This window comes from Nonomuraea salmonea (assembly GCF_042428605.1).
Lineage (GTDB): Bacteria > Actinomycetota > Actinomycetes > Streptosporangiales > Streptosporangiaceae > Nonomuraea > Nonomuraea salmonea.
Window position 1 is genome coordinate 227,558 of record NZ_JBHMCF010000042.1, and the last position, 57,671, is coordinate 285,228.

The following is a 57,671-nucleotide window of genomic DNA, read 5'->3' on the forward strand; positions in this document are numbered from 1 at the left end:
GCCAGAGACGTGGCCCGTTACGGGACCTACACACACACGTACGAGGAGCTCGAGTTCGGCGCCCGGGTGGCCTGGCGCAACAGCAACCGCTGCATCGGCCGGCTGTACTGGCGCTCGCTCAAGGTGCGCGACCGCCGGGAGGTGAGCACGGCCGAGGGGTTGGCGCTGGAGTGCGTGGCGCACCTGCGCGCGGCCACCGGCTCCGGCGCGGGTGCGCAGGCCCCTGCGGGGAAGATCAGGCCGACCATCACCGTGTTGCCGCCTGACACGCCCGCGCTGCGCGGGCCGCGGATACTCAACGACCAGCTCATCCGGTACGCCGGTTACCGGACCAGGGACGGCGTCGTCGGTGACCCGGCGAACGTGGCGCTCACCGAGGCCGCGCAGGCGCTGGGCTGGCAGGGCAGGGGCGGCAAGTTCGACGTGCTGCCGCTGATCATCCATCCGGGCCGGGGCAGGCCGCTGCTGTGCAACCTGCCGGGTGACGCCGTGCTGGAGGTGCCGCTGACGCATCCCGAGTATCCGTGGTTCGAGGAGCTGGGGCTGCGCTGGCACGCCGTACCGGCCATCTCGAACATGTGCCTGGAGATCGGCGGCCTGTGCTACCCGTGTGCGCCGTTCAACGGCTGGTACATGGGCACCGAGATCGGCGCCCGCAACCTGGCCGACGCGGACAGGTACGACCTGCTCCCCGTGGTGGCCGGGCGGCTCGGCCTGGACACCTCCTCCGAGCGCTCGCTGTGGCGCGACCACGCCATGGTGGAGCTGAACGTGGCGGTGCTGCACTCGTTCGAGCGGGCGGGGGTGACCATGACCGATCATCACACCGAGTCGCGCCGCTTCCTCACCCACCTGGAACGGGAGGAGAAGGCGGGCCGGGTCTGCCCGGCGGACTGGTCGTGGATCGTGCCGCCGATGTCCGGCAGCGCCACCCCGGTCTTCCACCGCTATTACGACACCCGTGTCCTCACCCCCGCCTTCGTCCACCACGACTGAACCTTGCCTTCCGCGCCTAGAACATGGTTCTGTTGGGGGCATGGCGGAACTCGTGCTCTCCACGCTCGACGACCAGGGCGTGCTGACCCTCACCTTCAACCGGCCCGAGACGCTCAACGCGTGGACCGGCGCGCTGGGCCGGCGCTACTTCGACCTGCTGGCGGAGGCGGAGGCGAATCCCGGCGTGCGGGTGGTGGTGGTCACCGGCGCGGGCAAGGGGTTCTGCTCCGGCGCCGACTTCAAGACGCTGAGCGCCATCCAGAGCGGCGCGTACGACGAGGTGCCCGACCCGCGCCCGAACACGTACCCGACGACGGTCCGCAAGCCGATCATCGCGGCCGTCAACGGGGCCTGCGCGGGGCTCGGGATGGTACACGCGCTGGTGTGCGACCTGGTGTTCACCGCCGAGGAGGCGAAGTGGACGACGGCGTTCGCGCGCCGGGGGCTGGTCGCCGAGTACGGGCTGTCGTGGGTGCTGCCCCGGGTGATCGGGCAGCAGCGGGCGATGGACATCCTGCTGTCGGGGCGGGTGTTCACCGGCAAGGAGGCGTACGAGCTGGGGCTGGTCAACCGGGCGGTGCCGGGGGAGTCGCTGATGGAGGAGGTGCTGGCGTACGCGAGGGAGCTGGCGGTGCACAGCTCCCCGGCGTCGCTGGCGGTGATCAAGCGGCAGGTCTGGCACGACTGGGAGGCCACCCTCGACGACGCGGCCAAGACGGCCACGCACGAGATGATGGCCTCGTTCGGGCGGCCCGACTTCGCGGAGGGCGTCGCCAGTTTCCTGGAGCGCCGCCCCCCGAACTTCCCGCCGCTCTGAAAGCCGCCCTGAAAGCCGCCCTGAAAGCCGCTCCGAAAGCCGAGCTGAGCGGTCAGGCGATGCGGTGGGCGCCCTGGGCCGGGGTGGCCGGCAGGAAGCGCGGGGCCTGGTAGCCGCGCTCGGCGTAGGCGGCCGACACCGACTCCTGCACGCTCTCCAGCCGCTCGACCGGCACCAGCGCGATGGCCGAGCCGCCGAAGCCGCCGCCGGTCATCCGCGCCCCGCGCGCCCCGCCCTTGAGCGCGGCCTCGACGGCGACGTCTAGCTCGGGCGACGACACCTCGTACAGGTCCCTGAGCGACAGGTGCGAGGCGTTGAGCAGGGCGCCGATCTCCGTGACGGCGCCCGCCCGCAGCAGGCCGACGAGGGCCTCGACGCGGTGGTTCTCGGTGACGACGTGCTCGGTGCGCTTGCGCTCGTCGCCCTGCAGCTGAGCCAGCGCGCCGGCCAGGTCGGTGACGTCGCGCAGGGCGGGCACGCCGAGCTTGCGCGCCGCCGACTCGCACTCGGCGCGGCGCTTGGCGTATTCGCCGCCGGCGTGCTCGTGGTGCACCTGCGTGTCGATGATGAGCAGGCTCAGGCCGTGGGCGGCCAGGTCGAACGGGATGGAACGGGAGCCGAGCGAGCGGCAGTCGAGGAACAGGGCGTGCCCCTCCTCGCACAGGGCGGAGGCGGCCTGGTCCATGATGCCGCAGGGCATGCCGACGAAGTCGTTCTCGGCCTTCTGGCTGAGCAGGGCCAGCTCCATGGGCGTCATGCCGAGGCCGTGCACGTCGTTGAGCGCGGAGGCGACGGCCACCTCCAGGGCGGCGCTGGAGCTCAGCCCGGCGCCCTGCGGCACGTCGCCGTCGATGGCGATGTCGGCGCCGGCGACGCGGTCGCCGAGCATGGCGAGGACGCCGACGACGTAGCGGGTCCAGCCGCGCGACTCCTCGCGGGTCTCCATGACGACGGGCTCGCCGTCGGCGGACTGGAGGGACAGCAGGCGGACGACGCCGTCGGCGCGCGGGGTGAGCGCCGCCGTGAGGCCCCACGGCACGGCGAAGGGGAGCACGAAGCCGTCGTTGTAGTCGGTGTGCTCGCCGATCAGGTTGACGCGCCCCGGCGCACGCCAGACGGTCTGCGGGGACGCGCCGAAGGCGGCACGAAAAGCTTCAACAACGCGCATGATCCAACACTCCTCAACAAGGACCCGTCCGTAGACTAGCGCCATGGAGGAGTTCCTGGATCCAGCGCTCGGCCAGGTCCGGGTCTTCCTGCGGCACGACGACAACAAGCCGCGCAAGCTGAAGTACAACCTGGGGCACGCGCGGGTGCTGACGTTCGGGGGCGCGTACTCCAACCACATCAGGGCGGTGGCCGAGGCAGGGGCGCGCCACGGCATCGAGACGATCGGCGTCATCAGGGGCGAGGAGCACCTGCCGCTCAACCCCGTGCTGGCCCGCGCCGCCGCCTGCGGCATGACGCTGACCTACCTCGACCGCGCGGCCTACCGGCGCAAGGACACCGAGGAGGTGCTGGCGGGGCTGCGCGCGCGGTGGGGCGAGGACGTCGCGATCCTGCCCGAGGGCGGCAGCAACGCGGCGGCCGTACGCGGGTGCGCGGAGCTGCCGGGCGAGATCGAGGACGACTACGACGTCATCTGCTGCCCGGTCGGCACCGGCGGCACCCTGGCGGGCATCGCGGCCGGGCTGCCCGAGGGGCGGCGGGCGCTGGGCTTCGCGGTGCTCAAGGGCGCGGGGTTCCTGGAGGGCGAGGTGGCCAGGCTGCAGCGGGAGGCGTACGGGCGTGTCTCGGGCAACTGGTCGATCGACCTCGGCCACCACTTCGGCGGCTACGCCCGCACCACGCCCGAGCTGGAGGCGTTCGCCGCCCGCCACGGCTTCGAGCGGATCTACGTGGCCAAGATGATGTACGGCATCCTCGCCCTCGCCCGCCAGGGCGCCTTCGCCCCCGGCACCCGCGTCGTCGCGGTGATCACCGGTCAGCCCTCCACGCCGGTCGAGGTGTGCGGCGCGCCCACCGGCTTCGACTCGGGCGAGCCGCGCTGGCGCAGATAGATCGACAGCACCACCATCGACAGCACGGCCAGCAGCTCCGACTGCCAGTTCTGCAGGCTGCGGTCCCAGAACTCGCCCGAGGTGACGTACGAGCCGTACGAGACCGGGTCACGCAGGTCGCCCAGCCGCTCGGCGTTGTAGGCCGCCTGCCCGGCCACCGACTGCGCCAGCCACGACAGCAGGAAGATCAGCCCCATCACCAGCCCGAGCGAGTTGCTGAACAGCCACAGGCGCAGCCCTTTCGCCCTGGCCCAGCGCGGGGAGTCCGGATCCGCGTGACGGCCGACGCGCTGGTCCTCGTCGGATTCGGCGCCCGCCCTGTCCAGCTCCTTCGACTCGGGCGAGCCCTTCTGTACCAGCCACACGGTGAGCATGATGAACAGGAAGAACTGCAGGTACTCCGACTGCCAGTTCTCGGCCACGTCCACGGCGTAGGACGAGGAGGCCACGTACGACAGCAGCGACACCGGCTCGCCGCCCTGGGCCACCTGCTCGTCGTTGTAGTGGAACATGCCCGCCACCGCCTGCCCCGCCACCGCCAGCAGGAACAGCACGAGGAACGTCAGGGCCAGCGAGTTCTCCTTGATCCACTTCACAGTCTCGACCACCCCAGGACGAAGAACCAGGCCAGGCCGGCCACGATCAGCAGCAGGGTCAGCGTGAACATCGTGCGCATCAGCCGTCCACCTCACAGTCGTACGGCAGGTCGCCGGCCGGTTCGCAGCCCGCGGCCTTGACCCGCCAGCCGTCCGCGTAGCGGTGCAGGAAGAGCGTGTCGCCGCGCAGCCGTACCTGGGCCTCCTCGCCCCACACGCTCACCCCGGTGACGGCGCCGCCGGGGCCGAGCCGCAGCTCGCGCAGGGCGGTGGCGCAGCTCTGGCCGGGGTCGGGCAGCCTGTCCGCGGTCTGTCCGGCGAGCAGGGCGCACGCGGCCTCCTCCTGGTGGGCGGAGAGCGCGGCGTGGAACCGTTCGGCGGTACGCGCCGGGGCCGCCGTGTCCACGGCGCAGCCGGTCAGCCCGATGGCCAACGCCAGCACGATCACCATTCTCATGGCGTGCCGCTACCCACAGGAGGATCACGCATGCGGAGGGTCAGCTCAGCTGGTCGAGCACCGGGGCGACGAGGGCGTTGAGCTCGCGGGCCAGCACGGTCACCGCGCGGTGGGCGCGCCGCTCGACGTCGTCGTGCGGGCCCTCCGGCTCGGGCGGCAGGTCGTCGAGCGGCAGCGGCGCCTCGACCAGCAGGGACGCGCGCAGGAAGGGCACCCGGGCGAGGTCCTGCTGGCTGGGCTCGACGTACTGGCCGAAGGTCTCCTGCCAGTCCGTCCAGCCGCGGTCGCGCCACCAGGCGCGGGAGCGGCGCAGCTCGTCGGGCAGCGGGGAGACGATGCGGACGCGGGCGTAGAGTGTGCCGTCCCAGGTGTTGCGGTGGCAGGTGGCCTCGAGGACACGGCGGTCCCAGCGGACGTAGCCGGGCGTCAGGGACGGCGGCGTGGCCAGTTCCCACGCCGTGCAGGCGAACCGTACGGGCGCGATGTCCCCCCACTCGAAGCCGTCGAGGTTCTTCCGCACGTGTACGGCATAGCGCCCATCACGGTCTCTGTCGAACTCCTGATCGATCCAGAACGCTCTGCCCATGAGCACTACGCTACGGCGCTCCCCGCCCTCCTCGCGGGCGGACCTGAGATCTCGAATCGCCGTGTGACGCCGGTGACACATGTGTAGCTTTTTCACATTGTCCGATGACCTTGGAGTGAGTATGGCGTCAGAGCAGCTGGATGCGGCCATGAGCCACTGGAGAGCCGGAGATCTCGACCAGGCCGCCGTGCTGTTCAGGCAGATCGCGGCGACGGGGGATCCGGAGGCGTCCCATCTGCTGGCCGGTTTGCTGCAGGAGCAGGGGGATTTGGACGGCGCCGAGGCTGCGCACCGCTCGGTGATCCAGTCAGGGGACCCGGTGTTCGGGCAGCGTTCCGCGATGGCGATGGGGATGATGCTCGTCAACGCCAAGGAGTGGGCGGCGGCGCACCGCGTGCTGATGATCGCCTCCGACGGCGCCGACTTCGAGGTGGCGGCGCTCGCCGACACGGCCCTGGTGCTGGTGTGCACGCAGCTCGGCGACGCGCCGGGCGCGCAGGAGGCGCTGGAGCGGGCCCGCAGGTGTGACAGCCCCGCCGTGGCCGAGCTGGCCGCCCGGCTGGAACTGCCCGAGATCCCGGTCGCGCAGGCGCCGCCGCACGAGCTGTACGCCGCCGCCGAGGACGAGGACGACTATCGTGCCCTGCTGACCTGCGGCGACCCCGGGGTGGTGTCGCTGGCCGCGTTCCAGCTCTATCGGATCTACGCCGACGCGGGCGACTTCGACCAGGCCCGCGCCGTGTGCGAGCACGCCATCGCCGTCGGCCACCCCGACCACCTCGCCATGGCGCACAACCTGCTCGGCGCGGTGCTGGTCGACCTCGGCGAGTACGCCGAATCGGCCGCCGCCTACCGCGTCGCCGCCGAGCACCCCGACCCCGACGTCCGGCTGCCCTCGCTCATCGAGCTGGCCAAGGTCACCGCGCAGCTCGGCGACGACAAGGAGACCAGGGCGATCTTCCAGCGGGTGATCGCCAGCGGCCACCGCGAGCACGCCATGCAGGCCCAGGCGTGCCTGGCCCAGCTGCACACCGAGGCGGGGGAGAGCGACGCCGCGCTGGCCGCGATCAGGACCGTGCTGGAGGCGGGCGACGGCGAGTGGTCCTCGGTCTGCGTCACGCTGCTCGGCATGCTGCTCGAACAGCAGCCCGAGGTGCACGACGAGGCCATGGAGCTGGCCCTGCTGGCGGCCGGGCACGCCGACCCCGACACCGCGTTCAAGGCCACGCTGCTGCTGGAGCACGACGCCAGGCGGCAGCCGCCCGCCGACCCGGTGACCGAGCAGGCGCTCAACGACGTCGACGACGGCCTCGCGCGGCTGCGCGACGGCGACCTCGCCGGGGCCCGGCTGCTGCTGCGCAGGGCCGCCGACTCCGGCGTGCCCGTCCAGGCGCCGCGCGCCATGCTCGCGCTGGCCTGCGTCGAGCTGCGCGACGGCGACCCCGAGCAGGCCGACGAGCTGCTGACGTACGTGGCCGAGGGCGACGACGTGCCGCAGGGCTTCCAGGCGGCGGTGCTGCTCGAACTGCTGCGCGCGCCGGGTGACGAGCCGCATCCCGTGCTGGGCGCCCTGCTCGACCATCACTGGCTGGGCAGGGAGGAGGGCCTGCGCGCCTACCGGGCCGCCACCGAGCACCTCGCCCCGGCCGTCGCGGCGCTCGGCACCGCCGTGTTCGCGCACGTGCTGGTCTCCAGCGGGTACGACGCCTCCGACGCGGCCGAGCTGTTCCTGTCGGCGGCCGGCGGCGGCGACCCGCTGGCGCTGTCGTACGCGGCCGTGCTCGGCAAGGAGGTGCTGAGCGACCGGCGGCAGGCCACCGAGCTGCTGGAACGTGCACTCGCCGAGGGGCATCCCGCGCTGGCCCCCTGGGTGGGCGCCACGCTCGGCGCGGTCGTGGCCGACGACGATCCCGGATCGGCGCGGGCGGCGTACGAGAAGGTGCTCGCGGGGCCGCACCGCGGGCTGCGCGTCGAGGCGGCGCTCGCGCTGACCGAGATCTACGAGCGGCAGGGCGACCTGCTCGCCGCCTGCCGGCTGCACGAGCGGATGGTCGCCGAGGGCACGCCGGAGCACGCAGTGCTGCCGCTGGCCGTCACCCGGCTCAGGCTGGACGACCTGGCGGGCGCGCGGGCCGCGCTGGAGCACGGGACCGACCCGCTCAGCGCGTTCGGGCGGCTGGTGCTCGACCGGGACTTCGACGCCGCGGCCCGCGCGATGCCCGAGGGCGAGGCGTGGTCCGTGGTGACCCGGCTGGCCATCAGGTGCGCGAACGCCTGGCAGCACGCCAGGGAGATCGATGCGGCCGACGGCGTCCTGGCGATGGTGGTCGAGTCGGGGCATCCGAAGCTGCGCCGCTACGCCGCCTGCCTGCTCGGCGCGCTGCGCGTCGACGCGCGTGACCCGCGCGGAGCGGTCATGGCGTACCTCGCGGCGCTGGGGGAGGACGACGAGCTCGACCGGCTGGGGCTGCGCGAGGCCGGGGAGCTGCTGCACGGCCTCGGGGAGCACGCCGACGCCGTGGAGGTGCTCTCCCGCCTGCCCGCCGACGACCGCGACGCGGCCCTCCTGCTCGGCCGGTCCCTCGTGGACCTCGGGCGGGTGCCCGAGGCCGTGGAACGGCTGACGGCGGCGTTCGGCGCGGACGGCCGCGTGCTGGTGGCCCAGCACCTGCACGAACGCGGCGACACCCGAGCCGCCCTCGCGACTCTGATCGGGGCGGGAGAGGAGCCCTCCCTGGTCACGGGAGCCTCCCAGGCTCTCGGCCAGGACGGAGAGCCCGGCACCTTCCCGGCCGCCGCTTCCGTCGCGGAGGTGCCGCGGGTGCCGGAGACGGCTGAGGCGGAGCGGTTGCTCGGGGTGCTGCTGGCCGGGACCGGGGAGCTGGAGGCGGCCAAGGCGGCCTTCGAGCGCGCGGCCGCGCTCGACCCGGACTCCGAGCCGGAGACCATGCTGGCCGCCGGGCGCAGCCTGCGGGCGGCGGGGGACGACGACGCGGCGCGGTTCGCGCTGGAGCGGGCCGCCGCCGACGAGGACGGCCTGGACGGCGCGACGGCCCGCCACCTGCTCGGCAGGGCCGCCCCCGACGAGCTGCCGTGGGTGCTGGACGCCGAGGGCGACCGGCCCGGAGCGGAGGCGGCGCTGGCCGAGCTGACCGGTTCGCGGCCGCTCGCGGCGCTGCTGCTCGCGCTGCGGGACGGCGACGTGGCGCGGGTGCCCGACCTGCTGGCCGCGTTCCCCGAGGGCGCCGAGCGCGACGCGGCCGTGACCCATGCCCTGGACGCGGCGGCGGAGCTGGACGACGACAAGGCGGAGGCGCTGCTGCGCGTGCTGGCCGCCGAGGGCGACCCCACGGCCGCGTTCGAGCTCGGCGCGCTGCTCGCCAGGAACGGCGACCACAGCCTGTCCGAGGTGTACCTGCTGCGGGCCACCGAGCACCCGGATACGGCGCCCGTCGCCTGGCACGACATCGCGGTCGTCCGTCACCACCGCGGCGACCTGGACGGCGCGGTCGAGGCCGCCATGGCCGGCCTGCCCGGCACCGGTCAGCTGGCCGCCGAGCTGCTCAGGGAGCGCGGCGAGCCGCGGCGGGCCCGCGAGGTGCTGGCCGAGGCGGCGGCGGGCGGCGACCTGGAGTCCCGCCGCAGGCTGCTCTCCACGCTGGTCCGGGACGAGGACTACGACGCCGTGGAGGCCGAGGCGAGCCTGGCGATGGCGAGCGGCGACCCGGAGACCGTGGGCATGGGCCACTGGGCGTTGGGCGCCTCGCTGGCGCTCAGGGGCCGCAGGGAGGAGGCCGCCGCCGTGTTGGTCCGGGGCGTCGAGGCCGCGCCGGACGGGCGGGCCGCCTCGATGCGGGTGGACCTGGCCGGCGTCCTGGAGGAGCTGGGCGACCGCGAAGGGGCCGAGCGCGAGCTGCGGCTCGTGGCCGGCTCGGGTCACGAGGCGGCGGCGGGCCGGGCGGGGATGCGGCTGGGCGTGCTGGCGTACGAGGACGGCGACATCGACGCCGCCGCCCGCGCGTTCGCCCCGGTGCTCGGCACCCCCGTGGACGAGTTCGCCGAGGAGGCGCTGACCGGGCTCGCCCAGGAGGCGAGTGAGCGCGGCGAGCACGCCCTGGCCCTGCGGGTGCTCGCGCTGATGGGCGAGCGCGCCGCCGAGCCGGCCCGCGCGCTGGGCGGCCGGTGCGGCGACCCGGACGCGGTGCCCGGCTACTTCGCGCTGGCGGGGACGGGCCCGTACGCGGAGCTGGAGGCGGCCCAGCGGCTGGCCGAGCTGGGGGAGACGGGCCGGGCGCGGGAGACGTACGAGCGGCTGAGCAGGGACGAGGACCCCGACGTGCGGTTCCTCGCGGACGGCCGGCTGCTGGAGCTGCTGGACGCCGACGGCGACGCCGAGGCCGTCTACTCCCTGGCCGCGCGGCAGGCGGGCGACGCGGACAGCCCGGCGCGCGGCGTGTTCGGCGGGCTGCTCGGCATCCTGCAGGAGCAGCAGGGCGACATCGAGGCGTCGCTGCGCACGCTGGAGGACGCGGCGCGGGACGGCGATCTGACCGCGCTGACCCTGTACGCGCAGACGCTGGTGGAGTCGGGCCAGGTGGACGCGGGCCGGCAGGTCTACCTCCAGGTCATGGAGGCCGGTGACGCCGACCTGGCGGTCCGGGCGATGCTCGCGCTCGGGCAGACGTACCACGACGAGGACGCGCTGCGGGCACGCGCCTGGTACCGCAGGGCGGTCGAGGAGGGCGAGGGGCACAACAGCGCGCTGGGCGCCATGTTCCTGGGCGCGCTGGCCAAGCGCGAGCGCGACTATCCCGAGGCGCTGAACTGGTACCAGCGGGTGATCGACTCGGGCGATCCCGAGTCGGGGCTGGCCGCTGCGCACCTGGGCGAGCTGTGCTACTGGCTGGGCGACCGCGACGGCGCGCTCCGCTTCTACGAGCTGACGCTGGGGCTGAGCGAGCAGGACGAGCTGGTCGCCGAGGCCGCCTGCCGCATGGGCGAGATCCGGTTCGAGCGCGGCGACCTGGAGCTGGCCCGCCGCCTGCTGGTCAGGGTGGTCGAGACCGGCGACCCGTCGTTCGCTCCTGAGGCGGAGGCGCTGCTGAGCAAGCTCGCTTGAGAGTTGCCGACAATTAAATGACCGGATAGCCTCATTTGGTCAAACAAATGAGGTGATTTCGGCATGGCCAGGACAGGACGGCCACCGCAGGATCCCGCGCGCCGGCTCGAACGGGCGCACCGGATCCTCGACGCCGCCACGGAGCTGATCCTGCGGTGGGGCTACGACAAGACCACGATCGACGACGTCGCCCAGCGCGCCGGCGTCGCCAAAGGCACCATCTACCTGCATTGGAAGACCCGCGACGAGTTGTTCACCGCCCTGCTGCGGCGCGAGCGGGTGCGCCTGGTCGCCGAGGTGCGCGAGCGGGAGCCGGCCGCGCCGGGCGAGCTGTTCGGCCTGTTCGCGCTGGCGCTGCTGGGCCGGCCGCTGATGCGGGCCGTGCTCAGCGGCGACTCCGAGGTGCTCGGCAAGCTCACCCGCCGCAAGCACGACAGCGGGCCGCGGCTGCCGCCCGGCGGGCCGCTCGACGCGTACGCGGAGGAGCTGGCCGAGATCGGCGCCATCGACGGCGACCCGCGCGAGCAGGTGGTCGTCATCACCTCGATCGTCTACGGTTTCCTGTTCCTGCCGGGCGTCAAGCCGCCGGACGAGCGGATCGCCGAGCTGGTCACCACCGCCATCGAGCGGACGCTGAGCCCCGGCGGGCCACTGCCGCCCGGCGGCGAGCAGGCCGTCGCGCGCGCCACCCGCCGCTTTCTCGACGCCATGACCGAGGCCGCCCAGCAGAAGCTGGCGCTCTCCCTAGAGGTATGACGTGCGTGCCGTGCTCCCCCTCGACGACCCCGCCGCCGACCTCGCCACCGCCGGGGGCAAGGGCGCGTCCCTGGCCCGGCTGAGCAGGGCCGGGCTGCCCGTGCCGCGCGGGTTCCACATCACCACCGACGCCTACCGGGCCTTCGTCGCCGGGTTCCGCGACGAGATCCTCTCGGCCGGCGACCCGGACGCGATCCCCGCGCTGTTCGCCGCCCACGACGTGCCGGACGAGCTGGCCGGGCAGATCCTGCGCGCCTACGCCGGCCTCGGCGACGACGTGCCCGTCGCCGTGCGCTCGTCCGCCACCGCCGAGGACCTGCCGGGCATGTCGTTCGCCGGCCAGCAGGACAGTTATCTCAACGTCAGGGGCCAGGACCTGCTCGACGCCGTACGGCGGTGCTGGGCCTCGTTATGGAACCCCCGCGCCATCGCCTACCGCGACCGGCACGGCGTGCCGCACGACGACGTGGCGCTGGCCGTGGTCGTCCAGGAGCTGGTGGACGCCGACGCGGCCGGCGTGCTGTTCACCGCCGACCCGGTCACCGGCGACCGCGAGGCGACCGTGATCAACGCCTCCTGGGGGCTGGGCGAGGCCGTCGTCGGCGGGCAGGTCACGCCCGACGTGATCACGGTGCGCGGCGGCCGGGTGGCGGAGGCGCGTACCGGTGACAAGAAGGTCATGACCGTGCGGACCGCCACCGGCACCGAGGAGCGCCCGGTGCCCGAGCCGCGGCGCGAGGCGCCCGTGCTCGACGACGCCGAGGCCGGGACGCTGGCCGGGCTCGGCGCCCGCATCCAGGCCCTGTACGGCGTCCCCATGGACGTCGAGTGGGCCAGGCGCGACGGCGCGTTCGCGATCGTCCAGGCCCGGCCCATCACCGGCCTCACCACGCCCCTGGAGGAGTGGAACGACAGCCTCAAGGGCGACCACCTGTGGACCGGCGGCAACCTGGGCGAGGCCATCCCCGACGTGATGACCCCCATCACCTGGTCGTACGTCCGGCTGTTCATCGCCGAGGCCATGTCGGCCAGCACCCTGCCCGGCTTCGACCTCGTCGGCAACATCGGCGGCCGGTTCTACATGAACCTCAGCGTCGTCCACGCCGTCGCCGCGGCCATCGGCGTCAAGAGCCTGCTCGGCGCGGTCGAGCAGGTCTTCGGCAAGCTGCCGCCCGGCCTGGAGGTGCCGCTGGTCGGCCTGTCACGGTGGCAGATCGTCAAGCGGGTGCTGCCGGTGGCCGTGGGCATCAGGCTCAGGGTCCGCCGCAACCTGCGCGGCATGCCCGCGTTCCTCGCCGCCTCGCCCGCGCGGTGCGAGGAACTGCGCGGCCGCGTCGCCGCCGCCGCGACCGCCGCCGAGCTGGCCGAGCTGTGGGAACGCGAGCTGCGCCCGCACGCGGTCACCGCCTTCCAGATGCTGGAGGCCGCCGGGCGGCAGGGCGGCGCCACCCTCGTCATGACCCGGCACCGCCTCTACAAGCTCGTGGGCGAGATCGACGCCGAGGCCATGCTGACCGGCGTCAACGCCGACGGCGAGCTGGCCAGCATGGGCCTGCTCACCGGCCTGTCCAGGCTGGCCGCGGGGGAGATCGGCAGGGACGAGTTCGCCCGCGCGTACGGGCATCGCGGCCCCCACGAGTTCGAGGTGTCCATCCCGCGGCCCGGCGAGGACCCCGCGTGGATCGACGCCCAGCTCGCCGGCGTGGGCGACCTGCGGGCCGGCACCGAGCAGCTCCTAGAACGCCAGCGCGCCGCCAGGGACGAGGCGTGGGCCCGCTTCGCCCGGCGCCACCCCCGCAAGGAGGCCGCGATGCGGGCGCGGGTGCGGCGGTGGAACGCCGTCGTCCGCGACCGGGAGGCCGCCCGGTCGGAGTCGGTCCGCGCGTTCTGGGTGCTGCGCGCCTTCGCCGTACGGGCGGGGGAGCTGACCGGCGCCGGCGACGACGCCTTCTTCCTCCACCTCGACGAGCTGCTGCGCCTCCTGCGCGGCGACCGGTCCGTCCTGGAGAAGGTGCCGGCCCGGCGGGCCACTTATGAGCGGTACGCCGCCCTGCCGCCCTACCCGGTGCTGATCGTCGGCGCCTTCGACCCCGTACGCTGGGCCGCCGACCCCGCCCGCCGCGCCGACCTCTACGACGCGCGCGGCCCCGCCGCCCCCGTGAGCGACACCGTCACCGGCTTCCCCGGCGCGCCCGGCGTGGTCGAGGGCGTCGCCCGCGTGCTCGCCGGCCCCGAGGACGGCGACCGGCTCAAGCCCGGCGAGATCCTCGTCACCACGCTCACCAACGTCGGCTGGACCCCGATGTTCCCCCGCGCCGCCGCCGTGGTCACCGACATGGGCGCGCCCCTGTCGCACGCCTCCATCGTGGCCCGCGAGCTCGGCATCCCCGCCGTCGTCGGCACCGGCAACGCGACCATGCGCCTGCGCGACGGCGACCGCATCAGGGTGGACGGCGAACGCGGCACCGTCGAGCTGCTGGAGTGAAAGTCCCCGTCAAGTCGCTCGCACCGGCGCCCGGAATCTGGTCCCTTGCCTGCTCATGTTCGTTCGTCGTGGTCCGTGGCGAGGACGGTGGCGGCGAGGTAGCCGGGGCCGTCCTTGACGACGTGGGCGAGCATGTCGTTCCTGAAGATCGGGTCGTTGGTGTTGAAGGTGTCCCTGGGCTGCTGGTGGCCGAGATAGGCGGGCGTGGCGAGCACCTGGCTGTTCAGTTTCTCGTCGAACATGATCTCCGTGCACAGGGCTCGCTGGTCCTCGACCATGACCATCACGTGGACGTGCACCGTGCGGCCCGGGTACCAGCCTGGCCAGATGGTGGTGAAGCGGACGATGCCGTCGCGGTCGGTGAGCTGGACGCCGCGCAGGTAGCGGCGCCGGTCGGACGGGGTGAGGTCGGTGAAGACCGTTCCCGGCCTGACCCGGACCTTGTCGCCGCCGGTCAGCACGTCTCGTGACTGCGTCTCCGCGCCGGAGTAGAGGCCGCCCGCGTCGCAGTGCCAGACCTCCACGGCGGCGCCGGGCAGGGGCCGGCAGGTGCCGCCGTCCTGGACCTTGAGCGCCAGCCGCAGCCGTACGCCCTGGCGGTCCTCGCGCAGGTCACTGCGGACGGAGCCGGTCTCGAAGTAGTACGGGCCCTGCTTGGTGCTGGGCGTCAGCCTGCACGTCTGCGCACTGGAGAGCAGCGCCTGAGCCTTGGCGTGCGTGTCGGAGTCGAACGCGGAGGCCGGGACGTCGGCCAGAGTGCCGGCGGCGCGGGGGTCGCCCGCGGTCAGGAGGCCGCCGAGGCCGAGCGAGCCGATGCCGGTGATGAGTCGTCGCCGGCTGACCCGCCGGTCCTGGTGATCGTGTGCCACGGGAAGTTCCTCAAGGTCAGGAGCTACTGTTCGGAATCTCTCACGACGCGGGGCGACTCGCCGGGCACGCCACGCGACCCGTTCCACCGCCTTTGACCTGCGCAAACGCACCGAACACCATCTCCGAGCAGCCACACGCAACCGAAACCCTCTTCGGCGTCGTGGAAGCCGCGGTACTGGACCGGCAGCGCGTGCGCGCCCTTGACGTCACCCCTGGCACGGGCGCACCATCTCCAGCATCGGAGTAGTTGCTTCCTTACTTTTGGTGACGGAGCGTGCCGTCATGGGGCAAGCTGCTGTCACACTCCCCGGCCGGATGGGTGGCGATCACGATGGCAGGCAAGTGGCAGGCGGGCAATCTCCCACCCGAGCTGACCAGCCTGGTCGGCCGCCGCGCCGAGCTCGGCCAGGTGCGTACGGCCTGCCGGCGATCCCGCCTGGTGACGCTGACCGGCGTCGGAGGCGTCGGGAAGTCACGCGTGGCGCTGCGCGCGGCGGCCGAGCTGCGGGCCGAGTTCGGCGGCGGCGCCTGGCTGGTCGACCTGTGCACGCTGCGCGACGGCGGCCTCGTGCCGCACGCGGTCGCCGGGGCGCTGCGGCTGTCCGACCAGACGGCGCGCCCCATGCCCGAGGTGCTGACCGAGCACCTGTCGGGGCGTGAGCTGCTGATCGTCCTCGACGGCTGCGAACATCTCGCGGGCCCCTGCGGCGAGGTCGTGGCCGCGCTGCTCGACGCCGTGCCGGGGCTGCGCGTCCTCGCCACCAGCCGCCGCCCGCTGGAGGTCGCGGGCGAGACGCTGGTCATGATCGAGCCGCTGGCCGTCCCGCCCGCCGGCACGACGGCGCCGGCGGGCGGCGCGGTGACGCTGCTCGCCGAGCGGGCCGCCGAGACCGTTCCCGGCTTCGACCTGGGCAAGGAGAGCCAGGAGGCCGTCGTACGGCTGTGCCGCAGGCTCGCAGGCATCCCGCTCGCGATCGAGCTGGCCGCCGCCCGGCTGCGCACCCTGCCCCTCGGCTACCTCGCCGACCGGCTCGACGATCGCTTCGCCGCGCTCGGCGCCGACCCCGCGGCCCCCGATGACCCGTCGTGGCACCAGGCGCTGCGCACCGCCGTCGGTTGGAGCCACGAGCTGTGCGAGCCCGCGGAGCGGCTGCTGTGGGCGCGGCTGTCGGTGTTCGCGGGTGACTTCGACGCCGAGGCCGCCCGCCAGGTCTGCGCCGACGAGCGGCTGCCGGAGAGCGACGTCGGGCTGCTGCTCGACGCTCTGGCGGAGGACTCCGTGCTGACCTGGCTGCCGACCGGCGCGGGCGAGCGTTACCGCATGCTCGACACGCTGCGCGAGTACGGCGCCCGCCGGCTGCGCGACCTCGGCGAAGAAGAGCGCTTCAAGCAGCGCCACCGCGAGCATTACCTGGCGCTGTCCATCAAGGGTGCCGCCGGCTGGCTCGGGGCCGGCCAGCTCTCCTGGTACGACCGCATGGTGGGCGAGCACGACAACCTCCGCGCCGCCCTTGACGTCGCGCTGTCCGCCGACGACGGCCGTCCCGCTCTTGAGCTGGCCGGCGTCCTGGCCTTCTTCTGGTACGGCTGCGGCCACGCCAAGGAGGGCCGCCACCACCTCCGCCAGGCCCTCGCGCGGGCCCGCCGCCCCGAACCCGCCCTCATCCAGGCGTTGTGGGCCGACGGCCTCCTGGCCGCCTCGCAGGGCGACGCGCAGAGCGCGGAAGAACGAGCCACGCAGATCGCCATGGTCGCCGGCGACCTCCACGCGACCATCCCTCCGGCCCCCGGCGACGTGCCCGCGGCTCCCGCTGAGGAGCCCGCGGCCCATGGCGATCTCTCCGCGGCGCACAGGCGTGCCGCTCCGGCCTCCGCAGGCGGGTTCACCGCCTATGAGCAGGTCGGGCACGTCGAGATCTACGCCGCCGTCTGCGCCAGGGCGCTGCGATCGGCGGTCGGGGTCATCCGAGGTGACCTCGCTCAGGTCCTGGCCGAGTCGGAGCCCGCCTACCAGGACCGGTGGAACGACGAGCCGCCCACCATCGCCGGCCTGCTGGCGCTGCTCTGCCGGGCTCACGCGCTGACCGTGGCCGGGCGGCTCGATGAGGCCGTCACCGTCCTCGACGACCTGCGTGCGCTGTGCGACGGGCGCGGCGAGCAGCTCATGCGCTCCCACGGTGACTTCCTGCGCGGGCAGGCCGAGCTGGGCGGCGGACGGTTGGCCGCCGCCGTCCGCTACGGGCAGGCCGCGTTACGGACCAAGCGGCGGCTGCACGACACGTTCGGCATCGGGCTGACCGTCGACCTGCTGGCGCTGGCGGCCGGCGCGGCCGGTCACTCCCTGCGCGCGGCCCGGCTGCTCGGGCTGGCCCAGCGGGTGTGGAGCAACCACGGGCAGGCGCAGGCCAGCGTGCCCGAGTGGGTGGCGGCGCGGAGGGCGTGCGAGGCGCAGGCCAGGGCCGTCCTCGGCGACAACGCCTACGCGGCGGCGTACCGGACCGGCTATGACAGCGACGTCGACGCGGGCATCGCCTACGCACTCGAACCGGAGGGCGAGGGCCTGCCCAACAGCGGCCCTCACCCCTGACCACAGGTCTCAGCGCTGGTGGGTCGGGCGGATGATCAGCTCGTTGACGTCCACGCCGGGCGGCTGGCCGATGGCGTACGCGATGGCGCCGGCGACCGAGTCCGGGGAGATGGTGTGGGCCCGGTAGGTGCGCATCTTCTCCCGCGCGCCCGGGTCGGTGATGGAGTCGGCCAGCTCGGACTCCACGACGCCGGGCGAGATCGTGGTGACGCGGATGGCGGGGTCCAGCTCCAGGCGCAGGCCCTCGGTGATGGCGCGGGCGGCGTACTTGGTCGCGCAGTAGACCGCGCCCGTCGGCACCACCTCGTACGCGCCGGTCGAGGCGATGGTGACGAAGTGGCCGGCGCCCTGCCGCTGGAAGTGGGGCAGCGCGGCGGCGATCCCGTGCAGCAGGCCGCGCACGTTCACGTCGATCATCCGGTCCCACTCGTCCACCAGCAGCGCATCCAGCCGGGACAGCGGCATCACGCCGGCGTTGTTGACGATCACGTCGAAGCGGCCGTACCGCTGGGCGACCTCGTCGGCGAAGGCGGTGACGTCCTGGCGGTCGGTGACGTCCAGCCGCCGCACGTCGGCAGTGCCGCCGTCCGCCTCGATGGCCTTCGCGACCTCGGCGAGCCGGTCCTCGCGGCGCGCGCCGAGCACCACGATGTGGCCGTCGGCGGCCAGGCGGCGCGCGGTGGCCTCGCCGATGCCGCTGCTCGCGCCGGTGATGAGAACGATCTTGCTCATGCTTCCTCCTTGGTGCCGGCCGGGTGGTCGGCCGGGTAGTCGGCGCTGAGCGTCAGCTCGCGCCAGGCGTCGAAACCGGCCTTGAGCGTGGTGAGCCGGGCGGTGGCGACGTCATAGGCGGCCTTGCCGAGCAGCAGCCGCAGCGGCGGCTCAGGCGACTCGACCGCCGTGATGATCGCCGCGGCGGCCCTGTCGGGGTCGCCTGGCTGGTGGCCGTAGGTGGCCAGGGTGGACGCGCGCCGGGCGCCGGCCGTGTCGTCGTAGTCGGCGATGCGGGTCTCGGACTGCCGCATCGAGGGCCCCGACCAGTTCGTACGGAACCCGCCCGGCTCCACGATCGTGACCTTGATGCCCAGCGGCCCCACCTCGGCCGCGAGCGACTCCGAGAGCCCCTCCACGGCGAACTTGGTGGCGTGGTAGTAGCCGGTCGCCCCGAACGCGGCCAGCCCGCCCAGCGACGAGATGTTCACGACGTGGCCGGTGCGCCGGGCGCGCATGCCGGGCAGGACGGCCTTGGTGACGTCGACCAGGCCGTGCACGTTCGTCTCGAACAATGCTCTGACCTGGTCGTCCTCGCCTTCCTCCAGGGCGGCGAGATAGCCGTACCCGGCGTTGTTGACCAGCACGTCGATGCCGCCGAACTCGGCCTCCGCCGCCTTCACCGCCCGCTCGACCTGGTGCCGGTCGGTGACGTCGAGGGGCAGGGCGAGGGCGCGGCCCGGGTGCGCGGCCACCAGGCCGGCCACCTGCTCGGGCGAGCGGGCGGTGACCACGGCGCGGTGACCGCGGTCGAGCACGGCGGCGGCGAGCGCCCGGCCGAGGCCGGTCGAACAGCCGGTGATGAACCAGACAGGGGTGTGATCGTTGCTCATGACAGGTGATGACTCCGATGATGTGTGATGTCCCGGTGGGCGTGCGTCATCGCATCGCGGGCATGCCGGGATGGCGCGACGGCGGTCGCGCCGATGCGTACGTGGATCAGACGGTCAGGCGGTGAGGCTGCCCAGCAGCGAGAGGCGTTCCTCCGACGGGCTGCCAGGATCGGCCTGGTAGACGACGAGCTGCTGGCCGGGCGCGCTGTTCACGGTCAGCGACTCGTAGTGCAGGATCAGCTCGCCGACCAGCGGATGGTGGAAGCGTTTGGTCTCGTGGGTCTTCTGGCGGATGTCGTGGCGGGCCCACAGCTCGCGGAACGCGGCGCTCTTCAGCGACAGCTCACCGACCAGCTCGACCAGCTCGGGGTCGTCGTAGTCGGTGCCGATGGACGAGCGCAGCCCGCCCACGGTGTTGGCCGCCACCCGGTCCCAGTCGGGGTAGAACGTGCGCGCGTCGGGGTCGAGGAACACCAGCCGCATCAGGTCGTCGCTGTAGGTGTGCCCCGCGAACAGCGCCTCGCCGAGCGTGTTGGCGGCCAGCACGGTCATGCGGCGACCCAGCACCACGGCGGGCGTGTGCGGCCAGGCCGCCATCATGCGCAGCAGGGCGTCGCTCACCCGCTCGGGGCCCTGGGACGATCGGCGGCTCTCGATGGCGGGGTGGGCCAGCCGGTGCAGGTGGGCCGCAGCGTCGTCCTCCAGCTCCAGCGCCCTGGCCAGGGCGTCCACCACCTGAGCGGACGGGTGCCGCTCGCGGCCCTGTTCGAGGCGGACGTAGTAGTCGGTGCTGACCCCGGCCAGCCGCGCCACCTCCTCGCGGCGCAGCCCCGCCACCCGCCGGCGCGCGCCGACCGGCATGCCGAGGTCTTCGGGTTGGAGCAGCTCGCGGCGGGCCCGCAGGAACTGCCCGAGCAGGTTCTCCGTGTCCATGCCCTCCAGGCTAGGCCAGGAACCCGCTGTTCAGGGGCCCTGAGGGTGGGCGGGAAACTCCCACCCTCAAGAGCCTCCTCAGCGCCGGCCCGCGCAACGTCGGGGAGCGCGGCAATCTGGACGGTCGCCGAGAAGCCTCACCTCGTCGATGAGATGCAGTGAGACCGTGCTTCTGCCGCGATATTGCTGCAACAAGCGGTTGCGGCCGGTTTCCTAGGGACAGGGCGGGGTGAAGGGGAGGCCGGGAAGGTGGCGGGCCCATTCCTCGCGGGTGATCGACGTGCCGGCCGACTCGCAGACGCGGGCGCTCGCCTGCTCGGCGTTCAGCCCCCAGAGCTGCACGGCGCTGCCCGACGTGCCGGCCAGCACGGTGCCGTCAGGCCCCGGCACGGCGTCCAGCACCGGGCGCTGCCCCGCGAACACCGCCCACAGCGCGGGGCCGGCCGGATCGACGACGTCCCACACGCGCACGGTCCTGTCGTCGGAGGCCGTGACGAGCCTGCGGTCGTCGGCGGCGAACGCCACCGCCGCCACGTCGCCGTCGTGGCCGGTCAGCTCCGCCAGGCGGCGGGGGGAGGCGGGGTCGGAGACGTCCCAGAGCCGGGCCGTGCCGTCGGACGACGCCGTGGCCAGCGTCTCGCCGTCGTGGCTGAACCGCACACCGAGCACCTGGCCGGCGTGCGCGGTGAACGTGGCGGCCGCTTTGGGGCGGGCCGGCTTGGAGACGTCCCAGAGCCGTACGGACGAGGTGCCGGAGCCGGTCGCCACCAGCTTGCCGTCAGGGCGGAACGCGGCGGCCCGCAGCCGGGCGTCGGCGGGCCCGAGGTAGGCGAGGCGCACGGGCGCGGCCGGCGCGGCGACGTTCCACAGCGCGGCCCGGCCGTCGGTGGCGATGGTCAGCACCGTACGCTCGTCGGCGCCGTACGCGGCCGAGCGGATGCCCCCGGTGATCGCGCCGAGCAGTTCGGGCGTGGCGGGCGAGGAGACGTCCCAGAGGCGGGCGGTGCCGTCGCGCGAGGCCGTGACCAGGCGGCTGTCGTCGGGGCTGAACGCGGCCGTCAGCACCGGCTCGGTGTGGCCGGACAGCGTGGACTGCGGGGTGACGGCGGCCGGGTCGGAGACGTCCCACAGCATGACGGTCTCGTCGTCGGAGGCGGTGGCCAGCGTGGTGCCACCCTTGGAGATCGCCACGGCGTTCACCTCGTCGGTGTGCCGGGCGAGCCTGGCGCGGGGGGCGAGGCGGGCGGCGTCGGAGACGTTCCACAACCGGGCGACGCCGTCGGCCGAGGACGTCGCCAGCCGCCCGCCGTCGGGGCTGAACGCCACGCCCGTCACCGCGTCGGGTGAGCCCGCCAGGGTCGCCGCGAGCTCGGGCGCGGCCGGGTCCGCCACGCTCCACAGCCGGACATCGGCGTCGGCCGACGCGGCGGCCAGCAGGGCGCCGTCGGGGGCGAACGCGACGTCGTGCACCGCCGCGCCGCTTCCCTTCACGGCGCCGGCCAGCTCAGCGCCGGCGACGTCCCACAGCTCGACCGTGCCGTCAGCCGTGCCCGCCGCCAGGTTCCTGCCGTCGGGGGAGAAGACGACGCCGCGCACGCCGTCGTGCTGCGAGGTCAGCGTCGCCAGCGTGGCTGGGGCGGCGGGGGTGCGTACGTCGAGGATGGTGATCGTGCCACCGGCCGTCGCCAGCGCGGCCAGGCGGCCGTCGGGGCTGAAGACCGTCTCGGTGAAGTCGGCGTCCTGCCGGACGACCGACAGCGCCTTGGGCTTCTCCGTGTCGGCCGTGCTCCACAGCCGTGTCGTGCCGTCGGGCGAGGCGGTGGCGAGGACGTCGCCCTCCGGCGTGAACGCCACCGAGCCGACCGGCTCCTTGTGGCCCTTCAGCGTGGCCAGCGGGCGCGGGCGCGCGGTGTCGGAGACGTCCCACAGCTTGGCCGTGCCGTCGGCCGACCCCGTGGCCAGCACCTTCCCGTCGGCGGTGAACGCGACCGCGCGCACCCCGCCCGTGTGCCCCTGCACCACGCCCAGCGGCTTGGGCCGCAGCGGGTCGGCGACGTTCCACAACCGGGCGGTGGCGTCGCCCGACGCCGTCACGGTCACCCGGCCGTCGGGACGGTAGGCCACCCGCTCGACGGGGGCGGTGTGGCCGATCAGCCGCGCGCCGATCGGGCGGGAGAGCGAGCCCAGCAGCGCGCCGCGCGCCTCGGGCGTGGGGGACAGGCGGTAGGCCGCCAGCGCGAGCTGGGCGCCGAGCGAGGTGTCGCCCGTGCCGCTCGCCGCCGCCGCGACCTCCCGCGACAGCGCCTCGTCGCGCACCCTGGACGCCTCCGCCGCCCGCGCGTCGGCCCTGCCGCCCTGCACCACCGCGACGACGCCGCCCGCCGCCCCTGCCAGCACCAGCGCGCTGAGCACGGCGATGGCGCCACGCGCGACCAGCTTCCTGCGCTCCTGGCGCCGCCGCGACGCCACGAGGAACTCCCGCTCCTCCGCACTCACCTCCACCGCCGCCGGCACCCCCGCCGCGGCCCACCGCGCGACCCCCCGCCCCACCGGCTCGCCTTCCCGCAGGTCGCTGCGGGCGGTGACGGTCTCCGCGGTGGTGAGGCGGTCGTCGGTGTAGAGGTGGGAGGGGTTTCTGCCGTCCTCGCGCCACAGGGCGGCGTCCTCGGCCAGCCGGGCGCGTACGAGCAGGCTCGCCCGCCGCGACTCCGCCCAGCTCGCCAGCCGGGGCCAGCCCCGCACCAGCGCCTCGTGCACCAGCCGCGCCTCGTCGCGCTCGACGACGACCAGCCGCGCCCTGACCAGCTCGGCCAGCACCTGCCCAGGCACCGACTCGGGCCCCTGGCTCAGCTCGGCCACCGGCACCCGGCAGGGCACCGCGCCCGCCCGCTCGTCCACCCGCACCAGCCGCTCCAGCAGCGCCCGCGCCACCGGCTCCGACTCGGCGCCGAGCCGCCGCAGCGTCTCCTCGCCGCTCATCGCGATCGCCCGCGCCACCCCGCCGGCCGCGCGGTAGCCCTCCATGGTGAGCACCCCGCCGGTACGCCGCCGCCACGTCGCCAGCAACGCGTGCGACAGCCGCGGCAACTGGTCGTCGGAGACCCCGCGCAGGTCCTCCAGGATCAGCTCGGTCAGCCCCGGCTCGACGGCGAGCCCGGCCCGCGCGGCCGGCTCCTCGACGGCCCTGCGCACCCCGGCGGGCGACATCAGCGGCACGATCTCCGGCCGCCGCATCGACCCGAGCAGCCCGGGGTAGGCGGCGCAGCGCGCGAAGAAGTCACCGCGTACGGCGATCACCACCGCCGCCGATGCCGACAGCTCGGCCAGCGCCGCCACGAACCGCCGCCGCGCCGTCTCGTCCCCGCAGGCGGTGAACACCTCCTCGAACTGGTCCACCACCACCAGCGTCGGCCCGGGCAGCCCGCGCCGGGCCGCGCCGGGGTCGGACTCGATGATCGCCCGCAGGCGTACGGGATCGGCCCCGCCGAGCACGGCCAGCTCACCGGCCAGCGCCGCCGTCGGCTCCGCGCCGGGGGTCAGCACCACGCACCGGCCCACCTCGTCCTTGAGCGCGGGCAGCAGCCCGGCCCGCAGCAGCGACGTCTTCCCGCAGCCCGACGGCCCGGTGACGAGCAGCGGCCCGCCGGTCTCGAACGCCTGCCCCCCAAGCACCATCGGCGGCCGCGCCGCCCTGAGCGCCTGCCGGACCCGCGCGGCCAGCGACCGCGTCGCGTCCTCGCGCCCGGCGAACACCCCCGCCTGCTCCGGCCCGTACGCCACCAGCCCCCGGTAGGGGCTGCCGGGGTCGCCCGGCGCGCCCACCGGCCGCTGCCGCACCCGGGGCGCCGCGTGGGCCGGGTTCGCGGCCAGCGGCGGCAGCTCACGCAGCTCGCCCGCCTCCCGCCGGGGGCGCGGGAACCCGGCGGCGGGCAGTGAGCGGGCCAGGCGGTGGTGGGCGTGGTCGAGCGTGAACGCGGCCGGCCCCTCGGGGTCGCCCTCGTGCAGCAGCCGCAGCAGCCCGCCGCTGAGCGCGGTGTGCCGGACGCCGGGCAGCGCCCACGAGTTGGGATCGCGGCTCGACGACGCCAGCACGTAGGCGCCGGGCCAGGCCAGCGGCTGATCCATCGCCTTGGCGGGCACCGGCCGCCCGCCGCCGCTGAAGCAGCAGTCGAGCACCACCACGGCCGGCTCGGCTCGCGACCCGGCGAGGATGCGCCGCACCAGCGCGTACGGCAGCGCCTGATAGCCCGCGGTGCCCTCGAAGAGGTCGACGGTCGCCCCGGTGGCGAGATAGAGCTCGTCACCTGGCCCGAACAGGGCATGCCCCACGAAGTGGAACATCAGCACGCTCGTCGCCTCGCGCGCCGCCCGCTCCAGCGCCTCGCCCAGGTCTCCGGGCGTGGGCGGGTCGAGCAGCACGTCGAGCCGGTCGGGCGCCAGGTGCGCCCGCTCGACCAGGCAGCGGGCGACGTCGGTGAGGGTGGCGGCCACGGCGGGCGCCTGCGGCAGCCGGGACGCGGGCCGATGCGTGCCCGTGCCGGCCAGCAGCACCCGGGCCCCCGCGTCGGCCAGCAGCAACGGTGGACCGTTCCAACTGGAGTCGGGCACGAGCCGCGTCTTCTCGATCGTGGCTGCTGATTCGTCCTCGGTCATCCGGCGTTCCACCGCGCAAAGGCTTGTCGGGTTCGGCGTTCGTAGGATGCCAATGTACGCACGTCCGGGGCGGCCGTCGAGGGGCACGAACGGCCGCTCAGCCGCCGCTATCGCCGCATATTCGGGCAGATCATGACGGCATTCGGGGTCACCAGTTGGCGGGCAGCCCGGGGGTCGTCGCGGGCAGCCGGCGGCCCTGCGGATGGATCACGTACGCGACGCCGCCGCTGCTCGAACTCCGCAGCCACACGTTCTCGAACGCGGCCCGCGGGTAGACCCGCCGCACGGCCGCGTTGCTCGGCGAGGCCGGGTCGTTGGCGATCACGTCGCCGGTCTCGGTGAAGCCGACGACGACCATGAGGTGGCCGTCGGTGCCGTAACCCGCGCCCGGCAGCTCCTCCTTCTTGAACGACTGCGAGGTGACCACCGGAATGCCGGCGCCGATCAGCAGCTCCAGCTCCGTCAGCGAGCGCAGCCGGGTGATGAACCCGTCGAGGCCGTAGCGGCCCGCGTAGGCGGTGTTGAACGGCCAGTTGCCGGTGCCGTTGTAGGCGTGGTCGAAGGTGAAGCGGGCGGCGTGGTCGACCTCGGGGTTCGGGTCGGAGTCCTTGACCCAGGCGGTGTCCTGCGCGCTCGGCCAGGTGTCCCAGTAGCCCATGACCATCGTGGTCGAGGTCGGGCTGCACCACGCCTCGCCGCCGCCGTTCCACTCGGGGTAGTGGCCCTGGTGGATGTTCTGGGAACGGCGCGGCACGGCCAGCTCCTTGCCCCAGGCGCCGCCGCCTGGACTGACCGGCACGCTCGCGCGGCGCGGCACGTTGGAGCTCATCACGCCGGACGTCCGCACCCGCGGCGTCACCGAGGAGCCGGGCCGCCGGTAGAGGGTCAGCCGGAGCTGGTAGGCGCTGAGCGGCTTGCCGGCCGCCGCGACCAGCGTGTCCACCGCCACCTTCCCGTCGGCGTCGGACTGGCCGGACACCGAGGTGCGCAGCACGTCGCCCTCCGCGTACGACCAGCGGCCCAGGGAGTACCACCGGGTCAGCCCCTCGGCGTTCCTGCCCCTGGCCTCGACCTGCAGCCAGCTCCCCGGCGGCACGTCGGCCGTCCACGACGCGATCAGCTCGGTCGCGGGGAAGCCGATGACCTGCTCGGGCCCGGTCCAGCGGGCGTACTCCCACGTCTTCGTGCCCAGCGCGTCGGTGTGGGAGACGGTGCCCGCCGCCTCCTCGAACGCCAGCCCGCCCCCCGCCGTCGTGCCCGCCGTCGTGCCCTCGGCGGTGCCGGTGGTGAAGTCGGCCCGCTGGAACACCACGTCGGGGACCGCCGCGGCCGGTTTCGCCCCGGCCGGGGCGGCACAGGTCGTGACCAGGGCGAGAGTGGACAGGAACACGGTCAGCGCACGCATGGACCCCACCTTGCTGTGAAGGCGCTCGGTGGGGCCGACAGTATGCGCAGCGGGTGTGCCGAGCATCGGCAGATCTACGTATCAGGCGAGAGTCTGGGTCAATTCGTTCCGGTCCGCGGTGCACACCAGGCGGCCGCGGGCGCCGTTCACGATCGGCATGTACGGCGGCACGTGCCCGCACTCGACCCCGGCCACGATCGGCACGCCGAGCCCGCCCAGTGCGTCCAGCACGGCCTCCTCCTGGCTCAGCGAGGGCAGGCCGGGCGCCGAGGTGCGGCCCACGACGACGGCGTTCGCGCCGGTGAAGAAGCCGGCCAGGCGCATGCCGTGCAGGTGGCGGCAGATCTCGCCCGCGTCGTGCTCGCACGCCTCGACGTAGACCAGCAGCCCCTCGTCGCCGGCCGCCGCCGCGAAGGCGGGCACGTCGGCGTAGGGGGTGCCGGCGACGTCGGCGAGCGTCTCGATGCAGCCGCCGATCAGCCGGCCGGTCACGTCGAGGTCGCCGTCGCCGTCGCCGTCGAGCCGCCGCCACCGTCCTGGGGTGTCCAGCGTGAACGTGTCCACCTCGGGAGTCTCGATGTAGTCGTCGCGGCCGTGCGCGCGGTGGCGGCCGGGCGGGAGCTGGGTGAACGTCGTGCCAGGCGTCATCGTCACGATGTCGAGCCAGGTCAGCAGGCCCTCGGGGGCACCGTAGGGGGTCCATCAGACTCTCCCGAGAGGACCGTTGCCTTTAGGTGACGGGGGAATCGGGAGCGGGAGGGCCGTCAAGGCCTGGGCGTGGAGTGACCTGCCTGGTCTTGACATGAGAGTTCTCCGTTTCGCCGCGCATGAGCTGGACAGCGTTGTTATAACGATCGTGTGATTCGGCAGGTGCGCACTTCTCCGGGAGCCGGGTACGACCTCGGATACCGCGTGGTGTGGTGCCCGACGTACCGCTGCCCGGCCTTCGGCGGCCGGGTGAAGGACCGCTTCAAGGAGTTGATCCGCGCCGAGGCCGGCGAGCACGGCTGGGAGGTCGTGGCGCTTGGAGTGATGCCCGACCAGGTGCGCCTGTTCGTCAAGCCCGGCCCGAAGCACTCGCCGTCGTCCGTGGCGTTGTATGTGGCCGGCCAGTTCAAAAGCTTCGCCTTCCACCACCTGCGTGCCGAGTCCGGCCATTTGCGTTCCCGGTTGCCCACGCTGTGGTCGCGGTCCTGCTGCGTGGCCACGGTCGGCGTGGTGCCGGTTGGGACGGTGCGGCGCTCCATCGAGACGCGGTACGAGCGGCCGTCCACGGGCGGTGGCGGTGCGTAGGTCGTTCACGTTCCTGCTGCGCCCCACCAGCAAGCAGGCCGCCGCGCTGGTGGCGTGCCTGGAGGATCACCGCACGCTGTACAACGCCGCGCTGGAGCACCGCCGCACCGCGTACGCCAAGGCGGGGGTGAGCGTCCGGTACGGGGACCAGTCGGCCGAGTTGAAGCACATCCGCGCCGACGACGCGGGCGGGCAGGGCCGGTGGTCGTTCTCCTCTCAGCAGGCCACGCTGCGGCGGCTGGACAAGGCGTTCCGCGCGTTCTTCGACCGCGTCAAGGCCGGGCGTACGCCGGGCTTCCCCCGGTTCAAGGGGCGGGGCCGGTTCGACAGCGTGGAATGGCCGAAAGACGGTGACGGCTGCCGGTGGGACTCCCAGCCCGAGCACCCCACCGCGACCTACGTCCGGCTGCAGGGCATCGGGCACGTCCGCGTCCACCAGCACCGCCCGATCCGGGGCCGGGTCAAGACGATCAGCGCCAAGCGGGAAGGCTCGCGCTGGTATGTGGTCCTGTCGTGCGACGACGTGCCCGCCGAGCCGCTGCCCGCCACAGGCGCGACGGCCGGCATCGACATGGGCGTCGCCTCCCTGGTCACCACCAGCGACGGCGCGCACGTGGCCAACCCGCGCCATCTGGCCGCGACCGCTGATCGTCTCGCGGACGCTCAGCGGGACCTGGCCCGCAAGGAGCGGGGCTCCAAGCGCCGCCGTAAGGCCGTCGCACGGGTGGCCGCCCTGCACGGCAAGGTCCGCCGCCAGCGCCTGGACCACGCGCACAAGGCCGCGCTCGTGCTGGTCCGCGGCTACGACGTGATCGTGTACGAGGACCTGCGGATCACGAACATGTCCCGCTCGGCGTCCGGCACGATCGAGGCTCCCGGCCGCAACGTCGCGCAGAAGACGGGCCTCAACCGGAGCATCCTGGACGCGGGCTGGGGGGTGTTCCTGACGGTCCTCGCGTGCAAGGCTGAAAGCGCCGGTCGAGAGCTGATCGCGGTGAACCCTGCCGGCACCTCCCGTACGTGTGCCCGTTGTGGGCATTGTGCGAAGGAGAACCGCGTCACCCAGGCCGCGTTCGCCTGTACGGCGTGCGGGCATGCCGCGCACGCCGACGTGAACGCGGCGATCAACATCCTCAGGGCAGGGCTTGCCCTTCGCCAGGCTGCGGAAGCGGCTTAGCGAGAAGCCGCTCCCTTCACGGAGCGGAGGAGTCACGAGGTTGTTGCCGTGGACCGTGGCGACGCCGGTGAGCAGGGTCAGCGGGGTGAAGATCGTGGACACGTCCGAGCCAGGTCGGCTCGGCGGCGCGCAGCGCGTCCCAGTCGAGCAGCGGCAGCAGGTCGATCGCGGTCTGGCCGCCGCGCCGGTTCGTACCCCTTTTCGCGCATGATCCCCGGTGGGAAGGTGACGAGACCTACGACAGGACGGGAGCGGCTCCATATGCGGAAATATGTGATCATGGGCGTGCAGGGCAGTGGAAAGGGCACCCAGAGCGCGATGCTCGCCGCCGACCTCGACCTCGTCCACATCAGCGTCGGTGACATCTTCCGCTGGCACGTCAAGCACCACACCAAGCTCGGCGCCCAGGTACGCCGCCTCGTCGCGGCCGGCGAGCTGGTCGGCGACGACCTCGTGGCGGACGTCGTCAAGGACCGCCTCGAACTCCACGACTGGAACTACGGCTTCATCGTCGACGGCTTCCCGCGCAACCGGCGCCAGGCCGAGTTCTTCCTGGAGAGCTACGACCTCGACGGCGTCATCCACCTCGACCTGCCCGACGACGAGGTGCGCAGGCGAGTGCTGGCCCGGCGGCTGTGCGCGCGGTGCGGCATGGACTACAACCTCATCGCCCACCGGCCCGAGGAGGAGGGGCGCTGCGACGTGTGCGGCGGCGAGCTGGTGACCAGGGCCGACGACACCCCCGACGCGCTGGCCCGGCGGCTCGCCGACTACCACGACAAGACCGGGCCGGTGCTGGAGCTGTTCCGCCGCAAGGAGTACGTGCTGACCATCGACGCGCGCGCCGACAAGCTCGCCGTCCAGCGGACCATCCGCGTCCGCTTCAATCTGCCGCCCTACCAGGGCTGACCCGTGAGGCAAAGAGTCGGTCACGGCGGCTCATGATTGCGGTCGGACCGCCCCCGGGACCCGGCTCCCCGGGAGGAGGATCACCAGCGGGTCGAGACAGGCACGTCACGCGGGGGTAGGACATGGGCAGGCCCGGATTCGCGGCGATCATCGCGCTCGCCGCGCTGGGCACCGCCGCCTGGGCGGCGACCACCCCACCCGCACCCGGCGGCGCCGCGCGAGATCCGGGCTTCGGGCCCGCGCCGGGCAGCGCCGCCAAGAGCGCGATGGGGCCGTCCTGGCTCGTGGGGGCGCCGACGTACAGGCCGGAAAGGGAACCGGGCGGCCGGTGGGGCGGGCCGGAAGGGGAGCTGAGCGGCCGGCGGGATGGGCCGGCGGCGCCCAGGCCGAGCGGGACGGGGACGCCGCGCGTCCCCGCGAACCTGCACGTCACCCAGGACCTCGCCCCTGACCCGGTGATCATCGGCGGCGAGGCCGTCTACGTCATGACCGTCACGAACGCCGGCGTGACGGACGCCGGTGGCGTCATCGCCACCGCCGTGCTCGACCGCCACCTCACCCCCGGCCGTCTCCCGGACGCCTGCTCGCTCACCGGACGCACGGTCACCTGCGGCACGGCGCTCCCGGCAGGCGGCAGCGTCGCGTTCGAGCTGCCGGTCGGCACCGATCCCGCCCTCCAGGACGGCACCAGCCTGGTCAACCGCGCCCACGTCACCGCACCCGACGCGCTCGCCGGCGAGGACGAGCTGACGACGCGGGCGCGGGCGGTCGCCGAGGTCGAGGTACGCCAGGAGGGCACCCCGCAGGAGGTGGGCCACGGCGAGCGGATCCCTTACCGGCTGACGGTGACCAACCACGGCCCCTCACGGGCGGCGAACGTCTCCCTGCACAACCCGGCCGACGGCGACCGAGCGACGATCGCGGAGCGCCCGGCCGAGTGTCCGGCCAGCGGCTCCGCGTCCACCTGCCCGCTCGGCCCGCTCGCGCCGGGGGAGAGCAGGACGTACGCGTTCAGCCTGACCCCGCACGTGGCGGGCCCGCTGACGATCTGCGCGTCCGTCACCACCGGCGGCGGCGAGAAGAACACCGAGGACAACCACGCCTGCGCCGAGACGGTCGTGGCGGCGGCGGAACCGGCACAGGAGAGCATCGAGGAGCCGGAGGAGACCCCCGAGCCGGCCTCCAGCGCCTCCCCGGACAAGGAACGCAAGAGCACCGGGCACGAGCCGGACGAGCCCCACCGCGAGCGCGACCCCGAGCCCCCGGCCGCCGCCGGGGACGTGCCGCCGCCCGCGCACCACAGCAGTGAGACCCTGCCGCTGACCGGCGCGTCGATGTGGATGCTCGGCCTCGGCGTGGCGGTGCTGCTCGCGATCGGCCTGCTCGTCCGCTTCTTCTCCCACCAGGACAGGCGAACCCCCTGACCTGCACCTGCCCCGCCTCAGTCCACGACGTCGCGGGTCCACGACCCGAGCACGAGCAGGGTCTTGGTGCCCGTGACGTTCCCCGCCCTGCGCAGCCGGTCGATGACCTGCTGGAGGTGGCCGAGGTCGCGCACCCGTACGTGGATCAGCGCGTCCGGATCGCCCGCGATCGTGAACACGGCCTGCACCTCGGGCACGTCGGTGGCGGTGCGGATGATCTCGGCGACCGGGGTGGTGCCGGGATAGCGCAGCTCGGTGAAGGCCTCGATGCCCCAGCCGAGCTTGGCGTAGTCGATCTGCACGGCGAAGCCGGTGATCACGCCCAGCTCCTTGAGCCGGTCCACCCGCCGCTTGACCGCCGCCACCGACAGCCCGATACGCTCGGCCATCTCGGAGAACGTCCTGCGCCCGTCCTCGCGCAGCAGTCGCAGCACCTGGTGATCGATGTCGTCCACCTCAGGCACGGAGTACGCCCCCTTCATGCGCAAAGAACGTCGGCTGGCACGTCCATGAACTCATATCGTTTGCGTCTTCGGCCCGGTTTCTCGTCTAATACTTGCGCATATCATGCCCTGGTTGCTGTGCTGGGAAGCACGGCGCCCACGAGGCGAGCACGTAAGAAAGCCAGGAGGTTCGCATGAGCGTGAGCGAGACTCCCGCCCCCGTGTCGCTCGACGACAAGTACACGGCGCAGGACGGCCGCGTGCTCATCTCGGGCATCCAGGCCCTGGTCCGCTTGACGCTGGAGCAGCGCCGCCTGGACGACGAGCGCGGGCTGGACACCCGGGCGTTCGTCAGCGGCTACCCGGGTTCGCCGCTGGCGGGCGTGGACCTGGAGATGGGCAGGGCGGCGACGTTCCTGGAGCCCGCCGGCGTGGTGGTCAAACCAGGGCTGAACGAGGAGCTGGCCGCCACGGCGGTGGCCGGCACGCAGCTGCTCGACCAGGTGCCGGGCCGCCGCCACGAGGGCGTGACGGGCTTCTGGTACGGCAAGAACCCCGGCCTCGACCGGGCCGCCGACGCCCTCAGGCACGCCAACGTGGCGGGCACGGCCCCGCTGGGCGGCGCGGTGGCCTGGATCGGCGACGACCCCGGCTGCAAGTCGTCCACGCTGCCCAGCTCGTGCGAGCCGATGTGCCAGAGCCTGTCGATGCCGCTGCTGGCGCCGGGCTCGGTGACCGAGATCATCGAGTTCGGGCTGCACGCGGTGGCCTTGTCGCGGGCGACGGGCCTATGGGTGGGCCTGAAGATCGTCGCTGACATCGCCGACGCCTCCGCCACCGTCGACCTGGGCCCGCTGCGCGCCGGCATCCCCGAGCCAGGGCGCGCCTCCCGGGGGCCCGCGCCCATCCTGCTCGGCCCCGCCGCGCTCGACGCCGAGCACGACATGCTCACCCGCCGCCTCGACCTGGCCCGCGCCTACGCCCGCGAGCACGGGCTCAACCGGGTGACGGCCGGCGCCGGCAACACCACGCTGGGGGTGCTCGCGTCCGGCGCCACGTACGCGGTGGTCGAACGCGCCCTCGCCGACCTCGGCCTCGACGAGGCCGCGATGGACGCGCACGGCCTGCGGCTGATCAGGATCGCGATGCCGTTCCCGCTCGACCCCGCCGAGCTGGCCGAGCTGACCTCCGGCCTCGGCCGGGTGCTGGTGGTCGAGGACAAGGTGCCGTTCCTGGAGGGCCACCTGAAGCAGGCCCTGTACGGCGGCGCGCACGTCCCCGAGATCGCCGGCCGCGACCTGCTCACCGCCAGGGGCACGCTGGGCGCCGACGACGTGGCCAAGGCGATCGCCACCTGCCTCGGCATCGAGCCGCCGCGCCGCGAGCGCCGCCGTGGGCTGCTGCCGGTGGTGGCGGCGCGCACGCCGTACTTCTGCTCGGGCTGCCCGCACAACACCTCCACCCGCACCGCCGACGGCACGCTGGTCGGCGTGGGCATCGGCTGCCACGCGATGATCGCGCTCGACGGTCACGGGCGCGGCACCCAGGTCGGCATCACGCAGATGGGCGGCGAGGGCGCGCAGTGGATCGGGCTGTCGCCGTTCACCGACGACTCGCACTTCGTCCAGAACCTCGGCGACGGCACCTACCACCACTCCGGGTCGCTGGCCATCAGGGCGGCGGTCGCGGCGGGGGTGCCGATGACGTACAAGCTGCTCTACAACGACGCGGTCGCCATGACCGGCGGGCAGCGGCCCGAGGGGCGGCTGGACGTGCCCGCGCTGACGCGGGAGCTGGCCCTTGAGGGTGTGCGGCGGGTGGTGATCACCACGCCGGAGCCCGAGACGTACCGGGGGGTGGAGCTCGCGCCGATCGCCTCCGTACGGCACCGCGACGACCTGCCCGAGGTCGAGAAGGAGCTGGCCGCGATCGGCGGGGTGACCGTGCTCATCCACGACGACCGCTGCGCCGCCGAGGAACGGCGCCTGCGCAAGCGCGGCAAACTCCCCACGCCCGCTCAGAAGGTGCACATCAACGAGCGCGTCTGCGAGGGCTGCGGCGACTGCGGCGACGTCTCCACGTGCCTGTCCGTGCAGCCGGTCGAGACCGAGTACGGCCGCAAGACCCGCATCCACCAGGCTTCCTGCAACACCGACCTGAGCTGCCTCAAGGGCGACTGCCCTTCGTTCCTGCTGGTCGAGCCGGGCACCAAGGAGCAGAGGAAGGCGCCCGCGCCGCCCGTCACCCCACCCGAGCCGGTCATTTCCCACGCCGACGAGACGCTCATCAGGATGCCCGGCATCGGCGGCACCGGCGTGGTCACCGTCTCGCAGATCCTGCAGATGGCCGCCCACCTCGACGGGCTGCACGCCACCGGCCTTGAGCAGACCGGGCTCGCGCAGAAGGGCGGGCCCGTGGTCAGCGACGTGCGCATCGGCAAGCGGCCCCCGGCCGGGCACGTCCGCGCCTCGCGGGGCAGCGCCGACGTGCTCATCGGGTTCGACGTGCTGGGGGCGGCGGCCGACGCCACGCTGTCCGTGGCGGCGCCCGGGCGTACCGTCGCCGTGCTGAACACCTCCGTCGTGCCCACCGCCGCCATGGTGACCGGCCGCGTCCCCGTCCCCGGCCACGCCGACGCGGTCGCCCGCGTCGCCTCCGCCACCCGCGCCCAGCACTGCGTGGACGCGCACGCGCTGTCGGAGGAGCTGTTCGGCGACCATATGCCGGCCAACCTGCTGCTGCTCGGCGCCGCCTACCAGCACGGCTGCCTGCCCGTCGGCGCCGACGCGATCGAGCGGGCCATCACGCTCAACCGGGCCTCCGTCGAGCAGAACCTGGCCGCGTTCCGGTGGGGGCGGGCCGTCGCGCACGACCCCGACGCCGTGCGCAGGGCCGTGCTGCCCGCGCCTCCCGAGCCGCCGACGTTCGAGGAGGTCGTGGCCGACCGCGTCGCCGACCTCACCGGCTACCAGAACGCCACCTACGCCCGTACGTACGCCGACGACGTCCGCGGCGTCGCCGCCCGCGCTCTGGAGCGGGCCGGCGAGGAGGCCGGCGCCGCCATCGCCCTCGCCTACGCGCGCGGCCTGCACAAACTGATGGCCTACAAGGACGAGTACGAGGTCGCCCGCCTCCACCTCGACCCCGCAGAGCAGGCGCGGCGCGAGCGCGAGTTCGGCACCGGCGCGAAGGTGACGGTGCTGCTGCACCCGCCGGTCCTCCGCGCGATGGGCATGAAGCGCAAGATCAAGGTGGGACGCTCCGCCGGCGTGCTCTTCCGCGGCCTGCGCGCCGCGAAGGTGCTGCGGGGGACCGCGTTCGACGTGTTCGGCAGGGCCGAGGTGCGCCGGGTCGAGCGGGCGCTGGTCGCCGAGTACCGCGAGCTCGTCCGCACCGCGCTCGACCGCCTCACCCCCGCCAACGCCGCCGTCGTCGAGGAACTCGCGGGCCTGCCCGACCTGATCCGCGGGTACGAGGACATCAAGCTCGCCCGGGTCGCCGAGTTCCGCGAACGCGCGCAGAAAGCGTTGGAGAACCTCTGAATCCTCAGGAGTCATCGTGACCGTCGAACGCCTGCTGCCGGACCAGGACGCCAGAGACCTCATCGAGCTGACCCGCGACATCGCCGACAAGGAGCTGGCTCGCCGGGTCGACGAGCACGAACGCTCCGAGACCTACCCCGAGGGCCTGTTCGCCACCTTGGGCGCGGCCGGGCTCCTCGGCCTGCCCTACCCGGAGGAGTACGGCGGGGGCGGGCAGCCGTACGAGGTGTATCTGCAGGTCATCGAGGAGCTGGCGATGCGCTGGGCGGCCGTCGCCGTCGCCACCAGCGTGCACACGCTGGCCTGCTACACCGTCTTCACCCACGGCACCCCCGAGCAGCGCGACCGGTGGCTGCCCCGCATGCTGGCCGGCGAGCTCATCGGCGGCTACAGCCTGTCCGAGCCGCAGGCCGGCTCCGACGCCGGGGCGCTGACCTGCCGCGCCGAACGCGTCGCCGACGGCTACCGCGTCACCGGCAACAAGGCGTGGATCACGCACGGGGGCATCGCCGACTTCTACGCCCTCTTCGCCCGTACGGGGTCCGGCTCGCGCGGCGTCTCCTGCTTCCTCGCCCCCGGCTCCGCCGACGGCCTCACCTTCGGCCGCCCGGAGGAGAAAATGGGGCTGCACGCCGTACCGACGACCAGCGCCCACTGGGACGGGGTGCTCGTCGACGCCGACCGCCTCATCGGCGAGGAGGGCCAGGGCCTCCAGATCGCCTTCAGCGCCCTCGACTCCGGCCGCCTGGGCATCGCCGCCTGCGCCACGGGCCTCGCCCAGGCCGCCCTGGACGAGGCGGTGGCCTACGCCAAGGAACGCCAGACCTTCGGCAAACGCATCATCGACCACCAGGGCCTCGGCTTCCTGCTGGCCGACATGGCCGCCGCCGTCGACACCGCCCGCGCCATGTACCTGGACGCCGCCCGCCGCCGCGACGCCGGCCTCCCCTACGGCCGCCACGCCTCGATCGCCAAACTCGTCGCCACGGACGCCGCCATGAAGGTCACCACGGACGCCGTCCAGGTGTTCGGGGGGTACGGGTATACGCGGGAGTATCGGGTGGAGAGGTACATGCGCGAAGCGAAGATCATGCAGATCTTCGAAGGCACCAACCAGATCCAGAGATTGGTGATCAGCCGCGACCTGGCCAAATAGAGGTGGGTTCCACGGCCATCGTGACCTCGATCCACCTCCAGGCCATCAGGCGATATCGACGAGAAGAACGGCTGCTTCTACGCTTCGCGCATGGAACCCATGGAGATCCGGATCGTGATGCCGTTCGACCCCGCCTTCCACGCCCCTGAGAGCGTCGCGGCCACCGAGCGGTGTTGCAGCCAGCACGGCAAGGACTACTGCGACGAGCCACCGGTCGCCAGCGTCTATTACCCACCGAACGGCAGAGTCTCCGCCTGCGCCAGAGCCCTGCACGGGATCATCGACGATGCGCTGAGGAAGTTCCCTCGACAGTAGTAGGCGGCGATGGCGTCACTGGTGCGCTGCTCAGTGGACTTGCGTGCACCCGCTTCCATGGGTGGGAAGCGGGTGCTTGTGGAGGCCAGTCCGGTTGATCGGGTTCGGGGGGTTGGGCTGGCGGCTGATGATGAGCGGGCTGAGCGGCCCCAAGCTTGGCGGGGGCTCAATGTGCTGGGGTTCGCTCTTATGGAGGCTCGGGAGGTTCTGCGGCGGATGTAGGCGATTGAGTACGTGGTACTCATGTCGTACGAAGCCGCCGGCCGTACGTTCGCGGCGTGTCCAGCTCAGTCTTACGAGTAACCCTCGCACTCATCATGACCGTCGCGGGCCTGGTCCTCGTCGGTTCCCCCGCCGCCCACGCGGCGGACACCCAGCCGTTGAACGTGCGGATCCTTCTGGTGAACTGCGCGGCCCCCTGCGACGAGCGGGGGCTGGAAGCGCTCGGCGAGAGTACGCCGGACTTCTACGGGAAGATCACGTTCGCCGGCTTCCCCACCCACACCACCCCCAGAGCGCCCGACGACCAGTCGCAGGTCGCCCCGTTCTGGACGCACTCCCAGCAGATCCCCACGACGGTGGTCGAGCAGGAGATCTCGATCCAGATCTGGGACCACGACAGCACGTCGGGTGACGACCTGGCCGACACCTCGCCGGTGGAGGGGCAGGCCGACACGCGGTTCAAGGTCAACATGATCCACGGCACGGTCTCCGGCGACCTGAACGACAGCACCGGGTGCGTGGCCGGGAACGGGGAGCCGGGCGGCGGCGTCTTCGGGCCGGATCCGAAGCCGTCCGTGCAGGTCTGCGTGGAGGTCACGCCGACCTCGGTCACCGACTCCGATCGGGACGGCTTCACCGACTACGAGGAGTACCGCGGGCTCGACTTCGACGACGACAACGTCGTGGATCTGACCCTGCCGGACGTGGATCCCGACCGCCGCGACCTGTACGTCGAGATCGACTGGATGAAGGACAGGAAGCCGCAGGACGGCGTGCTGGAGAGGGTCGAGGAGGTGTTCGACAGGGCTCCGGTGACCAACGAGCAGTCCGGCGCGACGGGCCTGGCGCTGCACCTGCTGGCGGACGAGGAGGTGCCGTACGCCGAGGCGATCGACTTCAGCGACGACCGGCGGCCGGGCGCGTACGACGACTTCGACGACATCAAGTCGGGCTCCTGCGGCCCGGACGACGACGGGCACTTCGGCACGACGGCTGACCGGGAGAGCGCTCTGTGCGAGGAGATCGTGCAGTTCAAGCGCCGCCACTTCCGGTACGGGGTCTTCATCAACGGCCTGACCGGCAGCGGCACCACGTCGGGCCGGGCGGAGCTGCACGACCGTGGCGGCGACGACTTCGTGGTGTCCCTGGGCCGCTGGACGGACGACATGTTCAAGGCGGGCGGTGGCCGCGTCGCCGTCGAGCAGGGGACGTTGCTGCACGAGCTGGGCCACACCTTGGGTCTCGGTCACGGCGGCCGCTACACCAACGGCGTGGTCGACTCGATCAACTGCAAGCCCAACTACCAGAGCGTGATGAACTACGCCTGGCAGACGCAGAACCTCGACTCCGGCCGCCCCCTCGACTACCAGCGCTTCGGCAAGCAGACGCTGCTGGAGAACGACCTCGACGAGACGCAGGAGCCGGGGCTGGCGGGCGCGCGCAAGCCGGTGATCCACGGCGACGACGGCGAGGTGGCCAGGTCCGACCCGGACGAGAAGATCGACTGGGACGGCGACGGCACGTTCACGACCGGCGCAGTCGCCGACATCAACCACATTCCGGACTTCGAGGAGGGCTGCACCAGCGACGACGCCAGCGAGCGGCTGGTCAGCAATCCCGACTGGAGCCAGCTGGTCTACGGCTTCACCGGCAGCCCGTACTGGGCCGACGGCAACCATGGCCCCGTCGTGCCCGAGCTGACCGGCGACGCCGTGCTCAAGGTGACGGCGGTCGACCTGACCGCGGGCATGACCGTCGACAAGGCGGAGGCCGCGGGTGGGGACACGGTGACCGCGACCGTGACGATCGGGAACAAGGGGGCGAGCGTGTCCTCCGACACGTCGGTGACGTTCACCCCGCCCACCGGAGAGCCCGTCACCCGCCCGCTGGACGACCTGGCGCCGGAGCGTACGGCGACCGAGACGTTCACGTACGAGATCCCCTGTACGGTCGCCGACGGCAGCGCGCTCACCAGCACCGCCGAGGTGACGGGCGAGAACGCCGACGGCCTGCCCGAGCCGGAGTCGACGCTGGCCGACAACAAGGCCACGGCCGTCACCACGGTCAGCGCGCCGGTCATGGCGGTGACCGCCACGGCGACGGCGTCGGTGCGCGCGGGCGCGGCGATCACGTACGCGATCGGGCATCGCAACACCGGCCACGCGCCCGCGACGGGGGCGGAGCTGACGTACGTGCTGCCCGCCGACGTCTATTACAGCGAGGCGCTGGACGCGGGCGCGGGCCCGCGTCCTAAGGAGGTCACGAGGAACGACGACGGCACGACGACGCTCACCTGGCCGCTCGGCACGGTCGCGCCGGGCGCGTCCGGGGAGATCACCTTTACCGCGCGGCCCGGCCTGCTGTTCGAGGCGGGCGCCACGGTGACGGGACGGGCGGGCCTCGCGTACGGCGGCGCCAACGACTGCACGTTCGGCCCCGCCACGGCCACCGCGCAGACGGCGATCACCGAGGCCGCGCCCGGCAGGCACCCGCTGCTGTCCACGCTGTGGGCGCTGCGCACCGACCTGCGTACGGACGAGGTGCGGGCCCGCGTCCAGGCCACCGACACCCGCTTCGACGGGAACGGCGACGGCGCGCTGTCGCAGAAGGAGACGTCGGACGCGCTGCTCCTGCCCCTGCTCCAGCCCAAGGAGCTGCGGGCCGAGCTGCTGGCCACCACGCTCAACCTGGCCACCCGCCAGATCAACGCCGGCACGCACGTCCACACGGCGACCATCACCAAGCTCAAGCTCAGGACCGTCGGCGACGCCGTGAGGCACGCGCGGAAGGTCCTGGCCGAGCCGCCGGCCGTGGGCAACCTCGTCGCCTACACGGACGCGACGCTGGTGCTCGTCCAGATCAACTCCGGAGTGGCGGAACGGTACTGATAAAAGCGGATGGCGGCCGCACGGGTGCGGCCGCCATCCTCATGGAAAGGTCAGGAGCTCGGGCAGGTGTGGCGGTACTCCTCGATCGCCAGCCCGCTGGGCGGCGGGCAGAGGAACTGGTCGTAGCGGGTGTCGTCGTCGACGAACCGCTTCAGCCAGGCCACCATCGACTTGGCCATCGTGGTGTTGGTGGTCTGCGGGAAGAAGTGGCTGGCGTTGTTCAGCTCCAGGTACGCCTTCTCCGACGACGCCGGGATGCTCTCGTAGAACGGCTCCGAGTGGCTGCGTACGGGGGCGATGCTGTCGCTCTCACCACCGATGATCATCGTCGGGACGCGCACGCCCGACCACGACTTCTGCAGGTTCCACGGCGCGATCGGCACCGCCGCCTGCAACGAGGACCGGCTGCTCGCCGCCTCCAGCGAGCCGCCGCCGCCCATCGAGTGGCCCGCCACGGCCAGCCGCGAGGAGTCGATGCGGCTGCGTACGGTCAGCGAACTGTCCTCGACCAGGTAGTCGAGGGCGGCGAGGAGCTGGCGGCCCCGGCTGGACGGCTGGTCGTAGAGGGTGTTGGTCTCGATGCCGATCACCACGAAGCCGTGCGAGGCGATGCGCGGGCCCAGCCACGACAGGCTGGACCAGCGGGCGGTGTAGCCGGGCGAGATGGCGATCGCGCCGAACGTGCCCTGGCTGGTGTCGAGCGGATAGTAGATCGTGCCGCCGCCGAAGCCGCTCACCAGCGACGAGACGCTGGTCTGCCCGGTCGAGAACGGGCCTCTGGAGGCTTCGAGCAAGGCGTCGGTCGGGGCGGGACCGCGCTCGTACGGGCTCGCCGCCTGGGCGGGGGAGGCGGCCGCGAGGGCGCCGGCGATCAGTGAGACGGTGAGGGCGAGTGTGGTGAACGTTCGCGCGCCGAATCGGGGGGCTAAGAGCTGCACGTCGTCATACTCCCTGCTCATCGGGGGGTGCTTCAGGTGGTGACAGCTGTCTTTCGCCATTGTTCGGAGCGGGGGTCAACCGTGCATCGGTGAAATCACCGGTCCTGCGATCAGGACATGAGCCTTACCAGTTCGACGCGGGAGCGGACGCCGAGCCGGCTGAAGATGTTGCGCAGGTGGTGCTCGACCGTACGCCGGCTGAGGAACAGCTGCTCGGCCACCTCCTTGTTGGTGGCCCCCTCGGCCACCATGCGGGCGATGCGCAGCTGCTGCGGGGTGAGCTGGCTCGTGGCCGCCGCCGGGGCGGGGCCGACCGGTTCGCCCGATGCGCGCAGCTCCGTCCGCGCCTGCTCGGTCCACAGGCGGGCCCCGTACCGTTCGAACGTCTCCAGCGCCGCGTGCAGGTGCGTCCTGGCCGCGCCGGGACGGCGGTCGCGGCGCAGCGCGCTGCCGTACAGCAGCCGCGTCCGCGCCGCCTCGAACTCGTGGCCGCCCTGCCCGTGCAGGTCCAGCGCCTCCCTGAACAGCTCGTCCGCCTCGCGCGGCGCCGCCAGCAGCGCGCGGCAGCGGGCGACGAGCGCCCGCAGGTCAGGGCTGCGCGTGCTGCCCACCCAGCCCTCCAGCACCTTCAGCGCCGCCTCGGCGCCCTCATGATCTCCGGTACGCGCGCACGCCTCGATCAGGTGCGGCGTCGCCATCACCCTGATCACCACATGCCGGCTGGTACGCCGCTCCGCCCGCAACCGCCCCGCCGCGTCCGCGGGCCGCCCTGCCGCCAGGTCGAGGCAGGCCAGCGCCCACGTGCCGATCGCGCCCGCGATGCCCAGGTCGTGCGCGCCGGCCAGGTCGATGGCCGCGTCCGCGCGGATCCTGCATGTCTCCTGATCGCCCTCCACCGCCGCCGTCATCGCCAGCCAGGCCAGGTGCTGGGCGGCCGTGTTGCGCTGGCCCGACTCCCTGGCCAGGTGGAGGCCGCGCGCCGCGGTGTCGGCGACCGAGGTGTAGCGGCCCGACCACACCTCCGGGTAGATCGCGTACTCCAGGAGCTGCGGCACCGCCGAGGCCGCCCCGCGCGCGCCGGCCGCCTCCAGCGCGCGGGCCGACAGGCGGTGGGCGGTGGCGTCCTCGCCCAGCAGCATGCTTGCCACGCCCGCCCACGCCAGCACGGACGGGTCGTCCACTGTGCCAGCCGGTGTTCCGGCCAGCTCCACCACCCGGCGCAGCGGGGCCGCCGCCTCCCGGTGCGCGCCGCTGAACGTCGCCGCCATCCCCTCCAGGTACTCGAACATCAGCTGCGCCGGCACCTGCTCGTCCGGGCGGCGCAGGGCGGCGGCCTGCCTGGCGATCGCGATGAACGCCCGGTTGTCGCCCGCCCGGTAGCTGGCGTCCGCCGCACGTACGAGGGCTCTGACGCCCAGCATGCGGTGGCTCTCCAGCAGCCAGGTCGCGGCGGCCAGCAGCTCCTCCCTGGCACTGCCCGTCTCGCCGCCGAGCAGCTCCAGGCTGCCGCGCAGCAGGCGTACGTGGGCGCGCACCTCGTTCGGGGCCCTCGCCAGGTCGTGCAGGCGGGCCAGGAGGGCGCGGGCCACCTGGGGGCGGCCCGCGATCCAGGCGTGCCTGGCCGCCGCGGCCAGCCGTTCGGCCTTCTCGGGGCGGTGCCCGCCGGTCAGCTCGGCCGCCCGCTCCAGCGCCAGGTACGGCTCGGGGTGGCCGCCCGGCGTACGGTCCTTGAGCGCCGCCGTGGCCAGGTCGTCGGCCAGCCGGTCCGGGCCGGCGTCCATGGCCCATGCGCGGTGCCAGGCGCTCTTGAGCTCCGTGCCTGCTCCGGCGAGGAGGCGGTGCGCGCTGCGGCGGCTGAGGAGGGTGGCGCCGTGGTAGGCGACGCCGCGCAGAGCCGGGTCGTGGAAGGCGTACCGGTCGCCGGCGGCGTACAGGAGGCCCGCCCGTTCGGCCGGCTCCAGCGCGGTGAGCGCGCAGCAGGGGCGGGCCGCCGCGATCAGCGTGGGCACGTCGATCTCGGGGTCGGCGGCGATCAGCACCAGCAGCCGCCGGGTCTCCTCCGGCAGCGCGGCCAGCCGGGCCGCGTGCTCCCGCCACAACCGGCCGTCCCTGGGCAGCGTCTCGGGCGGGGCGGCGACGCCGGCGAGCTGCTCGCGGGTGAGCGACCCGATCAGCTCGGTCAGCGCCAGCGGGTTGCCCCGGGCGACCTGGTCGAGCGCCGCCAGCAACTCCTCGCTGACCTCGCCGGGCGCGAGATCGGCGGCGAGCTCCCGTACGGCCGCCCGCTCCAGCCCGCCCAGCACCCGCACCGGCAACCCGGCCGCCCAGCCCTCCTCCGCACGCGCGCTGAACACCACCGCCACCCGCTCGCCCCCCACCCGCCTGCCCGCGAACGCCAGCACCTCGCGACTGGCGTCATCAAGCAGGTGAACGTCATCCACGCAGACGAGCACCGGCCGCTCACCGGCGGCCTCCGCCAGCAACGCGAGCACGGCCGCCGGCAACGCCAGCCCGCTCTCGGCGTTCCCGGGCGCGAGGACGGGAGCCAGCGCGCGAACCTGCGCGGCCGGTAATCGGGCTGCGGCTCCGGCGACGGGCCGCAGCACCTGGTGCAACCCGGCGTACGGCAACCGCGTCTCGGCCTCGACCCCTGACCCCCGGAGCACCAGGAAGGCGTCCCCGGCCAAGTGAGCGGCCAGGTCGAGCAACGTGCTCCTCCCCATGCCGGCCGCACCGGCCAGCACCAGCGCCCCACCACCCCCTTGGCGAGCGCCGTCGAGCAGCCGCCGCAGCGCCCGCTCCTCCGCACCACGACCACGCACCACCGGAACCCGCGCGACAGGGGACACGTCGTCCAGTGTTACGCGCAGATGTCAACCGGGAAAGGCCACAATCCCGATCACCGGGCGCGGCGCTCGCGGGGGCGCTTTCTGGAGAGGCGGTCGGTGAGGGTGGGGAGGAGGCCCTGGGGAAGGAAGAGGACGACCACGATGAGGACGAGGGCGTACACCGCGTACGACAGCACGCTCGGCGCGTACGACGGCATCCACGGCAGGGTGGCGAGGCTGTCGAGGCCCTGGACCAGCAGGGTGATGGCGGTGGCGCCCACCACGGCGCCCCACAGGGTGCCGAGGCCGCCGACCACGGCCATGACGATGTACTGGATGGAGATCAGCACGGGGAAGGAGCCGGGGGCGACGTAGCCGGCGTAGAAGCAGTAGATGCCGCCGGCCAGGCCGGCGAAGGCGGCCGACAGGGCGAAGACGACGAGCTTGTAGCGTCCGACGGGGATGCCGGACGAGGCGGCGGCGGTCTCGCTGGTGGCCAGGGCGCGCAGGGCGCGACCGGGGCGTGAGGTGCTCACGTTGTGGGTGACCAGCAGGACGAGGGCGAGGCCGCCCCAGGTGAGGTACGCGTACGCGGCGGCGCTCTCGGCCTGGAAGGAGCCGATGGAGAACTGCGGGATGGCCTGCAGCCCGATGTCGCCGCCGGTGAACTCGAGCTGCCCGGCCAGCGACAGCAGGATGAGCTGCATGGCGAGGGTGGCGAAGGCGAGGTGGTGGCCGCGCAGCCGCAGCAGGGGAGTGCCGATGACGAGGGCGGACAGGGCGGCGACGACGGGCGCGGCGATCAGGCCGGCGACCGGGGGCACGCCGCCGAGTGCGAGCAGCGCGGCGGTGTAGGCGCCGATGGCGTAGAAGGCGCCCTGGCCGAGCGAGACCTGCCCGGCGTACCCCATGAGCAGCGAGACCCCGACGGTGACGATGGCGGCGAGGCCGAGCAGGATGTAGACGGCGAGCGCGCTGTCGTCGAGCACGGCGGGCAGCGCGAGCGTGACGGCGGCGGCGAGGAGCCCGGCGGCGAGCCTGATCATACGGACTCCTGGGAGAGCGTGGTACGGCGGCTCGCCTGCACGATCATGACCACGATCATCAGCCCCAGCGCGACTTCGAGCTGGTGTGAGCCGTAGCCGTAGCCGGCGGCCATGGTCTCGGCGACGCCCAGCAGCAGCGCGCCGGCCAGCGCGATGACGGGCCTGGTGAGCGCGCCGAAGACGGCGGCGGCGAAGCCGTTGACGATGAGGGTGACGTCGGTGTCGAACGAGATCGGCCGCAGCGGCGTCACCAGCACTCCTGCGATGCCGCCGAGCAGCCCGCCGAGCGCGAACGCCAGCAGCCCCATCTTCCTGACGTCGATGCCGACGACGCGGGCGGCGTACGGGTTGGAGGCGCACGCGGTCAGCGCCTTGCCCAGGTAGGTGCGCCCGAAGAAGAGGGCGAGCAGCACGAACGTGACCGCGGTGACCCCGATGACCAGCAGGTACTGGGTCTGGATGCGCGCACCGAGTATCTCCACGGAGCCGGCCAGCCCGGGCGCGGAGCGCGGCTGGTCGCCCCACAGCACGATCTCCACCGCGTACGCCAGCACGCCCACCCCGAGCGTGACGATCAGCGACGACAGCGGCGTGGTGCCGGGCCTGCCGATGGCGGCAAGGCCGGTGAGCAGCCCGGCCAGCGCGGCGGCGAGCACGGCGGCCACCTCGCTCACGCCGTGCGGGAACCCGAGGCCGAGCAGCGACGACGTGCACAGTCCCGCGACGACGGCGAAGGTGCCCTGGGCGAAGTTCACCACGCCGGTGACGCGGTGGATGGTGACCAGCCCGCTCGCGATGAGCGCGATGGTGCAGCCGACGGCCAGGCCGTTCAGCAGGTACGTGAGGAACGCGCTCATGTGATCGCCCCGCCCAGGTAGGCGCTGGCCACCCGCGGGTCGTCGGCCAGCTCGTCGCACGGGCCCTCGGTCACCAGCCGCCCGGACTCCAGCACGTACGCCCGCGAGCACAGGTCGAACGCCAGCCGCGCGTTCTGCTCGATGAGCAGCACGGTCAGCCCGTGGGAGCGGTTCAGCTCGGCGAGGTGGGCGGCGAGGTCGGCGGTGACGTTGGGGGCGAGCCCGAGCGACAGCTCGTCCACCACGAGCGCGTCGGGCTCGGACATCAGCGCCCGCCCGAAGGCGACCATCTGCTGCTCGCCGCCGGACAGCACCCCGGCCCGCCGCCCGGCCAGCTCGGCCAGGCGGGGCAGCAGGTCGTAGACGAGGGCGGGGTCGCGCCGGCCTGAGCGCCAGCCGCCGAGCACCAGGTTGTCGGCCACGGACAGGTCGGGGAAGAGCTGGCGGCCCTCGGGGATGAGCGCGAGCCGGCCGCCGATCCGCACGCTGCCCGAGGCGGGCCGCAGCAGCCCGGCGAGGGTGTTGGCGAGCGTGGACTTGCCGGCGCCGTTGGGACCGAGCAGGGCGACCATCTCGCCCTTGGCGGCGGTGAGCGTGAGGTGTTCCAGCGCGGTCGCGGTGCCGTAGGAGACCACCAGGTCCTGGACGTCGATCATGACGCCTGCCCGAGGTAGGCGGCGAGCACCAGCGGGTCGGCCCTGACCTCGGCGGGCGGGCCGTCGGCGATGACCTGGCCGAGGTCGAGGACCACGACCCGGTCCACCAGCCGGGTCACGAACGCCACGTCGTGCTCGATGAGCAGGATCGTCAGCCCGTCGGCGCGCAGTTCCTCCACGAGCGTGGCGAGCCGCTCGCGCTCCTCGCCGCGCAGGCCGGAGGCGGGCTCGTCGAGCAGCAGCAACCGGGGCCGCGCGCACAGGGCGCGGGCGAGCTGGAGCGCCCGCTGCTGGCCGATGGGCAGCCGGTCGGCGGGCCGGTCGGCCCACTCGGCCAGCCCGACGCGCTCCAGCGCGCGGTCGGCGGCCTCGCCGATCTCGCGCTCGTCGTGCCGGTGCCGCGGCAGCCGCAGCGCGGCGGAGACGAACCCGGCGTCGGTACGCCCGTGCGCGCCGACCATGACGTTCTCCCTGACCGTCATGCCGTGGAAGACGCGGGCCGCCTGGAAGACGATCGACATGCCGAGCCTGGCCCGGCGGTGCGGCGGCAGCCGGTCCACCCGGCGGCCGAGGAAGGAGATCTGGCCGTGGTCGACCGTGAGGTGCCCGGTGATGAGGTTGAACAGGGTGGACTTGCCCGCTCCGTTCGGGCCGATGACGCCGCAGACCTCGCCGTCCGCGACGTTCAGCGACACCTCGCGGACGGCGTAGACGCCGCCGAAGGAGCGGGAGACGCCGGTGACCTCCAGCACGCCTACCCCAGCGCCGAGACGGTCTTGGCGAGCTGCTCCTTGGCCCACTCGGTCGGGACGAACTTGCCGTCCTTGACCGTGTTGACGGAGATGTACTCGGGGGACAGGCCGGAGTGGTCGGTGGCGGAGTACTGGAAGCGGCCGTTCGGCGTGATGAGGTCCATCGTCTCCAGCGCCTGCTGGATCTTGGCCTTGTCGGTGCTGTTCGCCTTCCTGATCGCCTCGAACAGCAGCAGCGAGGCGCTGTAGCCGTCCTGCGCGAACTGCGGCGGCGGGTAGCCGTGCTTCTCCGCGTACGGCTTGGCCATCTGCTCGATGACCTGCTTCTGCTTGCCGTCGGGCAGGTGCTCGCCCACGACGCCGATCGCGCTCTGCACGGTCATGCCCTCGGCGGCGGCGCCCATCGGCTCCAGCCACAGCTTGCTGGCCTGCGAGGCGGTCAGGAACAGCGGGGTCTTCAGGCCGGAGGCGACGTACTGCTTGGCCGCGGTCACGCCGGGCGCGCCGGAGCCCCAGAACACCAGGGCCTCGGCCTGCGACTCGCGCACGTGGGTGAACATGGGGCTGAAGTCGGAGGTCGTGGTCTCGTACGGCTCGTCCACGGCGATCGTCACGCCGTACTTGGGCGCCAGCTCCACCATCGCCTCGTGGCCGGAGACCGAGTACGCGCTCTTGGAGTCCCAGCCGACCGCGATGGTCTTGATGCCCTCGGCCTGGATGTACTGCAGGAAACGTTCGGCGTACATGCTGGACAGGGCGGGGGTGACGAAGATGTGCTTCTTGATCGGCTCGACCTGCTCCTGCGCGGGGGCCAGCGACAGGTACGGCATCTTGTCGCGCTCCGCCAGCGGCTCGATGGCCAGCGCCGAGTTGGAGAACACCGGCCCGATCAGCGCGTCGATCTCGCCCTTGATCTGGTTGTAGGCCACGATGCCCTGGTCGGGGGCGGTCTTGTCGTCCCTGGTGACCAGCTCGACCTTGCGGCCGAGCAGCCCGCCCTGGGCGTTGACCTGCTCGACGGCCAGCTCGACCGCCTTCTTGTCCTCGCTGCCGAGCGGCGTGTAGTTGCCGGTGAGCGAGACGATCAGGCCGACCTTGATCGGGTCCTGACCGCCCGATCCGCCGCCTCCGCCGTCACCACTGCCCCCGCAAGCGGTGAGCGTGAGTAGGAGACAAGCCAGCGACGGTAGAAGCCTGCGCATCAGGACCTCCAGGACCGGGCGATGTGGAGCCGACAGTAGGCAGGTACATTACGGCTGTCAACAGATTGCCGAATATCGGGAGACACCCGCAATGAGGCCTCAATCGGTGATTCTGACCTTCCTCGGCGATTACGTATACGGCCACGGGATCTGCGTCTCCTCGGGAAGCTTCATCGAGGCGTTCGGCAAGGTCGGCATCTCGGAGGAGGCGACCCGCTCGACGCTGACCAGGATGGTCGGGCGCGGCCTGCTGCGCCGCCAGCGGTCGGGCCGGCGCATGTACTTCGGGCTCACCCCCACCAGCACCGAGGTGCTCAAGGACGGCGAGCGGCGCATCTGGCACAGCGGCGTGGTCAACGACAGCGGCGCCGACCAGTGGACGCTCATCGGCTTCTCGCTGCCCGAGTCGTGGCAGCGCCAGCGGCACGAGCTGCGCTCGCGGCTGGTCTGGGCGGGCTTCGGGCCGCTGCAGAACGGCCTGTGGATCGCGCCGGGCGAGGTGGACGCCGCCGGCGTCATCGAGGACCTGGACGCCAACGTCAAGGTGTTCGCCGCCGAGCCCCGGCAGCCGACCGACATGCAGGCCCTCGTCCGCGACGCCTACGACCTCGAAGGGCTCGGCGAGCGCTATCGGGAGTTCCTGCGCCGCTGGGACCAGGCCGACCCCGCGCCCGACGCCCCCGATGACCTCGCCCGCTCCCTCATGCTGCTGACCGGCTGGCTGCAGATCATCAGGACCGATCCGCGGCTGCCGCTGCGCTACCTGCCGCACGACTGGCCGGCCGAGAAGGCGCAGCGCGTCTGCCACTCGCTGCACGAGCGGTTCAGGCCGCAGGCGGCGCGGATCGTGGCCGATCTTCTGGACACCGTCCAGGATGAAAGTTGGGCAGAACGGTGACAGCGGTCGCAGAGTGGCCTAACTTGAGGGCTTGAGCGTCAAGGAGTGCCGATGCGGAATCAGGGGATTGGCTCGTGGCCGGCGCGCAGGGCACGCATGACGCCCGACAGGGTGGCGGTGTCGTACCGCGGGCGCGAGCACACCTATCGTGAGCTGCTCGAACGCGTCCACCGGCTGGCCTCCGTGCTCGGCGTGCGGCGCGGCGACCGGGTCGCCTTCCTGGGCGCCAACCAGCCCGCGATGGTGGAGACGTTCTTCGCCGCCGGCCTGCTCGGAGCCGTGTTCGTGCCGCTCAACACCCGGCTGGCCGAGCCCGAGCTGCGCTTCATCCTCGACGACGCCGAGGCCGCCGTGCTGGTGCTGGGCGAGGAGCGCGACGGCGCCGGGCTGCCGGGCCGGCACGTGGGCGGCGCCGCGTACGAGGAGCTGGTCGCGTCCGGCTCGCCCGAGCCGATCGACGAGCCGGTGAGCCAGGACGACGTCTGCCTGATCATGTACACCTCGGGCACCACGGGACGCCCCAAGGGCGCCATGCTCACACACGCCAACCTCACCTGGAACGCCGTCAACCTGCTCGTGGACGTGCCGCTGGCGCACGACGAGGTGGTGCTGATCAGCGCCCCCATGTTCCACATCGCGGCGCTGGCGCAGACGCTCATCCCGTGCGTGCTCAAGGGCGGCAGGGCGGTGCTGGAGCCGTCGTTCGACGTGGAGCGCACGTACGACCTCATCGAGCATGAGCGGGTCACGGTGATGTTCGGGGTGCCGTCGATGTTCGGCTTCCTCACCCGCTCGCCGCGCTGGCCCACCGCCGACCTGTCGAGCCTGCGGCACCTGCTGTGCGGCGGCGCGCCGGTGCCGGAGCCGCTGATCAGGACGTACCAGGAGCGTGGGCTGACGTTTCTGCAGGGATACGGCATGACGGAGACCGCGCCAGGGGCGCTCTTCCTCGGCGCCGAGCACTCCGTGGACAAGGCGGGCAGCGCCGGCGTGCCGTGCTTCTTCTCCGACGTCCGGCTGGTCGCCCCCGACGGCTCGCCCGCCGCACCGGGACAGCCGGGCGAGCTGTACGTCCAGGGCCCCAACGTGATGAGCGGCTACTGGCGGCGGCCGGAGGAGACCGCGAAGGTGCTGTCGGAGGACGGCTGGTTCCGCTCCGGCGACGTCGGCGTGGCCGACGAGGACGGCTACGTGCGCATCTCCGACCGCATCAACGACGTGATCATCTCCGGCGGCGAGAACATCTACCCGGCCGAGGTCGAGAGCGCCCTGTACGAGCATCCCGCCGTCGCCGAGTGCGCCGTGATCGGGGTGGCGGACGAGCGGTGGGGCGAGGTCGGCAAGGCCCTGGTCGTGCCCCGTGCCGGGGTCACGACGAGCCCCGACGACCTGCTCAAGCACCTGGACGGCCGCCTCGCCCGCTACAAGATCCCGAAATATCTGGAATTCGTGGCTGACCTGCCCAAGAACGCGGCGGGCAAGCTCCTGAAGGCCCCGCTGAGAAAGCTCTACGGAGGAGGATGATCCATATGCGTACCTCACCGCCCTTCCGCGCCGACCATGTCGGCAGCCTGTTGCGTCCACAGGAACTGCTGCGCGCCCGCGAGACCCTGAAAGGTGACGAACTGCGCGCCGCCGAGGACGCGGCCATCAGGGAGGTGGTGCGCAAACAACGTGACGCCGGCCTGCAGAGCGCCACCGACGGCGAGTTCCGCCGGGCCTCCTGGCACATGGACTTCATCTATCAGCTCGGCGGCATCGGTCAGGCCGCCGACGAGCAGATCACCGTGCGCTTCCACAACGAGCAGGGCGACATCGAGTTCACCCCCGCCGCGCTGCGCGTGCACGACCGGATCAAGCTCGACACGCCGATCTTCGCCGACGACTTCGGGTTCCTGCGCGACACCGTCGGCGAGGGCGTCACGCCCAAGCTGACCATCCCGTCGCCCAGCATGGTCCACTACCGGGGCGGGCCCGCCGCCATCGACCCCGAGGTCTATCCCGACGTCGAGGAGTTCTGGCGCGACCTCAGCGCCGCCTACGCCGAGCAGGTGCGCAGGATCGGCGCGCTCGGCTGCACCTACCTGCAGTTCGACGACACCAGCCTGGCCTATCTCAACGACCCCGCCCAGCGCGCCGAGCTGGCCGGGCGCGGCGACGACGCCGAGCACATGCACCTGCGCTACATCAAGCAGATCAACGCCGCGCTCGCCGCCAAGCCGGCCGGCATGACCATCACCACCCACATGTGCCGGGGCAACTTCCGCTCCTCCTGGGCGGCGTCCGGCGGCTACGACTTCGTGGCCGAGGCGCTGTTCAACGAGCTCAATGTGGACGGCTTCTTCATGGAGTTCGACGACGAGCGCTCCGGCGGCTTCGAGCCGCTGCGGTTCGTGCCGCCCGGCAAGATGGTGGTGCTCGGGCTGGTCACGACCAAGCGCGGCGAGCTGGAGTCGAAGGACACGCTCAAGCGGCGCATCGACGAGGCCGCCAAGTTCGTCGATCTCGACCAGCTCTGCCTGTCGCCGCAGTGCGGCTTCTCCTCCACCGTCGAGGGCAACGAGCTGACCGAGGAGCAGCAGTTCGCCAAGCTGCGGCTCATCGTGGAGACCGCCCAGGAGGTCTGGGGCTGACGTTCTGGGCTCCCCCTCGGGCGCGAGGGGGAGCCGGTCAGAGCGTGACGACCGTGCCAGTGAGCCTGGCCTGCTCGGCGGCCCAGACCACGCGGTGCGTCATCAGGCTCTCGGCCGCGTCGGTGTGCAGCGGCGACGGGTCGCCCGACGCCACGGCGGCGAGGAAGGCGTCGGTGAGCCCCTCGTCGCCGCCCCCGTGCCCGTCGGCCGCCGAGGGCCCGACGGTCTCGTCCAGGCTCAGTGTCTCCTCCGTGCCGGTGCGGAAGTCGACCACGCGCAGGGTGGCGCCGTCGCCGTCCATGTAGCCGTGGGTGCCGAACAGGCGGGTGCGGCGGTGCTCCATCGGGGTGAACGCGCTCATGGTGAACGAGCAGGTGCCGCCGTCGTCGAACTCCATCAGCACCTCCTGGTGGTCCACGACGTCGTTGTCGCAGGCGTAGACGCAGCGTCCGTAGGGGCCGGTGCGCAGCGCGTCCAGCACGTCCTCCTCGGTACGGCCCGGCGTGACGGCGCCGAGCGGCCAGAACTCGCTGTCGGGGTCGCCGAGGCAGTCCAGGTAGAGGCGCTTGGCCGAGTACGGGCAGGTGGGCTCGATCGGGCAGTCCAGACACCGGTCGGCGGCGCCCTCCGGCCGGTCCTCGGCGCGGAAGTGCGACAGCGAGCCGAACGACGACACCCGGGCCGGCGGCCGGCCGAACAGGTGCACCAGCCAGTCCACGTCGTGGCAGGCCTTGGCGAGCAGCATGGGCGCCGAGGTGTCCTGGCGCCGCCAGTGTCCGCGCACGAACGAGTGCGCCTGGTGCCACCAGCCCACCGGCTCCAGGTGCTGCACGCTGATGAGCCGCCCGATGCGCCCCTCGTCCAGCAGCCGCTTCACCAGCCCGGTGTAGGGGGTGTAGCGCAGCACGTGGCAGACGGCCAGCATGACGCCGTTGCGCTCGGCCGCCTCGGCGATCATGGCGGCCTCACGCTCCGTGGTGGCCATCGGCTTCTCCAGGAGAATGTGGTAACCGAGGTCCGCCAGCGTCACGGCAGGGTCGGTGTGCATCCTGTCCTGGGTGGCGATCACCGCCGCGTCGGCCACCCGCCCGGCCGCCGCCAGTTCCTTCCAGCCCGGCAGCGCCAGCTCTGGAACGATCCCGAACTCCGCCGCGAACGCCGCCCTGCGCCCCGGATCCGGCTCGGCCACCGCCACCACGCGCCCGGCGCCCGTGGCGTGCGCGCGGCGCGCGTAGGTCAGCCCTCGCAGGCCGCCGCCGACGACGGCTAGAGTCACCTCAGTCATGGAACCTTCCCCGACTAAATATCATGGAGACCACAATTATTCGGCCTGGGAAAGCTGACAGCAAGGGGGGCGGATGGCCGCGGAGATGAGCGGCGGTGACCTGTCACGGCTCCGGCAGCTCAACGCGCTGGCCGTGATCAAGGCGTTGCAGGGCCAGGACTCGCTCACCCTCACCGAGGTCGCCAAACGCACGGGGCTGTCGCGCGCCTCGACCGAGGACGTCGTGCGCGAGCTGCTGCAGAAGGGCTGGGTGACCGAGGCGGGCGCCACCGCCGGCGGGGTCGGCCGCCCGGCCAGGCGCTACCGGTTCAGGGCCGAGGCGGGCCGGGTGCTCGGCGTCGACATCGGCGGCCACAAGATCCGCGCGGTGGTCGCCGACCTCGACGGCACCGTGCTGCAGAGCGCCAGGGTGCCCGTCGCGCCGGAGATGGGCCGGCTCGAACGCCTGGAGGCCGTGGACAGGGCCGTGACGGAGTGCCTGGAGGGCGCCGGGCTGACCGGCGGCGAGATCTGGGCCTCGGGCGTCGGCACGACGGGCCTGGTGGACGGCGCGGGGCGGGTGCTGCTGTCGGAGGCGCTGCCCGAGTGGACCGGCGTCGACCTGGCCGCCCACGTACGCCGCCTGGCCCCCGCCCCCGTGCTGGTGGAGAACGACAGCAAGCTCGCCGCCCTGGCCGAGTGCTGGCGCGGCGTGGCCCGCTACGCCAAGGACATGGTGTTCCTGCTGGCCGGCCTGCGCACCGGCGCGGGCCTGGTGATCGACGGCAAGCTGCACAGGGGCTTCGCCAACGCCTCGGGCGAGATCGGCGCGCTGCCGGTGCTCGGCTGGATCAGGGCCCAGGAGCACCTGAGCGCCGCCAATGGTGAGGCGGGCGGGGAGGCGGGCGACGTCTTCGCGGCGGCGCGGGGCGGCGACAAGGCGGCGCTGGCCGCGGTCCGCCGCTACGTCAAGGACCTGGCGCTGGGCGCGTCGGCGCTGGTGCTGACCCTGGACCCGCAGATGGTGGTGGTCGGCGGCGGGTTCTCGCGCTCCGCGGACGTGCTGATCGAGCCGCTGAAGCGGGAGCTCGACCGCTGGTGCATCCGCACGCCCGAGGTGCGCATGTCGGCGCTGGGCGACGAGGCGGTGGTGCTCGGCGCCGTACGTCTCGCGCTCGACGACGTGGAGGACCGGGTGCTCGACGGCAGGAGCCCGCTCGTGAGCCATCTGTAACACGGCTTGCTCTTGAAAACAATTTCACTGGACTCCATGATTACTCCCACGTTCTAGGAGAGGACATGGGAGATGTGGAAGTCGGCACGGAGCGGTGCGGCCCTCCTCTGCGCGGCACTGCTCGCCTCCGCGTGCGGCGGCGGTGGGCAGGCCGGCGCGGGCGCGCAGTCGCAGGACAAGGTGACCCTCTCGTACGGCGTCTGGGACGCCACCCAGCAGGAGGTCATGAACGAACTGGCCGCGGAGTTCACCAAGACGCACCCGGACATCGCGGTCAACGTCCAGCTCACCCCCTGGGCCGACTACTGGACGAAGATGAAGGCCGCCGTCAGCGGCGGCGCCGCGCCCGACGTCTTCTGGATGAACGGCCCCAACTTCCAGCTCTACGCCTCCAACGGCGTCATCGCGCCCATCGAGGAGCAGGTCGACACCTCCGTCTACCCCAAGCCCCTGGTGGACCTCTACACCTACGAGGGCAAGCTGTACGGCCTGCCCAAGGACATGGACACCGTGGGCGTCTGGTACAACAAGACGCTCTTCGACGCCGCCAAGGTGAAGTATCCGGCCGACGACTGGACCTGGGACGACTTCAAGCAGGCCGCCGCCAAGCTGACCGACCCCGCCAAGGGCGTCTACGCGATCGGCGCCCAGCTCACCAGCTTCCAGGAGTACCAGTACCCGACGATCTACCAGGCCGGCGGCCACGTGATCTCCCCCGACGGCAAGAAGTCGGGCTACGACGACCCGAAGACGATCGCCGGCCTGAAGTTCTGGACCGACCTCATCGCCGCCAAGCAGTCGCCCGACCTCAAGACCATGACCGACACGGGCCCGCTGCAGCTCTTCGAGGCCGGCAAGCTCGCGATGTACTGGGGCGGGTCGTGGAACGTGGCCGAGTTCAGCAAAAACGAGTACACCAAGGACAAGGTGGACGTCGCCCCGCTGCCCAAGGGCGAGCAGCAGGCCACGATCATCCACGGCGTCGCCAACGTGGTGTCGGCCAAGACCGAGCACCCCGAGCAGGCGTGGGAGTTCGTCAAGTTCCTCGGCTCCCAGCAGGCCGCCGACCTCCTCGGCAAGAAGGGCCCGATCCCGGCCTACAACGGCACCCAGGGCGACTGGGTCTCGGCGCACCCCGAGTGGAAGCTCCAGTCGTTCCTCGACGCGGTCTCCTACGCGGTGCCGTACCCCGTCTCCAAGAACACCGCCGCCTGGCAGGAGGCCGAGCTGACCCACCTGACCAAGGCGTGGACCGGCGAGGTGCCGATCGACCAGGCCGCGAGAGAGCTGGCTGCGGCGATGAACGACCTGCTGGCCAAGGAGTGACGTGACCACCACCGCCGAAACCCGGCGGCCCGCGCGGGCGGCACACGCGGCGAAGCGGCGCGGGCTCCGCGCCGAGGCCCTGTGGGGGTACGCGTTCATCGCCCCCACCGGGCTCGGCCTGGCGATCTTCTACCTGTGGCCCGTGCTGCAGACCGCCTATTTCTCCTTCACGGAGTGGGGCGCGTTCGGCGGGCACACGTGGACGGGGCTGGACAACTACACCCGCCTCTTCGCCGACCCCCAGGTGGGGCAGGCGGTGCTCAACACGCTCACGTACACCGTGCTCGGGCTGCTCGGGATCCCGCTCGCGATCGTGTTCGCCGCCCTGCTCAACCGGCCGGGCCTGCGCGGGGTCGCCCTCTACCGCACGGCGTTCTTCCTGCCCGTGGTGACCATGCCGGTCGCGGTCGCGATGCTCTGGCGCTGGCTCTACAACGGCGACTACGGCCTGGTGAACCAGGTGCTGGCGCTGGTCGGCATCGACGGGCCCAACTGGATCGCCGACCCCGCGACCGCGCTCTACGCGCTGGTCGTCGTGGGCGTGTGGAGCAGCGTCGGCTACAACCTCATCATCTTCCTGGCCGGCATGCAGGGCATCCCCAAGGAGCTGTACGAGGCCGCCTCGCTCGACGGCGCCGGCCCCGTGCGGCAGTTCTTCACGATCACCCTGCCGATGCTGTCGCCGACCGCGTTCTTCATCTCCATCGTGTCGGTGATCGGCTCGCTCCAGCTCTTCGACCTGGTCTTCGTCATGACCGGGTCGGGGCAGGCGGCGCGGGCCAACCCGGCGTACTCCCGGCTGCAGACCGTCGTCCAGCTCTTCTACGAGCGGGCCTTCGTCACCAACGACCGCGGCTACGCCGCCGCCATCGTGATCGCGCTGCTGGTGCTCATCGCGGCGCTGACGATCCTGCAGTTCAGGCTCCAGCGGAAGTGGGTGCACTATGTCTGAGCGGCGCCGCCCGCTGGGCCTGCACGCGGTGCTCATCGCCTCCTCGCTGGCGATGGTCGCGCCGTTCGTGTGGCAGGTCATCACCTCGCTCAAGACCCTGAGCAGCGCCACCGCCGTGCCGCCGACGTTCCTGCCCGAGGGCCGCTGGGACAACTACGCCAAGGTGTTCGACCTGCTGCCGTTCGGCGAGCAGTTCCTCAACACCGCCGTCATGGCGGCGGGGCGGGTCGCGGGCCAGGTGCTGTTCTGCTCGATGGCGGCCTACGCCTTCGCCCGGCTGCGCTTCCCCGGCAGGAACGTGCTGTTCGGGGTGTTCCTGTCGGTGCTCATGGTGCCGCCGCAGCTGTTCGTCATCCCGCAGTACCAGATCATGTCCTCGCTCGGCTGGCTGAACAGCCTCCAGGCGATCATCGTGCCCGGGCTGTTCAGCGCGTTCGGGGTGTTCCTGCTGCGGCAGTTCTTCCTCGCGCTGCCGCGCGAGATCGAGGAGGCGGCGCGGCTCGACGGCGCGGGGCCGGTCCGCATCTACTGGTCGGTCATGCTGCCGCTGGCCCGGCCAGGTCTTGTGGCGCTGGGCATCCTCACCCTGCTGTGGGCGTGGAACGACCTGTTCTGGCCGCTCGTCGTCAACACCGACCCCGAGAAGATGACGCTCTCCGCCGGGCTCGCGTCGTTGCAGGGGCAGTACCAGACCGACTACCCCGTCCTCATGGCCGGCTCGCTGCTCGCCTCGCTGCCGGTGATCGCGGTGTTCGTCTTCCTGCAACGCCAGTTCATCCAGGGCATCGCGCACACGGGCAGCAAGGGCTGACCGCCCGCCCGCTGGAGTCCCCGGCGGGCGGGCGGCCTGCGCTGGTCAGCGGAGGACGATCGTGGTGAGGGCGCGCGGCGCGAGCGTCACCGCGTTCCCGTGCACGCTCACCGGGGTCATCGAGCGGGCCTCGTCCGTGACGTACGCGGCCGCCCGGCCCCGCACGCCCTTCCACGCGATCGGCGCGGTGCCCGTGTTGAGCGCGACGACCACCCGCGAGCCGTCGCGGTTGCGGAACGCTGAAACTTTCAGCGCCGGATCGGCCGCCCCGGCCTCCAGCCGGACCGCGCCGGGCCGGATGAACCGGCTGTAACCGGCCAGCGCCCACAGCCGCTTCGACACGTGGTACTCGCCGGCCGCGTCGTCGAGCTGCAGCAGCGCCCTGGTCGCGCCGCGCGAGCCGCCCAGCCAGTAGACGTACGCGCTGACGCCGCCCAGCGTGAGCGCGTCGTGCACGGCCTGGGCGATCGTGATGCCGTCATAGCCGCTGCCGTCGTCCCACGCCTCGTTCCAGGTGTCGCCGTTGGGGTTCCACTCCGACATCCACGTCTTCCTGGACGTCGGCAGCGGGCCGTCCACCGGGCTGGCGTAGGTGTGTCCTGTGTGCGTCTTCACCCAGCGCCGCGCCTCGGGATCGGCCTCGATGGCCGCCGTGTACGCCTTCGCCTCCCGCCAGCCGAACGAGTCGCAGCAGACCACGTTCGTGCCCCTGGCGATCGGCCCCAGCACCTTGACGAACGCGGCGGCCTGCTCGGGGGTGAAGCGCATGGACGCGTACGAGGCCGTGTAGTCGGGCTCGTTCGTGAAGCCCAGGTCGGTGATCCTGATGCCCTCCTTGGCGTAGAACTTCGTGTAGGCCACCAGGTACTTCGCGTACGCGCGCTGCCACTCGGGCAGCAGCGTGCCGCCGTTCTTGTCGTCGCCGTTGTCCTTCATGTAGCCAGGGGCGCTCCAGGCGTCGGCGAAGAACCGCTCGACACC

Annotated in this window: 44 protein-coding genes (2 of these 44 running past the window's edge); 23 read left to right on the plus strand and 21 right to left on the minus strand. The window is 72.8% G+C overall.

Translation table 11 applies throughout. The features are described from left to right. A protein-coding gene (locus tag ACFFR3_RS39185) for a nitric oxide synthase oxygenase (RefSeq protein WP_364368965.1) crosses the window boundary here: on the plus strand, positions 1 to 996 show its 3' portion. It extends 159 nt beyond the left edge of the window; only the last 996 of its 1,155 coding nucleotides appear in the window; the start codon falls outside the window, past its left edge; it ends in the stop codon at positions 994 to 996. A gap of 40 nt (positions 997 to 1,036) precedes the next feature. Next, entirely contained in the window at positions 1,037 to 1,813 is a 777-nt protein-coding gene (locus tag ACFFR3_RS39190; protein ID WP_364368968.1) for an enoyl-CoA hydratase-related protein, read from the plus strand. Between the two features lie 52 nt (positions 1,814 to 1,865). Here ACFFR3_RS39190 and galK read toward each other — a convergent pair whose 3' ends face one another. Continuing rightward, on the minus strand, positions 1,866 to 2,981 hold the full coding sequence (gene galK / locus ACFFR3_RS39195) for a galactokinase (RefSeq protein ID WP_345399465.1): 1,116 nt from the start codon (positions 2,979 to 2,981) through the stop codon (positions 1,866 to 1,868). Between the two features lie 43 nt (positions 2,982 to 3,024). On the opposite strand from galK, the gene ACFFR3_RS39200 reads away from it, so the two are divergent. Then, the gene (locus ACFFR3_RS39200; RefSeq protein WP_364368971.1) at positions 3,025 to 3,873 is read left to right on the plus strand and encodes a 1-aminocyclopropane-1-carboxylate deaminase/D-cysteine desulfhydrase; all 849 of its coding nucleotides are present in this window, start codon (positions 3,025 to 3,027) and stop codon (positions 3,871 to 3,873) included. Here ACFFR3_RS39200 and ACFFR3_RS39205 read toward each other — a convergent pair. From ACFFR3_RS39205 to ACFFR3_RS39215, 3 genes are all read right to left on the minus strand, one after another. Beyond that, entirely contained in the window at positions 3,798 to 4,481 is a 684-nt protein-coding gene (locus ACFFR3_RS39205) for a DUF6766 family protein (protein WP_345399471.1), read from the minus strand. The two genes, ACFFR3_RS39200 and ACFFR3_RS39205, sit on opposite strands and share 76 nt — an antisense overlap. A 67-nt stretch (positions 4,482 to 4,548) precedes the next feature. After that, positions 4,549 to 4,926 (minus strand): hypothetical protein, encoded by a 378-nt coding sequence (locus ACFFR3_RS39210; RefSeq protein ID WP_364368974.1) that lies wholly within the window; start codon positions 4,924 to 4,926, stop codon positions 4,549 to 4,551. 40 nt (positions 4,927 to 4,966) lie between these two features. After that, a complete protein-coding gene (locus ACFFR3_RS39215) occupies positions 4,967 to 5,512 on the minus strand; it encodes a hypothetical protein (protein WP_345409628.1) in 546 nt (181 codons plus the stop codon). Positions 5,513 to 5,660: 148 nt separating this feature from the next. On the opposite strand from ACFFR3_RS39215, the gene ACFFR3_RS39220 reads away from it, so the two are divergent. The 3 genes from ACFFR3_RS39220 to ACFFR3_RS39230 all read left to right on the plus strand — a co-directional run bounded on the left by ACFFR3_RS39220 (position 5,661) and on the right by ACFFR3_RS39230 (position 13,872). Beyond that, entirely contained in the window at positions 5,661 to 10,631 is a 4,971-nt protein-coding gene (locus tag ACFFR3_RS39220; protein ID WP_379484764.1) for a tetratricopeptide repeat protein, read from the plus strand. Between the two features lie 63 nt (positions 10,632 to 10,694). Then, positions 10,695 to 11,387 carry a TetR/AcrR family transcriptional regulator gene (locus tag ACFFR3_RS39225; protein WP_345399483.1) on the plus strand — a complete coding sequence of 231 codons (693 nt, stop codon included), beginning with the start codon at positions 10,695 to 10,697 and terminating at the stop codon, positions 11,385 to 11,387. 1 nt (position 11,388) lies between these two features. Then, positions 11,389 to 13,872 carry a PEP/pyruvate-binding domain-containing protein gene (locus ACFFR3_RS39230; protein WP_379484765.1) on the plus strand — a complete coding sequence of 828 codons (2,484 nt, stop codon included), beginning with the start codon at positions 11,389 to 11,391 and terminating at the stop codon, positions 13,870 to 13,872. 53 nt (positions 13,873 to 13,925) lie between these two features. Here ACFFR3_RS39230 and ACFFR3_RS39235 read toward each other — a convergent pair whose 3' ends face one another. After that, positions 13,926 to 14,741, minus strand: a complete 816-nt coding sequence (locus ACFFR3_RS39235) for a peptidase associated/transthyretin-like domain-containing protein (RefSeq protein ID WP_364368983.1) — start codon at positions 14,739 to 14,741, stop codon at positions 13,926 to 13,928. A 275-nt stretch (positions 14,742 to 15,016) separates the two neighbouring features. On the opposite strand from ACFFR3_RS39235, the gene ACFFR3_RS39240 reads away from it, so the two are divergent. After that, on the plus strand, positions 15,017 to 17,329 hold the full coding sequence (locus ACFFR3_RS39240; RefSeq protein ID WP_379484766.1) for an ATP-binding protein: 2,313 nt from the start codon (positions 15,017 to 15,019) through the stop codon (positions 17,327 to 17,329). A gap of 9 nt (positions 17,330 to 17,338) precedes the next feature. Here ACFFR3_RS39240 and ACFFR3_RS39245 read toward each other — a convergent pair whose 3' ends face one another. The 6 genes from ACFFR3_RS39245 to ACFFR3_RS39270 all read right to left on the minus strand — a co-directional run bounded on the left by ACFFR3_RS39245 (position 17,339) and on the right by ACFFR3_RS39270 (position 26,572). Continuing rightward, entirely contained in the window at positions 17,339 to 18,061 is a 723-nt protein-coding gene (locus ACFFR3_RS39245) for an SDR family oxidoreductase (RefSeq protein WP_345399504.1), read from the minus strand. Next, positions 18,058 to 18,933, minus strand: coding sequence for an oxidoreductase (locus ACFFR3_RS39250; RefSeq protein WP_345399507.1), 876 nt, complete (start codon positions 18,931 to 18,933; stop codon positions 18,058 to 18,060). The genes ACFFR3_RS39245 and ACFFR3_RS39250 overlap by 4 nt, the downstream gene beginning before the upstream one ends. 114 nt (positions 18,934 to 19,047) lie before the next feature. Further along, positions 19,048 to 19,866 (minus strand): helix-turn-helix transcriptional regulator, encoded by an 819-nt coding sequence (locus ACFFR3_RS39255; RefSeq protein WP_345399510.1) that lies wholly within the window; start codon positions 19,864 to 19,866, stop codon positions 19,048 to 19,050. Between the two features lie 213 nt (positions 19,867 to 20,079). After that, the gene (locus ACFFR3_RS39260) at positions 20,080 to 24,519 is read right to left on the minus strand and encodes a caspase, EACC1-associated type (RefSeq protein ID WP_379484767.1); all 4,440 of its coding nucleotides are present in this window, start codon (positions 24,517 to 24,519) and stop codon (positions 20,080 to 20,082) included. 148 nt (positions 24,520 to 24,667) lie between these two features. Further along, complete coding sequence (locus tag ACFFR3_RS39265; RefSeq protein ID WP_345399525.1) at positions 24,668 to 25,924, minus strand: C39 family peptidase; 1,257 nt, start codon at positions 25,922 to 25,924, stop codon at positions 24,668 to 24,670. A gap of 81 nt (positions 25,925 to 26,005) precedes the next feature. Next, a complete protein-coding gene (locus ACFFR3_RS39270) occupies positions 26,006 to 26,572 on the minus strand; it encodes a S66 peptidase family protein (RefSeq protein WP_379484819.1) in 567 nt (188 codons plus the stop codon). A gap of 222 nt (positions 26,573 to 26,794) precedes the next feature. Between ACFFR3_RS39270 and tnpA the strand changes: the two genes are divergently transcribed. From tnpA to ACFFR3_RS39290, 4 genes are all read left to right on the plus strand, one after another. Then, positions 26,795 to 27,217, plus strand: coding sequence for an IS200/IS605 family transposase (gene tnpA, locus ACFFR3_RS39275; protein ID WP_345399531.1), 423 nt, complete (start codon positions 26,795 to 26,797; stop codon positions 27,215 to 27,217). Next, a complete protein-coding gene (locus ACFFR3_RS39280) occupies positions 27,210 to 28,394 on the plus strand; it encodes an RNA-guided endonuclease InsQ/TnpB family protein (RefSeq protein ID WP_364368995.1) in 1,185 nt (394 codons plus the stop codon). The genes tnpA and ACFFR3_RS39280 overlap by 8 nt, the downstream gene beginning before the upstream one ends. 261 nt (positions 28,395 to 28,655) lie before the next feature. Beyond that, complete coding sequence (locus tag ACFFR3_RS39285; RefSeq protein ID WP_364368997.1) at positions 28,656 to 29,303, plus strand: adenylate kinase family protein; 648 nt, start codon at positions 28,656 to 28,658, stop codon at positions 29,301 to 29,303. A gap of 122 nt (positions 29,304 to 29,425) precedes the next feature. After that, positions 29,426 to 30,727, plus strand: coding sequence for a CARDB domain-containing protein (locus ACFFR3_RS39290; protein ID WP_379484768.1), 1,302 nt, complete (start codon positions 29,426 to 29,428; stop codon positions 30,725 to 30,727). 17 nt (positions 30,728 to 30,744) lie between these two features. On the opposite strand, the gene ACFFR3_RS39295 is transcribed toward ACFFR3_RS39290, so the two are convergent. Next, positions 30,745 to 31,209, minus strand: coding sequence for an Lrp/AsnC family transcriptional regulator (locus tag ACFFR3_RS39295; RefSeq protein WP_364369002.1), 465 nt, complete (start codon positions 31,207 to 31,209; stop codon positions 30,745 to 30,747). 155 nt (positions 31,210 to 31,364) lie between these two features. On the opposite strand from ACFFR3_RS39295, the gene ACFFR3_RS39300 reads away from it, so the two are divergent. The 5 genes from ACFFR3_RS39300 (at position 31,365) to ACFFR3_RS39320 (ending at position 39,293) form a co-directional block, all read left to right on the plus strand. Beyond that, on the plus strand, positions 31,365 to 34,712 hold the full coding sequence (locus ACFFR3_RS39300; RefSeq protein WP_379484769.1) for an indolepyruvate ferredoxin oxidoreductase family protein: 3,348 nt from the start codon (positions 31,365 to 31,367) through the stop codon (positions 34,710 to 34,712). A gap of 16 nt (positions 34,713 to 34,728) precedes the next feature. Beyond that, a complete protein-coding gene (locus ACFFR3_RS39305; protein ID WP_379484770.1) occupies positions 34,729 to 35,868 on the plus strand; it encodes an acyl-CoA dehydrogenase family protein in 1,140 nt (379 codons plus the stop codon). A gap of 90 nt (positions 35,869 to 35,958) precedes the next feature. Beyond that, a complete protein-coding gene (locus ACFFR3_RS39310; protein ID WP_345399557.1) occupies positions 35,959 to 36,183 on the plus strand; it encodes a hypothetical protein in 225 nt (74 codons plus the stop codon). A 57-nt stretch (positions 36,184 to 36,240) separates the two neighbouring features. After that, positions 36,241 to 36,405 (plus strand): NADAR domain-containing protein, encoded by a 165-nt coding sequence (locus ACFFR3_RS39315; protein ID WP_512699787.1) that lies wholly within the window; start codon positions 36,241 to 36,243, stop codon positions 36,403 to 36,405. A gap of 56 nt (positions 36,406 to 36,461) precedes the next feature. Then, positions 36,462 to 39,293, plus strand: a complete 2,832-nt coding sequence (locus ACFFR3_RS39320) for a hypothetical protein (protein WP_379484771.1) — start codon at positions 36,462 to 36,464, stop codon at positions 39,291 to 39,293. A gap of 50 nt (positions 39,294 to 39,343) precedes the next feature. Here the strand turns inward: ACFFR3_RS39320 and ACFFR3_RS39325 are convergent, their stop codons facing one another. From ACFFR3_RS39325 to ACFFR3_RS39355, 7 genes are all read right to left on the minus strand, one after another. Then, complete coding sequence (locus ACFFR3_RS39325) at positions 39,344 to 40,252, minus strand: alpha/beta hydrolase family protein (RefSeq protein ID WP_379484772.1); 909 nt, start codon at positions 40,250 to 40,252, stop codon at positions 39,344 to 39,346. 89 nt (positions 40,253 to 40,341) lie between these two features. Further along, positions 40,342 to 43,080 carry an AAA family ATPase gene (locus tag ACFFR3_RS39330; RefSeq protein WP_364369034.1) on the minus strand — a complete coding sequence of 913 codons (2,739 nt, stop codon included), beginning with the start codon at positions 43,078 to 43,080 and terminating at the stop codon, positions 40,342 to 40,344. 50 nt (positions 43,081 to 43,130) lie between these two features. Continuing rightward, a complete protein-coding gene (locus ACFFR3_RS39335) occupies positions 43,131 to 44,105 on the minus strand; it encodes a branched-chain amino acid ABC transporter permease (protein WP_364369037.1) in 975 nt (324 codons plus the stop codon). Beyond that, on the minus strand, positions 44,102 to 44,962 hold the full coding sequence (locus ACFFR3_RS39340) for a branched-chain amino acid ABC transporter permease (protein ID WP_345399569.1): 861 nt from the start codon (positions 44,960 to 44,962) through the stop codon (positions 44,102 to 44,104). The genes ACFFR3_RS39335 and ACFFR3_RS39340 overlap by 4 nt, the downstream gene beginning before the upstream one ends. After that, entirely contained in the window at positions 44,959 to 45,618 is a 660-nt protein-coding gene (locus ACFFR3_RS39345; RefSeq protein WP_345399572.1) for an ABC transporter ATP-binding protein, read from the minus strand. The genes ACFFR3_RS39340 and ACFFR3_RS39345 overlap by 4 nt, the downstream gene beginning before the upstream one ends. Continuing rightward, complete coding sequence (locus ACFFR3_RS39350; RefSeq protein ID WP_345399575.1) at positions 45,615 to 46,370, minus strand: ABC transporter ATP-binding protein; 756 nt, start codon at positions 46,368 to 46,370, stop codon at positions 45,615 to 45,617. The genes ACFFR3_RS39345 and ACFFR3_RS39350 overlap by 4 nt, the downstream gene beginning before the upstream one ends. 2 nt (positions 46,371 to 46,372) lie before the next feature. Beyond that, positions 46,373 to 47,572, minus strand: a complete 1,200-nt coding sequence (locus ACFFR3_RS39355) for an ABC transporter substrate-binding protein (RefSeq protein ID WP_379484773.1) — start codon at positions 47,570 to 47,572, stop codon at positions 46,373 to 46,375. Between the two features lie 106 nt (positions 47,573 to 47,678). Here ACFFR3_RS39355 and ACFFR3_RS39360 point away from each other — a divergent pair, with 106 nt between their 5' ends. Genes ACFFR3_RS39360 through ACFFR3_RS39370 form a run of 3 tightly spaced genes read left to right on the plus strand, consistent with a single transcriptional unit; the run spans position 47,679 to position 51,103 of the window. Further along, positions 47,679 to 48,470, plus strand: coding sequence for a PaaX family transcriptional regulator (locus ACFFR3_RS39360; protein ID WP_364369044.1), 792 nt, complete (start codon positions 47,679 to 47,681; stop codon positions 48,468 to 48,470). Between the two features lie 51 nt (positions 48,471 to 48,521). Then, the gene (locus ACFFR3_RS39365; RefSeq protein ID WP_379484774.1) at positions 48,522 to 49,994 is read left to right on the plus strand and encodes an acyl-CoA synthetase; all 1,473 of its coding nucleotides are present in this window, start codon (positions 48,522 to 48,524) and stop codon (positions 49,992 to 49,994) included. 5 nt (positions 49,995 to 49,999) lie between these two features. Continuing rightward, a complete protein-coding gene (locus ACFFR3_RS39370; RefSeq protein WP_345399593.1) occupies positions 50,000 to 51,103 on the plus strand; it encodes a 5-methyltetrahydropteroyltriglutamate--homocysteine S-methyltransferase in 1,104 nt (367 codons plus the stop codon). A 37-nt stretch (positions 51,104 to 51,140) separates the two neighbouring features. Here ACFFR3_RS39370 and ACFFR3_RS39375 read toward each other — a convergent pair whose 3' ends face one another. Next, positions 51,141 to 52,388, minus strand: a complete 1,248-nt coding sequence (locus ACFFR3_RS39375) for a Gfo/Idh/MocA family protein (protein ID WP_364369050.1) — start codon at positions 52,386 to 52,388, stop codon at positions 51,141 to 51,143. 73 nt (positions 52,389 to 52,461) lie between these two features. Here ACFFR3_RS39375 and ACFFR3_RS39380 point away from each other — a divergent pair, with 73 nt between their 5' ends. From ACFFR3_RS39380 to ACFFR3_RS39395, 4 genes are all read left to right on the plus strand, one after another. Then, positions 52,462 to 53,601 (plus strand): ROK family transcriptional regulator, encoded by a 1,140-nt coding sequence (locus ACFFR3_RS39380; protein WP_379484775.1) that lies wholly within the window; start codon positions 52,462 to 52,464, stop codon positions 53,599 to 53,601. Between the two features lie 72 nt (positions 53,602 to 53,673). Beyond that, positions 53,674 to 54,927 (plus strand): ABC transporter substrate-binding protein, encoded by a 1,254-nt coding sequence (locus tag ACFFR3_RS39385; protein ID WP_379484776.1) that lies wholly within the window; start codon positions 53,674 to 53,676, stop codon positions 54,925 to 54,927. Position 54,928: 1 nt separating this feature from the next. Then, positions 54,929 to 55,879, plus strand: coding sequence for a carbohydrate ABC transporter permease (locus ACFFR3_RS39390; protein WP_364369059.1), 951 nt, complete (start codon positions 54,929 to 54,931; stop codon positions 55,877 to 55,879). Beyond that, positions 55,872 to 56,690: a carbohydrate ABC transporter permease gene (locus ACFFR3_RS39395; RefSeq protein ID WP_345399611.1), complete on the plus strand. Its 819-nt coding sequence runs from the start codon at positions 55,872 to 55,874 to the stop codon at positions 56,688 to 56,690. Before ACFFR3_RS39390 ends, ACFFR3_RS39395 begins: the two co-directional genes overlap by 8 nt. Positions 56,691 to 56,735: 45 nt before the next feature. Here the strand turns inward: ACFFR3_RS39395 and ACFFR3_RS39400 are convergent, their stop codons facing one another. Then, positions 56,736 to 57,671, minus strand: the 3' portion of a protein-coding gene (locus ACFFR3_RS39400; RefSeq protein ID WP_364369062.1) for a glycoside hydrolase family 30 protein. 396 nt of this gene lie beyond the right edge of the window; 936 of the gene's 1,332 nt are visible here — the last part of the coding sequence; its start codon lies off the right edge, out of view; its stop codon occupies positions 56,736 to 56,738.

Coding starts and splice junctions, on each gene's coding strand:
- ACFFR3_RS39315 (WP_512699787.1), top strand. CDS start 36,241: ATGGGTGGGAAGCGGGTGCTTGTGGAGGCCAGTCCGGTTGATCGGGTT.
- ACFFR3_RS39310 (WP_345399557.1), top strand. CDS start 35,959: ATGGAACCCATGGAGATCCGGATCGTGATGCCGTTCGACCCCGCCTTC.
- ACFFR3_RS39295 (WP_364369002.1), bottom strand. CDS start 31,209: ATGAAGGGGGCGTACTCCGTGCCTGAGGTGGACGACATCGATCACCAG.
- ACFFR3_RS39325 (WP_379484772.1), bottom strand. CDS start 40,252: ATGAGCAGGGAGTATGACGACGTGCAGCTCTTAGCCCCCCGATTCGGC.
- ACFFR3_RS39370 (WP_345399593.1), top strand. CDS start 50,000: ATGCGTACCTCACCGCCCTTCCGCGCCGACCATGTCGGCAGCCTGTTG.
- ACFFR3_RS39210 (WP_364368974.1), bottom strand. CDS start 4,926: ATGAGAATGGTGATCGTGCTGGCGTTGGCCATCGGGCTGACCGGCTGC.
- ACFFR3_RS39385 (WP_379484776.1), top strand. CDS start 53,674: ATGTGGAAGTCGGCACGGAGCGGTGCGGCCCTCCTCTGCGCGGCACTG.
- ACFFR3_RS39355 (WP_379484773.1), bottom strand. CDS start 47,572: ATGCGCAGGCTTCTACCGTCGCTGGCTTGTCTCCTACTCACGCTCACC.
- ACFFR3_RS39260 (WP_379484767.1), bottom strand. CDS start 24,519: ATGACCGAGGACGAATCAGCAGCCACGATCGAGAAGACGCGGCTCGTG.
- ACFFR3_RS39245 (WP_345399504.1), bottom strand. CDS start 18,061: ATGAGCAAGATCGTTCTCATCACCGGCGCGAGCAGCGGCATCGGCGAG.
- ACFFR3_RS39265 (WP_345399525.1), bottom strand. CDS start 25,924: ATGCGTGCGCTGACCGTGTTCCTGTCCACTCTCGCCCTGGTCACGACC.
- ACFFR3_RS39220 (WP_379484764.1), top strand. CDS start 5,661: ATGAGCCACTGGAGAGCCGGAGATCTCGACCAGGCCGCCGTGCTGTTC.
- ACFFR3_RS39340 (WP_345399569.1), bottom strand. CDS start 44,962: ATGAGCGCGTTCCTCACGTACCTGCTGAACGGCCTGGCCGTCGGCTGC.
- ACFFR3_RS39335 (WP_364369037.1), bottom strand. CDS start 44,105: ATGATCAGGCTCGCCGCCGGGCTCCTCGCCGCCGCCGTCACGCTCGCG.
- ACFFR3_RS39395 (WP_345399611.1), top strand. CDS start 55,872: ATGTCTGAGCGGCGCCGCCCGCTGGGCCTGCACGCGGTGCTCATCGCC.
- ACFFR3_RS39215 (WP_345409628.1), bottom strand. CDS start 5,512: ATGGGCAGAGCGTTCTGGATCGATCAGGAGTTCGACAGAGACCGTGAT.
- ACFFR3_RS39190 (WP_364368968.1), top strand. CDS start 1,037: ATGGCGGAACTCGTGCTCTCCACGCTCGACGACCAGGGCGTGCTGACC.
- ACFFR3_RS39255 (WP_345399510.1), bottom strand. CDS start 19,866: ATGGACACGGAGAACCTGCTCGGGCAGTTCCTGCGGGCCCGCCGCGAG.
- ACFFR3_RS39250 (WP_345399507.1), bottom strand. CDS start 18,933: ATGAGCAACGATCACACCCCTGTCTGGTTCATCACCGGCTGTTCGACC.
- ACFFR3_RS39285 (WP_364368997.1), top strand. CDS start 28,656: ATGCGGAAATATGTGATCATGGGCGTGCAGGGCAGTGGAAAGGGCACC.
- ACFFR3_RS39225 (WP_345399483.1), top strand. CDS start 10,695: ATGGCCAGGACAGGACGGCCACCGCAGGATCCCGCGCGCCGGCTCGAA.
- ACFFR3_RS39270 (WP_379484819.1), bottom strand. CDS start 26,572: ATGACGCCTGGCACGACGTTCACCCAGCTCCCGCCCGGCCGCCACCGC.
- ACFFR3_RS39365 (WP_379484774.1), top strand. CDS start 48,522: ATGCGGAATCAGGGGATTGGCTCGTGGCCGGCGCGCAGGGCACGCATG.
- ACFFR3_RS39380 (WP_379484775.1), top strand. CDS start 52,462: ATGGCCGCGGAGATGAGCGGCGGTGACCTGTCACGGCTCCGGCAGCTC.
- ACFFR3_RS39200 (WP_364368971.1), top strand. CDS start 3,025: ATGGAGGAGTTCCTGGATCCAGCGCTCGGCCAGGTCCGGGTCTTCCTG.
- ACFFR3_RS39345 (WP_345399572.1), bottom strand. CDS start 45,618: ATGATCGACGTCCAGGACCTGGTGGTCTCCTACGGCACCGCGACCGCG.
- ACFFR3_RS39375 (WP_364369050.1), bottom strand. CDS start 52,388: ATGACTGAGGTGACTCTAGCCGTCGTCGGCGGCGGCCTGCGAGGGCTG.
- galK (WP_345399465.1), bottom strand. CDS start 2,981: ATGCGCGTTGTTGAAGCTTTTCGTGCCGCCTTCGGCGCGTCCCCGCAG.
- ACFFR3_RS39300 (WP_379484769.1), top strand. CDS start 31,365: ATGAGCGTGAGCGAGACTCCCGCCCCCGTGTCGCTCGACGACAAGTAC.
- ACFFR3_RS39290 (WP_379484768.1), top strand. CDS start 29,426: ATGGGCAGGCCCGGATTCGCGGCGATCATCGCGCTCGCCGCGCTGGGC.